Here is a 57,671-nt window from a genome sequence, read left to right on the forward strand (position 1 = left end):
TGACCGCCGGTGCGCCACCGCTGTTGTTAGGGTGCCGACCAATCCCCCGGCTCAACAAACCACATGAACCGCAGCCACAGCAGCTGCGCGACTATCGCCCCGGCAAACACCAGCACCCGATACAGCGGTGACTGTGGCAGCGCCATCGGTCCCGCCGCCGCTGGGAACATCGGGAACAGCATCCGGAACGTCGACGATTGCGGGAAAAACACCGCCAGAATGTACGAAAAATAGGCGACACCCCAGGCCGTGATCTCGGCCCCAAACCGCTGCATCATCGGCGCCCCGAGCCCCACAATTATCGCGGTCACCCCGAGGATCATCACCGCCACAATTAGCGTTCCGTGGGGCTGGTCGAGCCAAAACTTACCGGCGTGGAACCACGGCGTAAACGGCGGCGTATCCGCACCACCGGTGTAGTGATTGCGCCAGGCATGTTCGGTATCGAGATAGCCCAGCGGGCGCCCAGTGACGATACCGCACAAAATAAGCCAGGCAAGGCCCATGACGCCCGAAAACACCGCGGCAATCCACGCATGCAATTGCTCCCGGCGGTCGAAGCGTTCAATCCGCAGCACATGCTGACTGTAGTAGCGGTTGAGGATCACCAGCAGCATCGTGAACGCCCATGCCAGCCCCGTAGGCCGAGTCAACGAAGCTACGGCAATCAGCGGCATCATTTGCAGCCAGCGACGCTCCCGCAGCTCAATGAGCAGCTGGCAGAGCATCCAAAAGTGCAGTGCCTCGGCATACCCCACCTGAAACAGGGGCGAAATCGGCCCAAACAGCACCAGACCCACCGCAACCAGCGCCGCCCGAGGGCCCAAAAAATAGCGCATCAGGCGGTGAAAAGCGAAAGCCGTCGCCAAACCCGCTGCCAGCGACACCAGCACCGAGGCCACCTCGAACGGCAGCAACGTCACCAGGCTGACACCGCGCACCAAGAAGGGGTACACCGGCATGAACGCCCAGGCGTTCTCGGTAACCGCACCCAACTCATTTACGGGAAGCGTGACGGGATAACCGTAAGTTGCGATTCGCTGATACCAGGCCGCATCCCAAATATTCGCAAATGAAAAATAGTCGGGCTGGGCCGAGATTTGCCAGGAATCAGGTTGCCTACTCGCAAACCACAGCATGAGCACCGTGGTGACGATGCGCGACAGCACATACAGAATCGTCAGCTGAACCCACACCGGTAGCCGCAACAGAGCCTGTCCGATGGGGTTCGGTCGAGCCGCAATCGGATAGTCGGTCGGATCAATAGCGGGATGCAAAATACGCGCCGGCAGCTGCGGCATCGAGGCGCGTACGCTCATCCGTTTGTTCCTCTCGTCATCAACGCCGCCACCCGGGAGCAGCGGCGTTGACATCCTACGATGCGACAGAACTAGCTATGCGTCGAAAAGTGGCGACCTTCCGGATAGTCGCGCTTAGCCGACCCCGTGTAGAGCTGCTGCGGACGGCCAATCTTCGACTTCGGATCGATATTCTGCTCGCGCCACTGTGCAATCCAACCGGGCAGTCGACCGATCGCGAATAGCGGCGTAAACATCCTTGTCGGGAAACCCATCGCCTTGTAGATGATGCCGGTGTAAAAATCGACATTCGGGTAGAGCCGACGCGACTGGAAATACTCGTCGTTCAATGCCACCTGCTCGAGCTCAACCGCCACCTCGAGCAGCGGGTCGTGTACGCCCAGTGCTTCGAGCACTTCATCAGCAGACTGCTTCACCAGTTTCGCGCGCGGGTCGTAGCTCTTATAGACGCGGTGACCGAAGCCCATCAGTCGCACACCGTCTTCCTTGTTTTTCACGCGCTCCACAAAACGTGCGACGCCCTGACCCGACTCGACAATGTCGGCGAGCATTTTCAGCACCGCCTCGTTGGCGCCACCGTGCAGTGGACCAAACAGTGCTGAAATACCGGCCGAGACCGAGGCATACAGGTTCGCCTCAGTCGAGCCCACGAGCCGCACCGTCGAGGTCGAAGCGTTCTGCTCGTGGTCGGCATGCAGGATGAGCAGTCGGTCGAGTGCCTTCGACAAGACCGGATTGACCACATATTCCTCGGCATAGTTACCGAAGTTGAGCTTCAGGAAGTTATCAACAAACGACAGCGAGTTGTCGGGATACAAAAAAGCCTGCCCGACCGACTTTTTGTGCGCGTAAGCAGCAATTACCGGCAACTTCGCCAGCAGCCGCACTGTGTTCAGATCAACATGCTCGGGATCGTGCACATCGAGCGTGTCTTCGTAGTACGTGGCGAGCGCGGCCACCGCACTCGAAAGCACCGACATCGGATGCGCTGAATAAGGCAGCGCGTCAAACAGCTTTTTGACGTCCTCGTGCAGCAGCGTGTGCCGCGAGATGCGAGTGGTGAAGTCTTTATATTCAGTTTCGGAAGGCAGTTCACCGTAGATGAGCAAATAGGCCACCTCGAGGAAGGTCGAGTGCTCAGCCAGCTGCTCAATCGGGTACCCCCGGTAGCGCAGGATGCCCTGGTCACCATCAATGTAGGTGATTTCGCTGCGCGTTGACGAAGTGTTGACGAAGCCATAGTCAAGACCGGTCAGCCCGGTCTGCTTGGTGAACGTGGACATATCCACCGCATCACGGCCATCAACTGCCCGGATAATCGGCAACTCTGCCGAGCCACCGGGGAAGGTGAAAGTCGCGACCTGCTGCGCGTTCTGCACCGAATCTTGCTGATCGCTCACGGATCCTCCTCATGGATTTGTCGTGCTGCGGGGCCGCCACGGCATCCTCTGCGCGGCAGCCACACCCCCTACCCTAACCGGCAACTATGAGCATTGCGTGCGACCACAACGCAGCGGGGTGAGTGATTGCCGTTCACTACAAGTCGGATGCGGAACTCGCGCAAAAGTTGCAGCCGTGACGCCGTAAACGCCGTGGGCGCGACCCGCTTAGCCACGCCCACTCACACCCCATAAACGGTAGTAACCGCTAGTCGTTAATTCCCGCAGGCAAATCGGCAATCATCTTGTCGTCAAAATTCTGTGGACCGAGCTTGGCAGCGCCACCGGGCGAACCGATTTCGGCGAAAAAGTCGACATTCGCACGGTAGTAGTCCGACCACTCCTCCGGCAGATCATCCTCGTAGTAGATCGCCTCAACCGGGCAAACCGGCTCGCAGGCGCCACAGTCAACGCACTCATCCGGGTGAATGTACAGCATCCGCTCACCCTCATAGATGCAGTCGACCGGGCACTCGTCTACGCAGGCACGGTCCTTGATGTCAACACACGGAAGTGCAATTACGTAGGTCACGATGCAGACTCCTTCTCAACTACGGATGCGTTCTCAACCATACCCGCACGACTCGGTTTCTGGCGTGCAGCCGAGCTCTGGCGGCGTATCTTCGGCATCATCAACGGCAACCCAGCTGCAATGGCCGAGCCATACAGCCACCAAAGCGCTGGACCGGTCAACTCGCCCGCCGGGAAGATCACCGACCGCCCCAAACCCGGCGTGGAATACAAAAACACCGTCAACACCACGCCCAAAAAGAACGCCAGCGACGGCATCCACTCATCCAAGTACCAGCGCAAACCAAGCGCAATGAGCAGCACCGCAGTTAGCGCACCAACACAGCCAATCCACACCGGAAACTCGCCCACAAAAAATCGAGTGCGATGAGCAAAAGTGCCGATCGTTGCTGCCGTTGCCCCAAAAAGCAAATACGCCAGCGACGTCAGCACTGTCTCCAACACTGACTTCCAGCGAGACGTCCCGGCAGGCTGCCGCATCACTAACCCTCGCGCTTTGCCCGCGCCGCAGCACGAGCGCGAGCGGTGCCGTCAAGCACCACCTTGCGGATGCGCACCTTCTCGGGTGTCACCTCGACGCACTCATCCTCACGAGCAAACTCAAGCGATTCCTCGAGGGTCAGGTGACGCGGCGGCGTGAGCTTTTCGAACTCGTCAGCGGTGGCCGAACGCATATTCGTGAGCTTCTTCTCTTTGGTGATGTTCACATCCATGTCATCAGCACGGGTGTTCTCACCAATCACCATGCCCTCGTACACCTCATCAGTCGGATCGATGAAGAACGACATGCGCTCCTGCAGCCCGATCATCGCAAACGATGTGGCGACGCCAGCCCGGTCGGCCACAATCGAGCCGTTCACGCGCGACTGAATCTGCCCAGCCCACGGCAGGTATCCAGCCGCAATCGAGTTAGCAATACCGGTGCCCTTCGTGAGCGTCATGAACTCGCTACGGAAACCAATCAATCCGCGCGAGGGCACCAAAAACTCCATCCGCACCCAGCCAGTGCCGTGGTTCTCCATGCTCTCAAGCTGGCCCTTACGCGCCGCCATCAGCTGCGTGATCGCGCCGAGGAACTCCTCCGGAACATCAATGGTCGTCTGCTCGAACGGCTCATGCTTCTTACCGTCGATCTCCTTCGTAACCACCTGCGGCTTGCCCGCAGTCAACTCGAAACCCTCACGACGCATGTTCTCAATCAAAATCGACAGCGCCAGCTCACCACGGCCCTGCACCTCCCACGCATCCGGGCGGCCAATGTCCAGCACGCGCAGCGACACGTTACCGATCAGTTCGCGGTCGAGACGCTCCTTCACCATGCGGGCGGTTAGCTTGTGGCCCTTCACCTTGCCAACGAGCGGCGAAGTGTTGGTACCAATCGTCATCGAGATCGCCGGTTCATCCACCGTGATCGTCGGTAGCGGACGCACATCCTCGGGATCGGCGATCGTGTCACCGATCATGATGTCCTCAATACCGGCAATAGCAATGATGTCGCCGGGGCCAGCTTCCTGGGTGGGGACGCGCTCGAGACCAATCGTCTCCATCATCTCGGTGATACGCACGTTCCGAGTCTCACCGTCGTGCACCCACGCAACCGTCTCGCCCTTGCGCAGCGTGCCATTGTGAATACGCAGCAGTGCGATACGGCCCAGGAACGGCGACGAGTCGAGGTTCGTGACATGCGCCTGCAGCGGCGCATCCGCGTCATACGTGGGAGCTGGGATGTGCTCGAGAATAGCGTTGAACAGCGGCTCGAGATTGTCGTTGTCCGGCAGCTCACCGTTTGCCGGCTCGTTGGTCGAAGCCACCCCGGCACGGCCCGAAGCGTAGAGCACGGGCAGCTCTAGCAGCGCATCAATGTCGAGATCGGGAACTGTATCGCTCAAGTCACCCGCGATACCGAGCAACAGATCCTGCGCCTCGCCCACAACCTCGGGGATGCGAGCATCCGGCCGGTCAGTCTTGTTTACCAGCAAAATCACCGGCAGTTTCGCTTCGAGCGCCTTGCGCAGCACAAAACGAGTCTGCGGCATCGGACCCTCAGCCGAGTCGACAAGCAGCACCACACCATCGACCATCGATAGCGCACGCTCGACCTCGCCGCCGAAGTCGGCGTGACCGGGAGTGTCGACGACATTGATGATGATTTCTTCACCATCCGAGTGTTCGCCCTTGTAACGGATCGCGGTGTTCTTCGCGAGGATCGTGATGCCCTTTTCGCGCTCGAGATCACCCGAGTCCATCACCCGATCGTCGTTTTCGTGTGACGAGTGCTCACCGAAAGTGTGGGTCTGCTTCAGCATTGCATCCACGAGCGTGGTTTTGCCGTGGTCAACGTGAGCGACGATGGCGACGTTACGAATGTCGTTGCGGTGAGCGAGGGTTGAGGTCATATGAACAGTGCCTTTGCAATAGGTATCGGCGGAATCTCAATTGTACGACCAATGGCTATCGCGCATGTACGAGCGATGGCTATCGTCCAGGCGCAAGCCCGCTCCTTCTCAGTCCGCCCGCGCGGCCCCGCTCTCTTCGCCCCGACACCCCACACACGCCACTTCCCTTTCGCCTGTGTCGCTCCGTCCATGCCGCTCCGAGCCCACACCTCCACGCCCCACCTCTCCTCAGCCTCCACACCCTCCGCACCATCTTCAGCCTCTTCACCCTCCTCCCCCTCCCTCCTCCCCACCCCTCCACCAACTTTGGCCACATACGTGCTGCTATGCAGATATCCGCATAACTGCAGCAGTGTGGCCAAAGTTGGTGCGACGCGAGCGCCAAAGCAACCACGGGCGCGCAGCAACAGCCATTCGCCGCCACAGCAGCCATACGCCGCCACAGCCACCCGCGCACGCGTACGCGGCAACCGACGCACCTGTGAAAGTCACTTATCCACAGAATCCTCGACGCCACCAGCAACGAGCCAACAATTCGGGTTCACTACCCCCATGTTTCGAGACCTAGCGCTACCGCCCGAGGCAACTGATTTGCTGCGACGATGTGGCGGGGCAGCGCGCCGCAAATGGTTACTGCACGCCGGAATCTCGCCACACAGGCTCAAACGTCTCGTTGCGAATGGCACGCTTATTCGACCCGCATATGGCTGGTATGCACTTTCAGATGCACACCCAGACATCACCCGGGCCCGCGTTGCCGGCGGCTCGCTCACCGGGCCTTCGGCGTTGCAACCCAGAGGCGCTTGGCGCGCACACGACCGGCGGCTGCACGTACGAGTTGATCGCAAACACCGCATCCGCCGCACAAAAAATGTGTGCATACACCGTGAGCCACGACTCGCAAACGCAACCCAAGTGGTCGTCGACAACGTAGCCGCGGCATTTCTGGCCTGCTTCGAATGCCAGCCAATTGACGAACTTGTGGCTATCGGCGACAGCCTCATCCGTGAACAACTACTCGATTACGAGACTTTCGTCGAGATTTGCGAGCAATCTGGCCGCAAGGGGCGACGAGTGCTGCAATACAGCGATATCGCGTCCGATTCGGGGCTCGAGTCGCTACTGCGCGCGCGATTACGGGCGCTTCGCATCAAGCTGACCACACAGTGGCCCGTTCGCGGAGTTCGCCGCTACGACATGAAGATTGGGCGTTCGCTACTGGTCGAGACCGATGGCCGCGAGCATCATGACCGCCCCGAAGCCTTCCACAACGACCGAGATGCCGACCAAATCGCAGTCTCCCGCGGATACGTCGTGATGCGGCTCACCTACCGGCATGTTGTGCATGAATGGCCCGACACACTCGAGCGAATACTCGCATTCGTCAGGCGCCGCTGGCACCTGCGAAGCCCCGTCGAACACACCGCCTAAAAAAGATCTGGCCATAGTGAGACAGCGAGCGGGTAGCCCAGGAACGCAACACAGTCGAGCGTGAAATGTGCCACGATAAGTGGCGCTAAGCGCTGTCGGTTCACGAACGTGTCGCGCCGTGAACCGCGCAAAAATAGCCATGCGAACAGCACTCCCATCGCTACGTTACCGAGCGCCATTCCCGTCCCCTGATAGAGGTGGTACGACCCGCGCAGAAGTGCAGATACCGCCACGATCTTCCACATCGACCAGCCGAGCGCCTGCAACCGCACAATGAGGTAGCCGACGACAACGATCTCCTCGAGCAGTGCTGCTCTCAGCGCTGCCATCACAAGCAGTGTGACCTGCATAACAGTAAGACTGGCGTCCGATGTCACTACCTGAGGCGTCATGCCCGCGAGCCGTGAAACCACGTAGAGCGCGAGTCCGGGGATGCCGACGGTTGCGGCGAGTGCGGCGCCGCGGATGCAGTCGCGCCCCAGCTGCTGAGGGCCTCGCCAATCAATCCCTAGGCGGTGGAACCCCGATTCGTGCCGGGTCCAGAGAAGCCAGATTGCGAGCGCGACCGGTGCGAGCGATGCGGCGATCCAGTTGAGTCGACGCAGCAGGTCGACAACCGGAAAAGTGCTGGTTGTGGGGTTGATTTGCTGCACTCCATCACCAGGCGTCGCGTGCTGCAATGATGTTTCAAGCAGGGCAACTATGGCGGAGACAGACGATGGCAGGATCGCCAACGCCAACACAATCCAGATCTCCCAGTGAAGGCGCGTGCGTGCGGCGCTGTGTGTGGAGACCATGCATGCATCCTAGGCCGAATGCCGGCGACGCTTGCGACCACGCATGCCTCGTAGAGTTTTTCGGCACCTTCGCTTCTGCGGGATTTCCGGAGGCTGGAACCTTCCGAGCTGAAGCAGTCTGGTCGCCCCATCAACTTTGGTCATTTAACTGTCGTTATGCAGATATCTCCGCATCACCCGATATGTGGCCAAAGTTGGTGAGGTGAGGCGGTGAGGAAGTGAGGTGAGGCGGTGAGGAAGTGAGGTGAGGCGGTGAGATGAGGCTGCGAGGCTGCGGTGAGGCAGTTGATGCGAGGACCAGGATGAAGCTGCCGTGTTCCAGCGCGGGGATGCGGCGCTGGATGCGGGTTGGGGGCCGGGGATGCGGTGGTCAGGACCAGGATGCGGGTTGGGGGCCGGGGATGCGGTGATCAGGACCAGGATGCGGTGCCGGCAGGCTGGAAGGTACCGGAATGCTTACGACGCCCAAGGCTCGGCACCGGAATACGGCACCGGGGGCGCAGGGCCGGGGTGGCACCCGGCCGGCCGCGAACGGAACCAGGAAACGAGCCGGGGCTGGTGGCGCAACACGCGCACCACCAGCCCCAGCGGTTAGACAGTCAGCCTAGCCCTTGAGCTTCGGCGAGTCCTTCACGTAACCAACGAGGGTCCAGTCAACGCTCTCGAAACCGGGAGCGCCGTAGTTAGCGAGGTCCTTCGGGGTCACGATGAAGTCGTACGACTGGTACAGGGGCAGGTTACCCATGACCGGCCACAGCTTCTCGTCGATCTGGTTGAGCAGTTCAGTCTGCTTGTCAACGTCGGTGGTGCGCTGCAGTTCGTCGAGCAGACCATCGATCTCGTCGGTACCGACGTTCGAGAAGTTCTGCTCACCGTCGGCACGCCAGATCGACACACCCGAGGTCACGAACGGGTTACCATTCCAGCCGAACAGGGTCATGTCGTAGTCACCGGGGATGACGTACTTCGAGAACAGGTCGGTTGGCGGCACCTGCTCGACCTTCAGCTTCATACCGGCTGCCTTGAGGTTCTCGGTAGCGATTGGGGCGACGGTGCCGTTAACGGTCGAACCAGCGTTGTAGACGTAGCGGATCTCGAGGGTCTTGCCGTCCTTCTGGTAGTAACCGTCGTCACCCATAGTCCAACCCGACTTCTCGATGAGTTCCTTGGCCTTCTCGACGTTTGCGGTGCCGTATTCGCCGGCGTAGTTCTCGTAGCCGTCCTGGTTCTGCACGAGCATGTGGTTGCCGAGCAGGTCGTCAGCTGTACCGCTCGGGTAGGGCAGGGTGCCGTTCACAGCCTGGAAGATCGACTTGCGGTCGATGGCGTAGGCGAATGCCTGACGCAGGTTCTGGTCTTCGAGGATGTACCCTTCCTTACCGTTCAGGGTGAAGTGGGTCCAGCTCGGGCCAGCTGCCTTACGGATCTCGAAGTCGGTGCCTTCTCCGGTCTCGGGCTCGACAACCGAGTAGATCGAGAGGTTCGAGGCATCGATCACGTCAAGCTGGCCACCGTTGAACGAGGTAGCGGCAGCAGCCGGGTCTTCGATGGTCTGGAACGAGATGCGGTCAAGCTTGGCTTTGCGTGCACCGGTCCAGTTCTCGTCAGGCTTGAGGGTAACCGACTTATTCGCCGAGTCGATCTTGTCGATCGTGTAGGGGCCGGCGGTCACCTTGGGGCCGTTCACCCAGCCCTCGTTGAACTCCTTGGCCGAGGCGACGAGCTGGTCGGGCATAACGCTAGCCAGACCCATCCAGTCGGCGTAAACCTCGCCCTCCTTGAAGGTCACGACTGCGGTGTAGTCGTTGTCACCCTTCTCAACCTTTTCGACGCGGTCGTAACCTTCACGCGAAGCAACATTGAATTCTTCGTTGACCATGGCGTCGAAGGTGTTCTTGATCGACTTCCAGTCGATGGGGGTGCCGTCCGACCACTTGTTACCTTCGACCAGTTCGATTTCGAAGGTCTGGGGCGACTCGTTGGTTTGCTCGATGCGCTTGGCGTAGAGCTCGTTCGGGATCACCTGGCCGTCAGCGGTGTACTTGTACAGGCCGGGGTAGACGGCATCCATGATGTCTATGGTGTTGCGCTCGTTACCGTCAGCGGTCGCGGTGTTGAAGTTCGCCGGGAAGGCATTGTTGTACAGCCGGAGTGTGCCGCCCTCGCCGAGGTTCTCCTCGGGCTGAGCGTTCATCTCATTCTGGTCGGCTGCGATCTGGTCGCCGCCAGCCTGAGTGTTGTTCGGGTCTTCATCGGCCCGAGCACAACCGGTCAGTGCGAGTGCCAGTGCCGCTACAGCAGCGACACCGGTCAGGATCCGCTTCTTCATTCGGTTTCTCCTTGTGAGGTGGAATCGATATTCAGTTTTCGCTTAGGGGGAATATACGTCTCAGTTTTCTCTGGGTAAAAACAGGCGATCGCGTGGTCGCGGTCACTGAGCTGTTCAAGCGCAGGAATTTCATCGCTACAGCGCTGGCGCTGTTCTTCGTCAAGCAGGTGCTGATAGATGTAGCAGCGGCTCACGAAACGGCACCCGGTCGGGCGTTCAGTGGGCGAGGGCAGGTCGCCCTCAAGCACGATGCGCTCACGTTTGCGCTCGATCACCGGGTCGGGAATCGGCACTGCCGAAAGCAGCGCCCGCGTGTACGGGTGGTTGATTCCCTCGCTGAAAATTTCGTCGGTTGAACCGAGTTCGACAATGCGACCGAGGTACATCACGGCAACCCGGTCGGCGATGTGCGCCACCACCGAGAGGTCGTGCGACACAAACAGGTAGCTGAGCCCCAGCCGGTGCTTGAGCTCGTCGAGCAGGTTAATTACGCCAGCCTGGATAGACACGTCAAGCGCTGACACCGGTTCGTCAAGCACGATGAAGCGCGGTTCGCAGGCGAGCGCACGAGCGATACCGATGCGCTGACGCTGACCACCCGAGAACTCCTGCGGGTATCGGTCGGCGTGCTCGGGTAGCAACCCGACGGTGCGCAGCAGCCAGTCGACACGCTCTTCCATCTGCTCGGTCGTGTAGTTCTGCACTTCCATCGGTTCGCGCAGAATGTCACCGATGGGCATGCGCGGGTCGAGCGAAGCCATCGGGTCTTGGAACACAATGCCCATATCGCTGCGCAGCGCCAGCCGCTCGCGCCGGTTCAGCTCGCTCACATCCCGGCCATCAATCTTGATGGTGCCCGCCTGTGGTGCCTTGAGCTGCATCACTTCGAGGATGGTCGTGGTCTTACCAGATCCCGACTCACCCACCAGCGCGAGCGTTTCACCCTCGCGAATATCAAAACTGGCTTGGTCGACCGCGTGCACTTCGCCAAGCTTGCGCTTCACGAGCGCGCCCTTGGTGATCGGGAAAACCCGCTCAACACTGTCGAGCTCGAGCACCGAGGGGCGTTCTTCACGGGGCGCGGTGAGTGTCGGCTCGGGAGCTTCGGGGCGTTTGAAAATTTCTTCTCCACCAACAAGCTGGTCGCTGTGGTGGCAGGCAGCCAGGATGCCCGGCTTGTCAGTGCCGGTAAGCTGCGGTTCTTCGGTGCGGCACAGATCGGTGGCGATCGGACAGCGCGGCGCGAACGGGCAGCCGGTGGGCAGGTTCACTAGCGACGGCGGCGATCCTTCGATCGGCGTGAGCGGTTCGTGAACGAGCCGGTCGGCGCGCGGAATCGATGCGAGCAACCCCGCAGTGTAGGGCATCCGGGGCGATTCATACAGCGAGTGCACGTCACCGAACTCGACAGCTTTACCGGCGTACATCACCATCACGCGATCGGCGAAACCGCTCACAACGCCGAGGTCGTGTGTGATGAGCACAGTTGCGGCACCGGTGATATCTTGCGCCATCTTGAGCAGTTCCATCACCTGCGCCTGAATGGTCACATCGAGTGCAGTGGTGGGCTCGTCGGCAATGATGAGGTCGGGCTCGTTAGCAATCGCCATGGCGATCATGGCGCGCTGCCGCATACCGCCCGAGAACTCGTGTGGGAACGACTGGGCCCGCAGCTTCGGGTTGGGGATGCCCACCGCATCCAGCAGGTCAACGGCACGTTTGCGCGCAGCCGATTTCGACACATTATGATGCGCCCGGATCACTTCGGCGATCTGGTCACCGATGCGGTAGACCGGGGTCAGCGCCGACAGCGGATCCTGGAACACCATCGAAATCTTTTCGCCGCGCAGCGCCGACAGCTGCCGGTCGTTCTGTTTGAGGAGGTTTTCACCCTCGAAGAGGATCTCGCCTTCGACCATCGCGTTTTCGGCGAGCAACCCCATGACCGCGAGTGATGAAACCGATTTACCCGATCCTGATTCGCCCACGATGGCGAGCGATTCGCCGCGGTGCACCTGGTAGCTGAGGTTGCGGACGGCCTGCACGATACCGGCTTCGGACTTGAACGAGACGCTGAGGTTGCGCACGTCAAGCAGCACATCGGTACGGTCGATGACGGGGATTGACTTGGTGAAGATCGATCCGGTGTTGGTGTTTGCCATGGTTTAGTGCCCCCGTCCGCTGGTCGGGTCGAGCGCGTCGCGAAGAGCTTCGCCGACCATGTTGATCGAAATCACGAGCAGCGCGAGGATAGCTGCCGCGAAGACCCACGTGTGCGGGTGGGCGATGTTGTAGTTCTGCAGCACCGAACCGAGCGAGAAGTTCGGGTAGAGGATGCCGAAGCCCAGGAACGACAGGCCGGTTTCGGCAAGCACCGCGGCACCAACACCGAGGGTGGTGTCGATGATCATCCACGAGGAAATATTCGGGATGATGTGGCGGCGAATGATGCGGTGGTGCGGCACACCCATGAATCGTGCGGCCTGCACATACTCGGTGTTGACGAGGCTCTGGGTGAGGGCGCGCAGCACACGCGCGGTGATCATCCACGAGAATGCACCGAGTAGCGGCACCATGAGGATCCAGTGCACGCCCTGCAAGAACGGGCTCAGCAGTAGCATCAGCAGCAGCGAGGGAACGATCAGCAGGAAGTTGATGAAGGTCACAACAACTTTGTCGATCACACCGCCAAAATAGCCGGCGAGAGTGCCGAACAGCACCGAGAGGAAGAGCACAAATAGGGCCGTTGCAAACCCAATGATCAGCGAGATCCGCAACCCCACCATGATCTGGGCGAAGATGTCTTGCCCCTGACTGTTCGTGCCAAACCAGTGATAGGCGCTCGGTGGCTTCAGCTGGTTGGCGAAGTCGTACTCGATCGGGGTGTACTGGTACACCATCGGCATGAAAATGGCGGCCAGGGCGAGCAGCAGCAGGATGCTCATCCCAATCCACGCTGAGGGCATACGGCGGAAACGACGCCATACGAGCGCCGAACGCTTCGCCGCGTGCGTGGGCTTGCCGGTTTCGGCAGCAATTACTTCCTGGGTCTGTTCAAGGTCTGCCTGCTCAGCTTCGAGCATCGACTCCGAGTCGCTGCCGGCGGGGAGGTTTGGTGGTACTTGAGTCATTGTGATCACCGAATCCGCGGGTCGAGGACGGCCTGGAAGAAGTCGGCAAGTGTTGCCGCGAGCAGCACCAAAATGGCGCCGTAAATCATCACGCCGGTGGTGCCATTAATGTCACCGATCTGCAGCTGGGTGACCGCCCACGAACCAATACCCTGCCAGTTGAACAGTCGCTCCACGAAGAACGACCCGGCGAACGCGCCGGTGAGCGCAAAGGCAAAGTACTGGCCCATCGGGATCAGCGCCATGCGGAAACCGTGGCGGCGCATCGCCTGGCCCTTGGTGAGCCCCTTAGCGCGAGCGGTGCGCAGGTAGTCGGCGCTCAACACATCCAGCGTGGTGACCTTCATGTAGCGCGAGTAGCTTGCAATACCCATCACCGCGAGCGCGATGGTTGGCATCACCATCGCCTTGATCTGGAAGCTGATTGACTCCCAGCTACCGGGTTCGGCCAGCGGGTCGACGGGGTTCGTTGACGGGAATTTAAAACCGATCGCGTTCCCCATCGCCAGGTTGAAGCCCTGGATGCACAGAATGATCACCGGGGTGGGCAGTGCCAGCACGATGAAGCTGATGGTCGAGATGGTCTTGTCAGAGATCGAACCGCGGCGCACCGCCGACCAGGCGCCGAGAACGATACCCAGGATCACGCCGAGGAAGGTTCCGATCACCACGAGTCGCAGCGAGATCCAGATACGAGTACCCATCTCGGGGATCACCCACAGCGCCTTCTTGTCGGTACCGGTGGTGACACCGAGCTTCTCTTCCCACGGGGCGGTGAATAGGTTCGTGAGCCAGTTCAGGTAGCGCTGCCAGATCGACACATCGGGGTTGATGTTTCGCGCATCAAAGTACGCCTGCATAACTTCGGGAGGAATCGGCTTCCCTCCCTGGGTGTTCGGCGGATACATGACTTCCTGCGGGTTCAAGAGCGCTTGCGCCAGCAGGAAGGTCAGCGACGTCGCAATAAACGCCAACAGGATGTATCCGACAAGTCGTCGCAGGACGAACTTTGTCAGTGCCATCTCGAATCTTGACCTAACTGTGAGACAGAACCCCGGGTGAGGGCCTGTGTGGACTCGGATTAAATTGTTAGTAGTGGTTCACGTTATCGGAGAGTGGGGTGTTTCTCCGACTCGACGTGCATATTGTTACCGAAAACCCGCTCCCTTGCCGGTACTCGATAACGAATCCCCGGCGATACTACGCGAAAGTGGCACAAAATGTACACATTTGCATTGCAATTAGTCAAAGCCAGCGCTGCCGGGGAAGCTCAGTTAGCACGCACATCGGCCTACTGCTGCGGCGCGCGGCGTTGGGATGCACGTGCCAGCTCATCGGCAAAATTCGACTCGGTGAGCGCTTCCAGACTCACCACCTCGCCGGATGCATCCGATAGCGGTAGCCGCCAGTTCGGATACTCCGCATCGGTACCCGGCTGATTGATCGCACGGCGATCGCCGGCAAGGTCAGCGACCGACACACCAAACATCCGCGAGGCACCGCTTGCTAGGCGGCGATGCAGTCCCAGCACCAGCTGTTCGGTGGTTGGTGCATCCCCAACCCAGCCTTCCCGCTGCAGCGCATCAATGTGTGCCGTGACCCAAGCCTGCTCCTCAGCGAGCTCTTCGGCAACCGGCCGGGTGTAAAGGCCTAGCTGATCGCGAAGCGTCACATGCGCAAGCTCGAGGTAACCGGCAGTGGGCGGCAAATCGTGTGTGGTGACCGTCGCCAAACACTCAACCCGGTAGTCTCCCGGCGGCTTCGGACGGCCCTGAGCATCCCGTTCAAACCACATGATCTGAGTGCCGTACACATGACGCTGCTGCATCTGCTCGCGAGTGAGATCCGACACCACACCGAGATCCTCGCCCACCACGATCGCCCCGGCGCGGCCCGCTTCCAACAGCAGCACGCCGAGCATCGCGTCATAGTCATAGGCAACATAGGTGCCAGCATCGGCACTCGCCCCCGCCGGCACCCACCACAGCCGGAAAAATCCGAGAATGTGGTCGATTCGCAGCGCACCGGCCCCGGCAAAAGCATTACGCAATAGCGCGCGCATCGGCTCATACCCCTGCAGGTAGAGCGAGTCTGGGCGCAGCGGCGGCTGGCCCCAGTTCTGACCGAGCTGGTTGAACGCATCCGGCGGCGCACCAACCGTGACACCGCGCGCCATCGCCGGCCCGAGCGCCCACGCATCCGCCCCCGCACCAGCAACACCCACCGCCAAGTCACGCATCACACCAATCGACATGCCTGCGTCACGCAAGGCATCCTGAGTCGCAATCGACTGCTGGCGGGCCTCAAACTGCAGCCAGGCGTAGAACTGCACGCGCAGCGCATGCTGCTGTCGGAACGCCTCCACCTCGGGTGAATGCGGCGTTTGCAATGCCTCGGGCCACTGACGCCAATCACTGCCAAACTGTTCAGCGAGCACACACCAGGTGGCGAAATTCATCAGCGGCTCAGCCTCTTCGTCACAAAAATCACCAAACGCCCGCCAACGCTCATGATCGAGCCGCACCGCCACCTTGAACAGCAGCCACAGCGATTCAACCTTCGCGAGCCAGCAACGATCGCGATCGATCACCTCGCCGGCATTCGCCAGCCGAGCATCCCGAGTGAGATCACTCAAACGCCGCAGTGTTGGCGCATCCACAACATCAGCCAGCGAAGATTTACCGGAAGCAGCAACCACCTCATCGATGACCGCCTCAATGCTGAGGATGCTCGGATCGATGAATTGGCGCGTGGTGGGCAAATACGGCGACGGGGTAATCGGCGTCACAGGAGCCGGCGCGTGCACCGGGTTGATCAGCACAAAATCAGCGTCACGCTCGGCGCCCCACTGCCCGAGTGTCTGCAAATCGGCGAGATCGCCAACCGCCCACGACCGCCGCGAGCGCAGCTGGTACATTTGCGTCATCAAACCCCAAACCGGCTCATCGAGCTGGGTTGCGGGGCGCTCGGGCACAACGATCAGCGCACCGGTAGCGACCAGCTGCGCATCCTCATCGAGTCGATAGCCGAGCATCTCAGCCTGGGCCGCTGCTTCGGGCCCCGAAGTTGCCCGCACCCGGTGCCAGCCGAGCGGAAGGTCGTCAGGGATGCGGAAACTCGCCTCCCCCACCTCTACGCCGTCGATATTCGCCGGGCCATTCCAATTGTCGACCTGCTGCAGGGGCACCGACTCACCAGTTTCGAGCACCGCAACCGCGTCGACCGATACGCCGTGGGGTACGTGGATCGCGACCTCGCCGGCACTCCCCTGCCGAACCATCGTGGTTGGCGGCACACCGTGGCGCCAGGGCTGCTCGTCAGCGGCACGGAGCGCTGCGGCGAGGGTGTGCTCATCGGTGACATCAATGTCGAGTGCGGCCAGCACCGCCCTGAGCGTCTCAGCTGGCACCTCAACGTGGTCGCCACGCCAATTGTGGTACGAGGTGGCCACCCCGTATCGCTCAGCCAGTTGCAAAAGTGTGGGGCTAGGGGTCGTAGTCGTCACACGCGCATACTAGCCGCGTGCGTCAAACAAACAGTGGCATGCGCTGCGCCGCCGGCTGGAAAGATCTTGTGTCGCTGCGGGTGCTAGCCGATGCGAAGAGTGTCGCCAGAAACCGTCACGGGCAGTTCCGGCAGCGCTTCTTGGGCAGGGCCGGCAACCGGGTGGCCGGTGGCGATGTCGAAATAACTCGAGTGGCAGGCACAGTAGGCGCCGAGGCCCTCAACCGATGAAAGCGGGCACTGTTTGTGGGTGCAGATGGCGACGAAGGCATGGAACTCGCCGGCGCTCGGCTGCGTCACGACCGCGCTGTGCTCGTTGAGCACCACGCCACCGCCCACCGGCACCTCCGAAGCGGGAAGCTCAAAGGGTGCGGGCGTTTCGGCGGCGGCCCCGCCGGTGCCGGTCGAGCATGCGGCAAGGAAGGCAGTCAGGGCAGCGCCACCGCCGGCGGCAGTGACGGTGCGAACGAAAGCGCGGCGCGTGGGCTGGGGGTTTGACATGCATCCAGCCTACGCCGCGCCGTGATCACCATGTCATACCCACAACAGCCGGATCACGCAACCACTCTCGCACACGCGCCCCGTGCCCGGCCCTACTCGCCGTACCCGACCCTACTCCCCATGCCCGCACCAACTTTGGCCACATGCATGTCCATACGCCTATATCTGCATATCGGCCAGCATTTGACCAAAGTTGGTTTCGAGCACCTACCCGACCGCGAAACCACACGCCGTGCTGGATTCGGGCCGAAAACCACGCGCCACAGTCCACTCGCCGAGGCCCGCGAGCCAGCGCCCCACACCCGCACGCCCTGCACCAATGCACCCCGCACCAACTTTGGCCACATGCATGTCTATACGCCTATATCTGCATATCGGCCAGCATTTGACCAAAGTTGGTGAGGGCGGGGGCGGCAGGACGGGATGACGGTGCAGCGGGTGCGGGCGGGGCGGGTGCGGGCGGGGCGACGAGGCGGGATAACTGTGCCGCGGGGCGACGGGGCGGCGAGACGGCGGGGACCCGGCGAGACGGCGGGGACCCGGCCAGAAGGCAGCACGGGCCAGGCGGCGGGGACCCGGCCAGAAGGCAGCACGGGCCAGGCGGCGGCACCCGGGCAACGCAGCGACGGGTGTGGGGTGCGCTGCGGCGCGTCCCACACCCGTCAAAATAACCGGCGGCAGCTAATCGGCGAGTTCTTTACCGCGCTGCTCCGGCAGCAAGAACGCAGCGAACGCGGCGATGCCGAAGGCGATCGCGAACACGGTGAAGGTGAGCACCACGCCACCCGACTTGGTTAGGCTGAGCGCCACAATCGGCGCGAGAATCGAGGCGATGCGCCCGAATCCAGCCGCAGCACCGGTACCGGTGCCGCGAATGGTCGTCGGGTACAGCTCTGGCCCGATCGCATAGAGGGCGCCCCACGCACCCAGGTTAAAGAACGACAGCAGGCAGCCAGAGATGATGATCTGTGTCTCAGTGTTGGCAAACCCAAAAAATGCGGCAGAAACCATCGATCCGGCAAGGAACGTCGCCAGTGTCGCGCGGCGCCCCCACACCTCGATCAGCCAAGCAGCCACCGCGTATCCGGGCAGCTGCGCCAGCGTAATGATGAGCGTAAATTCAAATGACTTCGCCAGCGCAAAGCCCGCCTCAACCAGCAGGTTCGGGATCCACAAAAAGGCCCCGTAGTAGCTGAAATTAATGCAGAACCAGATCGTCCACAGCGCGATGGTGCGGCGACGCAGCTGCGGCGCCCAAATCGATTCGCCGTGCTCGCGCGCTTCCGCAGCTGCCTCCGCCGCCAGGCGCTGATCACGTTCACGGTCGGCCTGCGCGATGAGTTCGGCTGCGGGCGTTGTGCCTGCGTAACGCTCAAAATTACGCACCGCCGCTTCGGCCTCATCAAGGCGTCCCCGCGATTCAAGGAAGCGCACCGACTCTGGCAGTCCCCAGCGAACTACGACCGCGTAGGCGGCGGGCAGCATACCGATGGCAAGCGCCCAGCGCCAGCCGTCCTCGCTCGTGGGAACCACATAGGTGCCGACGAGCGCCGCGAGAATCCATCCCAGTGCCCAAAACGCTTCGAGCCACACGACCATCCGGCCGCGAATTTTGGTGGGTGAAAATTCCGAGACGAGCGTCGAAGCCACGGGCAGTTCGGCACCCAACCCCAGACCGATGAAAAAGCGCAGCACCATGAGCGCGGTGATTGATGGCGCCAGTGCCGAGGCGCCCGTTGCGATACCGAACACCACGAGGGTGAGCGCGAATGTTTGTCGGCGACCGAATCGGTCGGCTAGACGACCGCCGAGCGTCGCACCAATGGCCATACCGGCAAAGCCGATGGATGCGAGCCAGCTTGCCTGCTCACCGGTGGCAAATCCCTGCTGAACTAGCGCGGCGATCACGAATGACAGCAGCCCGACGTCCATGGCATCGAGTGCCCATCCGAGTCCTGAGCCGACCAGCAGTTTGCCGTGGGCGCGGTTGAATGTGAGCCGGTCAAGCCGGTCAGTGCGCGATGGCGCGTATTGCGCATCCCGAGATATGGAGGTTGTCATTGCTTCCTCATGTGTGACGTTCACGCTCGTTGCTGGCGTGATTTGAGCACTAAGGCTACCGGTTGCGCTGCAAGTTGCCAAAAGCGCGTGACAATACCCGGCGAACCTTGCTTCCGGTAGAAAGGTTGGCGAACTTTGTGGTTTTCGTGCATGGGACTCGCCTCGGCTGCCCGTAGTATCAACCTTTGGCCACAATTTTCGGCCGGTTTTTGCCATCTTTATCGGAGCACTTACGAAGTATGTCCCTAACGACGACCCACACCCAGGGCCTGGCCGAACTGTCTGAACAGCACACGCTGCTCACCATGTTGCAGGACCGTGCTGATCGCGGCGGCGACTCTATTCTCGCGGAGCGCCGCGATGGTACCGCGTTCGTGCCGGTAACCGTTGACGAATTCGTGGCGACTGTGGATGCGGTTGCGAAGGGACTTGTGGCGCTGGGCATCAAGCCCGGTGATGCGGTGGGCATCATGGCTCCAACTCGCTACGAGTGGACGGTGCTCGACTTTGCCACGTTGAAAGTCGCCGGGCTGGTGGTTCCCGTCTACCACACCTCGTCGCGCACCCAGGTGGAGTGGATGGTGAGCGACTCGCAGGTGCGGTTCTTGTTCGTTGAGGGTGCCGATCAGGCGCAGCTGGTCGAGCCGCTTTTGGATTCCACCTGCCTCGAAAAAATTTTTGTGATCGATGCTGATTCGGATGCAGATGGTGCGCTCGAGCAGTTGCGCGAGGCCGGTCGGGCGGCAAATATTTCGGATGCGCAGCTCGCTGAGCTTTCGGCATCGGTTCGCTATGACACGGTGGCCACGGTTTGTTACACCTCCGGCACGACTGGCCGCCCCAAGGGCGCTGAGCTGACGCACGGTAATTTGCTCGCCCACTGCTATCACGGTGTGGCCGACCCCGGTTTGCGCCATGTGGTTACCCCGGATGAAAACGGTGTGCAAAAGCGCACGCTGCTGTTTTTGCCGCCTTCGCACTCGTATGGCCGGTTCGCGCAGATGCTCTGCGTGCATTCGGGTTCGGTTATGGGGTATGCCCCGTCAACTTCGCGGCTGGTGGAAGACCTGCAGGAGTTCAAGCCGACATGGCTGATTGCGGTGCCGCGGGTGTTCGAAAAGGTCTACAACGCGGCGGATGCGCGTGCGGGATCAGGTTTGAAGCTGCGGATTTTCCGCTGGGCCGCTCGAGTGGCGCAAACGTATTCGATGGCGCTCGACACCGCGGCTGGCCCGTCGCTGAAGCAGCGCTGGCGGCTGCGGGTGGCCGACCGGATGGTGTTTGGTCAGCTCCGTGCGGTGATGGGTGGCGCCCTGGAGGTGGCCATTTCGGGTGGTGCCGCGCTGGCAACTCGTCACGGTCATTTTTTCCGCGGCATTGGTGTCACGGTGATGGAGGGTTATGGTGCGACCGAGACGACCGCGCCGGCTTCGGTGAACCGTCCCGGCAAAATCAAGATCGGCACGGTTGGCGCTCCCTATCCCGGCACGAGCCTGCGAATTTCGGCCGAGGGTGAGGTGCAGGTCAAGGGCACGGGTGTGTTCCGGGGCTACCGAAACAATCCTGAAGCTACCGCGGCCGCGTTCACCGAGGATGGCTGGTATCGCACCGGCGATTTGGGCTCGATCGATGACGATGGCTACCTGAAAATTTCGGGTCGCAGCAAGGAGATCATCGTCACTGCAGGCGGTAAAAACGTGCAGCCGGCAGTGTTGGAGGGCGCGCTGCGTTCGCATCCGTTGATCGGTGAGGTCATGGTTGTTGGTGAGGGGAAGCCGTTTATTGGTGCACTGGTGGCGCTCGATAAGCAGATGCTCGCCAGCTGGCTGCGCAACCACGGTGAGGACAGCTCGCTTTCGATTGCCGAGGCGAGTCAGAACCCGGCAGTGCGGGCATCCATTGAGCGCGCTATTGAGCTGGCGAACGAGAAGGTTTCGCGGGCCGAGTCGATCCGCAAATTTGTGATTGTTCACCGCGAGTTTGACGAGCGGCGCGGCGAGGTTTCGGCTTCGACGAAATTGATTCGTCGCGTGGTGCTCGAACATTTCGCCGACGAGATGCGCGAGCTTTACGGCGAATAACGATGGTTTGCGATACGGCTGCGGTTGTCGCGCGGGCGGCGGCGGATGCGGCGGCGCGGCTTACCGCAGCCGGGGTTTCGCCGGATGCGCTGGGTCGCTTTGTGCCTGCGCGCCGCCGGTTATTTGGCACCCGACCACCACGAATTGAGCGGGTTGGCAGCGCATGGGTTGTTGGCCGGCTGCTGGTGTCGGTGGCTGGTGAGCTGTTCGCGGCGACGCACACGCTGCGCGCGCACGTTCCGAAACCGCATATTAACTACCCGTCCGAGTCGGCTCGTGAACGGGATCAGCTTCGGTATGCGGCGATTCGGGGCGGGTTTCGTGAGGGTGAGACGGTGCACTGGGATGCGGTGCCGATTATCGCTTCCGAGCTCACGGATACAAGCGCGCCGGTGTTGGTTCGCGACGGGAAGCCGATGGTGATTTGGTCGGCTTCGGCGCCGGCAGCATCGGCACAACCGCTGCCGGAATATTTGGATGCGCGTATTGAGCTGCTGCTCAGCGTGCGTTCCTGATTGTATCCCCGTGGCCGTTTATGAGCCGGTGACGTGAGCGAGATTTTTGGCTTCGGATGCGAGCGGACCGCCTAACTGAAAGTTTTGGTAGGCGGCCCGCTCGCGATGGTGGTGTCAACTGCTATTAGTCATCGTTCAGCCACTTGTCGACGCGGTGCGTTGCAGTCACGCGACGGAAGGTTCCCGAGTGTGAGCGCAGCACCACCGAGTCGGTGGTGATGGCGTTGCGTTCGCGGTCGACGCCCTTCACGAGCATCCCGTCGGTAACACCGGTGCACACGAAAAACGTGTTGTCGGTGGTGACGAGATCGTCCTGGGTGAGGACGCGGCTGAGGTCGTGGCCGGCATCGATTGCTTTTTGGCGTTCTTCTTCGTTGCGCGGGTGCAGCCGTCCCTGCATAACCCCGCCGAGTGCTTTGACTGCGCAGGCGGTGATCACGCCTTCGGGTGTGCCGCCGATTCCGACGCACATGTCGATGCGACCGGTTCCGAGCGCGGCGACGATACCGCCAGCAACGTCACCGTCGAGCATGAGTTCGGTGCCGGCGCCGGCCTCGCGGATTTCGGCGATGAGCTGTTCATGGCGGGGCCGGTCGAGCACTGCGATCTTCATGTCGACGAGGTCTTTGTCGAGTGTTTTAGCGAGCGCGCGAATGTTGTCGCCAATGGGGCGATCGAGGTCGATGACACCGTGGCCTGCGCTTCCGGTCACGATTTTGTCCATGTAGAAGACATCTTTCGGGTTATACATCGAGCCGCGGTCGGCGACTGCGATAACCGAGAGCGCGTTCGGGCGGCCGGCCGCGGTCAGGCTGGTGCCATCGATCGGGTCAACTGCGATATCGCACAGCGGACCGGTGCCGTTACCGACGATCTCGCCGTTAAACAACATCGGTGCCTCGTCTTTTTCTCCCTCACCGATCACGACCTCGCCTTGGAAGTCGACGGTTGCGAGAAACTTCCGCATGGCGTCTACGGCGGCGCCGTCGGCAGCGTTTTTGTTCCCGCGACCGATCCACGGCACAGCCCGGATAGCGGCGGCTTCGGTCGCGCGCACCAGCTCCATTGCCAGGTTGCGGTCGGGGTGAGAAATCAGCTCGGCCCCGTGATCAGTGGTGCCAGTTTGTTCGGTCACTTTTTGCCCCTTTTTCGTCGTGCAAAACTCGTACTTCCAGCCTAGTGCGCAGGATTCGGTTTTCCGTGAACAGCGGTAGATAGACTGCCTGGGGCGAAGGTCTCGCACCGCGCACACGCATCAGCTATTTGCAAGGAGTCGCAATGCCAATCGCAACCCCCGACCAGTACGCCGAAATGCTCGACCGTGCCAAGGAGCGCGGCTACGCATTCCCGGCAATTAACGTGTCGAGCTCGCAGACCATTAATTCGGTGCTGCAGGGCCTCACTGAGGCTGGCTCTGACGGCATCATCCAGGTGACCACCGGTGGCGCTGACTACTTTGCCGGCCAGACCCGCACCGCTCGCGCATCCGGTGCGCTCGCCATGGCCGCGTTCGCACACGAGGTGGCAAAGAACTACCCGATCACTGTCGCGCTGCACACCGATCACTGCCCCAAAAACGCCCTTGACGACTTTGTGCTGCCGCTGATTGCGGCCAGCGAAGAGACCGTAAAGCGCGGCGGCGAGCCGATTTTCCAGTCGCACATGTGGGATGGTTCGGCAGTGCCGCTCGACGAGAACCTCGAAATTGCCAAGCAGCTGCTCCCCCGCCTGAAAAACAACGGTCAGATCCTCGAGGTTGAGATCGGTGTTGTGGGTGGCGAGGAAGACGGTGTGGCCGCCGAAATCAACGAAAAGCTCTACACCGATCTCGAGGATGCTATCGCCACCGTTGAGGCCCTCGGCCTCGGCGAGCAGGGCCGGTACATGACTGCTCTCACCTTCGGTAATGTGCACGGTGTTTACAAGCCCGGCAATGTGAAGCTGCGCCCCGAGCTGCTTGCCGAAATTCAGGCTGGTCTGCAAGAGAAGTACGGCACCGGCCCGAAGCCGCTCGACCTCGTGTTCCACGGTGGTTCGGGCTCGAGCGCTGAAGAGATCGCCACCGCGGTTGCGAACGGTGTGGTGAAGATGAACATCGACACCGACACGCAGTACGCCTACTCGCGTTCGGTGGCCGATTCGGTGCTCAAAAACTATGACGGCTTCCTGAAGATCGATGGCGAGGTCGGCAACAAGAAGGTTTATGACCCGCGTTCGTGGGGTAAGAAGGCAGAGTCGGCGATGGCTGCTCGTGTGGTTGAGGCCACTCAGCAGCTCGGTTCGTACGGCAACTCGCTGACTGTCTAATGACGAACCCTGGCAACCACGGTGAGGGGTCTCAGCCAAATGGCTCGGGCCCCTCGCCCGTTGGCGGTCGACGCGAGCAGCTGCTGCGAGTCGACCGGCTCTATGGCATCACGCTATTCGTTATCGGTGTTTTTGCGACCATCAATATGATGCTCGCGAGCACCGAGCGGGTGCTGGTGATGACCATTGCTGATTTTTATGAGCAGTACGGGCTCGGCGACTATGTGCGCCCCGAGGGTCTGGCCGCAATTGAGTGGGCGGGTATCATCCTGCATCCGCTCAACTACGCCATCTGGCTGTATTTTTCGGTGCGACGCTGGCGCGCTAAGAAGTTCACCGCTTGGTTTGCGCTGATGGGCGCGCTCCTGGCCTGGATTATGAGTTCGCTGCTGATGGCCGCGGCCGTGATCGCGCATCCCGGTCTCATTGATGCGATGGTGCAGCAGGGATTCCCACCGGCGGCCACCACCGCACCCTAATTTGGGTAAACGAGCTACAGAGGAGAGCGACAAACTAGTTTTTGTCGCGCACACCCTGGCCGTGTCCGCCGCGCTGCTGCTCGCCACCCAGCTGGGCGCGCAGTTCTTTGGGCAGCGAGAACATGAGGTCTTCGGTGGCGGTTTCTACCTCGGCAACATCGCGATAGCCGGCGGTGCTGAGCGCCGCGACCACTTCTTGCACGAGCACCTCCGGTACGGATGCGCCCGAGGTCACCCCAACCGTGACCACATCATCCAGCCACTCCTGTTTGATTTCGTTCGCGTAGTCGATACGGTAGGCGGCACGGGCACCGTGCTGTAGTGCCACCTCGACAAGACGAACCGAGTTGGATGAGTTGGCTGAACCCACCACAATCACCAGATCGGATTCGGCAGCCACCTTTTTGATCGCCACCTGGCGGTTCTGCGTGGCGTAGCAAATATCGTCGCTCGGCGGGTCTTGCAGCTCAGGGAAACGTTCGCGGAGCACGCCGACGATCTCGTAGGTCTCATCTACCGAGAGCGTGGTCTGCGACAGCCACACGACATTACTGGGATTTTCGACGGTGACGGTTTTCGCTTCGGCAACACTGTTCACCACGGTGACCCTGTCGCCACCGTGACCGGCCGTGCCCTCGACCTCTTCGTGCCCGTCGTGCCCGATCAGCAGAATCTCTCGGTTTTGTTTCGCAAACCGGGTTGCTTCACGGTGCACTTTGGTCACGAGCGGGCAGGTGGCGTCGATGGTGTTCAGTTCACGTTCGGCCGCCGCTGATTTCACCATTGGTGAAACACCGTGTGCCGAGAACACGAGATTGGCCCCCTCGGGCACCTCATCAACCTCATCCACAAAAATTGCGCCGCGTTTTTCAAGCTCCGACACAACGTGACGGTTGTGCACGATCTGCTTGCGCACATACACCGGCGGACCGTATACCTCGAGCGCTTTTTCCACAGCCACCACCGCGCGGTCAACACCGGCACAGTATCCTCGTGGTGCGGCAAGCAATACCCGCTTCGGTCCGGCAACCGGCCGGTCTTCGAGCACGACAGCAGGCCGCGGGATACGCGGCGTGGGCAGGGCAATAACCGATTCACTCACGCCTCCCAGTGTACGGTGACCCACCGACTTTCTGACGGATGTCCGCCAGTAGCTGACCCGCATCCCCTCACAAACAGAACGGAGAACCACGGTGACGACGCAGCCCACGGCCGAGCAGCCAATGCAGGTGCGCGAAGTATCGGAGGGCATCAAGGGCTGGCTCGACAAGCTCGGCACGGTGTGGGTTGAAGGTGAGCTCACGAGCTACCAGATCCGCGGCGGCCACGCCTATGCCAAGCTGCGCGACCTCAACGACGATGTGTCGCTGTCGCTGGTGGTGTGGCGCTCAACGCTCGCCAAACTCACCGAACAGTTCCAGCAGGGTGACCGCGTGGTCGTGTTCGGCAAGATTGATTTTTGGGTCAAGGGCGGCACGCTCTCACTACAGGTGATGAATATGCGCCACGCGGGCCTGGGCAATTTGCTCGAGCAGCTGCGCAAGCTCGGCGAAAAACTCGCGGCCGAGGGGTTGTTCGCGGTCGAACGCAAGCAGCCGCTCCCCTTCCTCCCCCAGTGCATCGGTCTGATTACGGGTAAAGATTCGGATGCTGAAAAAGATGTGCGACGCAACGCCGAGCTGCGTTGGCCAGCCGTGCACTTCCGCACCATCCACACCCGTGTGCAGGGTGAAGGTACTGCCGAGCAGGTCATTGCCGCGCTCGAAACACTCGATGCGGACCCCGAGGTGGATGTCATCATCATTGCCCGCGGTGGTGGCGATTTTATGCATCTGCTGCCGTTCAGCGACGAGGCGCTGGTCCGTGCTGCGGCCGCGGCCCGTACCCCGATTGTCAGCGCCATCGGCCACGAAAACGACCGGCCGCTACTCGATGAAGTGGCGGATTTGCGCGCATCCACGCCAACCGACGCCGCCAAGCGAGTGGTCCCAGACACTGCCGAACAGCTCGACCTGGTGACGCAGCTGCGGGCCCGGCTGCGTCGCCGAGTGACCGAACAGGTGGTGAATGAAACCCGGCAGCTCGCGGCGCTGCGCTCACGACCGGTGCTGGCCGAACCGTCATGGATTGTTGATCGACACGGTGAAGAACTCATGCGGCTCGCGGCCCGTGGTGAGGAGCTGGTGCGCCGCCAAGTTGATGATGCCGAACGCGATCTTGCCTCGCTCACCCAGCGGCTTTCGGCGCTCTCGCCAGAGGGCACGCTGCGGCGCGGCTACGCCATCGTTGAGCGGCAGCGCAATGATGAATCAGCAATTGTTACCAATACCGAGCAGGTTCGCGCTGGGGATGCATTGAGCATCCGCGTGACCGATGGACGAATCGAGGCGACCGTAGAATGAGCAATATGACCGACCAATCGGCCGAAGTGCCCGCATCCACCCCCGTAGCTGAAATGAGTTTCGAGCAGGCTCGCGACGAACTCATTCTCGTGGTCCAAAAACTCGAGCAGGGCTCGCTGCCGCTGGCCACCTCGCTGAACCTGTGGGAGCGCGGCGAGCAGCTCGCGGGCCGCTGCGAACACTGGTTGAAGGGTGCTCGCGAACGACTCGAGCAGGCTCGTAACGAAGCCGAGCAGGGCCGCGACGAAGCCGAGCAGACCAAGTGAGCAGCGAGCGTCCAATTCGCGCCGATCTGGGCCGCCCCGAAACCCCAGCCGAAGCTGCCGAGCGCAAAGCTGAAGCATCGCGGCTGCATCGTTCGCGGCAGACGGTGCGCAATTTGCTGGCGTCACTGCTGGTTTGTGGGCTGGCGGTGCTGGTGCTGGTGCTGATTGTTCCGCGCAATGATTCACCGCGCGTGTTTGATGTCGACTATCGGGCTGTGGCAGCCGAGGCACAACACGACTTCACGCAGCCGCTGGTCGCCCCAGAGGTGCCTGAGTCGTGGCGTTCCAATGCCGCTGAGATCCGCACCGGCGCCGACAAGGTCACCGAGTGGTACACCGGCTTTGTGATCTACGACGGCGACCAGGCTCAGGGGTTCGTGGGGATGAGCCAGGGGCTCAATGCGAACGACACCTGGGCATTGCAAAAACTTGCCGGGCGCAGCCAGACCGGTGAGATCACGGTCGGCGGTGTGCAGTGGCGCGAGTTTGATGCCACCCACCTCTCGCCCGAGGAGGCCGGAAACACCCGCTACGCGCTGATCAGCGAAATCGACGGTTCGCTATTCGTGGTGTACGGCTCGCACGACCCCGAGCAGGTGCGGCTGCTGGCCGAGCGTATCGCCGCTGCCGGCTAACAAACTAACCGCACCGCTAGCAAACTAACCGCACGGTTTGGCTGCCGTCGAGCGTGCATCCCCATAACAGTTGTGGCCCGGAAGCGAACTTCCGGGCCACAACTTGTTTTTGACTCGCTTAGAGGTTCGGCGAGGTCATCTTGAGCACGTCAAGCTTTTCGTCGAGCACCTCTTCGGTGATCTCGCCGCGCTCAACGTAGCCGAGGTCGATCACGGCCTGGCGCACGGTGAGCTTGTTGGCAACGGCGTGCTTCGCGATCTTCGCGGATGCTTCGTAACCGATAACACGGTTGAGCGGCGTGACGATCGAGGGCGACGACTCGGCCAGCTCGCGGGCGTGCTCGAGGTTGGCTTCGAGGCCCTTGATGGTCTTGTCGGCGAGCACCCGGCAGGCGTTACCGAGCAGACGGATCGACTCGAGCAGTGCGGTGCCCATGAACGGAATCTGCACGTTGAGCTCGAACGAACCCGAGGCACCGGCAATCGCGATACCGGCGTCGTTACCGATCACGCGCGAGCACACCATCAGCACGGCTTCGGGAACAACCGGGTTGACCTTACCGGGCATGATCGACGAGCCGGGCTGCAGGTCGGGGATGTGCAGTTCGCCGAGACCGGTGTTCGGACCCGACCCCATCCAGCGCAGGTCGTTGTTGATCTTGGTGAGCGAGACCGCGACGGTGCGCAGCGCACCCGAAGCCTCAACCAGACCGTCACGCGCGCTCTGTGCCTCGAAGTGGTCGGCAGCTTCGTGCAGCGGCAGGCCGGTTTTGGCGGCGAGCTCGGCAATAACCTGCTCCGAGAAGCCCTTGGGCGTGTTGATACCGGTACCCACTGCGGTACCGCCCAGCGGCACCTCGGCAACGCGCTCAATGGTGGCCTTCACGCGGTCGATGCCCAGGCGAATCTGGCGGGCGTAACCGGCAAATTCCTGGCCGAGGGTCACCGGGGTCGCGTCCATCAGGTGGGTGCGGCCGGCCTTAACAGCGTCCTTCCACAGCTCGGCCTTTTCTTCGAGTGCCTCGGCGAGGTACTCGAGGTCGGGCACGAGGTCTTCAATCAGCGCGCCGGTGACAGCAATGTGCACCGAGGTGGGGAACACGTCATTCGACGACTGCGAGGCGTTGACGTGGTCGTTGGGGTGTACTTGGTCTTCGAAGATGTCGGTGGCGAGCTTCGCGAGCACCTCGTTGGTGTTCATGTTCGACGAGGTACCCGACCCGGTCTGGTAGATGTCAATCGGGAACTGGTCAAGGTGCTGACCACCGATGATCTGCTCGGCAGCGGCGACGATTGCCTTCGAGCGACCCTCGTCGAGGATGCCCAGCTTGGCGTTCACGATTGCTGCGGCACGCTTGATCTGTGCGAGCGCGATGATCTGACGGTCTTCAAGCACCTGACCCGAGATCGGGAAGTTTTCGACCGCACGCTGCGTCTGCGCGGCGTAGAGGGCGTTTTTTGGAACGCGCACCTCGCCCATGGTGTCGTGCTCGATACGGTATTCGGTCTCGTTGTTCTCGACCACGCTGTCCCCTTTCGGATCTGGGATTCTTGCCCCTCAATTCTACGCTGCTTGGTCGATAGCTTCCCGAGTGCATCCCTACGGCAGAATGCCCGGCAGGATACCCGTGGCACTCCAGGTGTATCCCGTCCAATAGCCCAACAAAATTGGCGGACCAAAAGGGATGTGAGCGCGCAGGTTACGCTGCTGAATCACCGTGCCGAGCGCAACGATCGCGCCGCTACACAGCGCCAGCATCGCGGCAACGAGCGCGGTTTGCGGATGAACGAGCAGCAGCCCGACCGCCAGCGGCAGCACGAGTTTGACATCCCCCATCCCGAGTCCGCCGGTGAACGCGACGGCGACGAGCACCACCAGCAGGATGAGCGCGGTCAGGGCCGCCGAGGTCGGGAACTGGCCGGTGAGCGGTGTGACCACCGCAAGCGCACCGGCCGCCACCCACCAGCCCGGTAGGGTGAGCCGGTTCGGTAGCCGAAACTCACGCAGATCGTGCTGCACCAGGGCAGGCGTGACTGCAGCTGCCCACAGGGCTATTGCGCCGGCTGCGGCGAGCTGCACTTGGGTTTCGTCCACGGCGGCACCCTAGCGAGAACCGGCCGCAGCCGCTGCGGTTATCCACAGGGATGCGGCCGGCGGGGTCGAGTGCGCTAGTAGATTTCGTACCCCTCAAGCAGATCGGTCACGAGTCCCGCGATGGCGCTGCGTTCGGATCGCGTGAGCGTGATGTGGCCAAAGAGTGGCTGTCCCTTGAGCGTTTCAATCACCGAGGCGATGCCGTCGTGGCGTCCCACGCGCAGGTTGTCGCGTTGGGCGACGTCGTGGGTGAGCACCACGCGTGAGTTTTGTCCCACGCGCGACAGCATGGTCAACAGCACATTGCGTTCGAGCGATTGCGCTTCGTCGACGATCACGAAGGCGTCGTGCAGTGAGCGGCCGCGGATGTGAGTGAGCGGCAGGATTTCGAGGATGCCACGGTCGAGCACTTCGTCGATGACGTTGTCGGAGACGATCGAGGAGAGCGCGTCGTAAACGGCTTGCCCCCACGGGTTCATCTTTTCGTCCTGATCGCCTGGCAGGTAGCCGAGTTCTTGGCCGCCCACCGCGAACAGCGGCCGAAACACCATGATTTTGCGGTGCAGTCCGCGCTCGAGGACGGCCTCGAGCCCGGCCGCGAGCGCGAGTGCCGATTTGCCGGTTCCGGCGCGCCCGCCCAGCGAGACGATGCCCACCGAGGGGTCGAGCAGCAGGTCGATGGCCAGGCGCTGTTCGGCTGAGCGGCCGTGCACGCCAAACACGTCGCGGTCGCCACGCACGAGGCGCACGCGACGATCGCCGTCGGCGCCGCGCACCACGCGACCGAGCGCTGACCCGCGTTCGGAGGCGATCACGAGTGAGGTGTTGATCGGCTGTTCGGCAATGTCATCGCAGGCGATTTCTTCGTGTTCGTACAGCTCGCTGATTGCTTCGCTACCGAGTTCGATCTGGGTGAGCCCGGTGTAGCCGGTATCGCGAGCGAGTTCGTGGCGGTATTCATCGGCGGCGATGCCGATGGCCGACGCTTTCACTCGCATCGGCAGGTCTTTTGAGACAACGGTCACTTCCAGGCCGTCGTTTTGCAGGTTGGCAGCCACAGCAAGGATGCGCGAGTCGTTGTCGCCCAGCTGCATCCCGCTTGGCAACACTTGCTGGTTGGAGTGGTTGAGTTCGACCCGCAGAGTGCCGCCCTCATCCCCCACCGGCATCGGGAAGTCGAGCCGGCCGTGTTCGATGCGGAACCGGTCAAGCAGCCGCAGTGCTTGGCGAGCAAAATAGCCGATCTCGGGGTCGGAGCGCTTTTTTTCGAGCTCGGTGATCACCACGATCGGGATGACGACCTCGTGTTCAGCGAAGTGAAAAATTGCTCGCGGGTCGCTCAGCAGCACCGAGGTGTCGAGCACATAGGTGCGCACTCGGGTTGCTGAATCGGTGTTGTTAGCGGGATGTTCGCCCGCGTTGGTGGCTGCTGCGGCTTCGTTGCCACGGTCGATGGTGGTCGGTGTCGCGGTGGTCACGGCGTCGTCTCCTCGCCGAGCTTGCGCTCGTCGGTGCTGCGATTCGGCCACTCAGTTTCGGTGTCGAAACCCGTCGCGATGTCGAAACGAACTTGTGTGGCCGCTTCGATCAGGAATGTCCCCTGATGCCGCCAAGCTATCGCCCCGCAGCTGGGTGAGAGCGTTAGTCCGATGCGGTTATGCGCAGTCGTTTCCCGACGGTTACCCGAAGTTCATCTTGGCTGTTACGGGTGATGCGGCTGTGACGAATGTGACAAATACCGGGCGAAAAAGCACCCGAAAAGCCGTTCCGCCACCGATTCCGACACGCCGGCCCGGGCGTGTCGGCGCAGGCAGCTATTTGCCGTAGCGCCGCTCTCGGCTGGCAAAATCACGCACCGCGCGCAAAAAATCAACCTCGCGCAGATCGGGTCCGAGCGCCTCCACAAAATAAAACTCCGAGTGCGCCGCCTGCCACAGCATGAAGTCGCTGAGCCGCTGCTCGCCCGAAGTACGGATCAGCAGGTCGGGGTCGGGCTGCCCGCCGGTGTAAAGATGTTCACCGATCAGTTCGGGAGTGAGAATATCCGCGAGTTCAGCAATCGACCCGCCCGAATCGGCATGTGCGCTAACGATCGACCGCATCCCATCCACGATTTCGCTGCGGCCGCCGTAGCCGACGGCCAGATTCACATGCAGGCTCGCCTTGCGAGTGGCGGTCTCTTCCTGCACGCGTTTGAGAGTGGCAGCGAGCTGCGGGTCAAGCCCCTCGCTCGAGCCCACATGCTGCACCCGCCAGCGGTCATTAGCGGCGATGGCGTCGGCCAGCCGAGCAATGATCTGCTGTAGTTCGTGCAGTTCGCGGCTCTCGCGATTGGTGAGATTGTCGCGTGAGAGCAAATACAGCGTGACCGTGCCAATCCGGGCCCGATCACACCAGCCGAGAAACTCGATCATCTTGGCGGCCCCGGCCCGGTGCCCAGCAGCCGCATCCTCGTGACCGGCAAGCCGAGCCCAGCGCCGATTGCCATCAATAATCATCGCCACGTGTTGCGGCCGCGCACTCATCCGGTCAAGCGCACGCCACAGGCGACGGGTATACAGGCGGTACAGCATCGCTGAAGCAACCGGCACACGAACTTTCACACCGTTAATCTAGTGCACGGCGTAGGGTGTGTGTATGGCAGCCACGAAGCCGGATACTCCGGCAAAGTCCTTCGCCCAAGATACCGCCGACGCTTCACCGCAGCCGCCTGCGGCCATCCCACCGCGGATGCGGGGAGAGCTGCACACCTGGGCTGCGGTTGCTGCCGCAGTGCTTGGCGGCCTGCTCCTGGTGTTCGCCGATAATGCCCGCCAGGTGTTCGCGATCACCGTGTACACCGCCTCATCGGTGGTGCTGTTCGGAATGTCGGCGCTGTACCACCGGGTCGCGTGGCAGCCGCGCACCAAGGCGGTGCTGCGACGCATCGACCACGCCAATATTTTCCTGCTCATTGCCGGCACTTACACACCGATCGCGCTGCTGGGGCTGCCACCAGAAAAAGGTTGGCTGCTGTTCTGGCTGGTGTGGGGTGCTGCGGCCGCAGGCATCACTTTTAATGTGCTGTGGATCACCGCACCGCGCTGGCTGTACGTGGCGCTCTATCTCGCCACCGGCTGGCTTGCCGTCATGTATCTGGGTGATTTGCTGGCAGCATCCGTCGCCATGATGGTGCTGGTTGCCGTGGGCGGTGTGGTTTACACGGTCGGCGCCGTGTTCTACGCGATGAAACGCCCCAATCCCTGGCCGCGCTATTTCGGTTTTCACGAGATTTTTCACGCGCACACGGTGGTTGCCTGGGCCTGCCACTGGGTTGCGATCCTGCTGATTGTGCTCAACCCGGCCGCCTAGCGCATCCCGTTAGCCGAGCGCATCCGCAGACGAGCCCCGACCTCGCATTGGGCGTGGCCGGGGCTCGTTCGTTCGCCGGGAAACTTAGCGGCTGATGTCTCCCGAACTCGGGTCACTATCGCCGGTTTCGCGCTCAGCCTCAGCGGCCACATCCTGCCCGGCTACATCCCGACCGGATACATCCTGCCCGGCCGAATCCTGACCGGATGCTTGCTTCGCGGCTGCTTCGCGCTCGAGTTCTTCGCGCACCTGGTAGCGGGCGTTCACCCGCGACATTTTTGTCATCATCGACATCACGAGCAAACCAACGGCCACCATAAACACCGCAGTGAAAATAAATCCGATTGGCCCGGGCGTCACATCGGCGGGATTGAATGCGGGATCGGTCGGTGTGGGGAGCGGCTCGTCAATCCCCATCCACACGGCCCACAGCGCCAGTTGATTCATTACCAAGCTCCCTCATCGATGATGCCCGCGAATAGATCCGTTTCGAGCGCGGCCGGATCACCGCCCGGGGCAGCCACGCGCGACATCACCAGCTCGTAATCTTCGAACGGGTAGGCAACTGCCTCCAGATCGCGAGGATAGCCGAAAAAGAACGCGTCGTTCGGCGCCACCTGGCTCGAGTGCGAACGCAGCGCCGCATCCCGCCGCTGCAAATACTCAGCCACATTGATGCGCGCACCGATGCGCCCCTGCCGGGCTTGCTCGTGCTCGAGCACCCGCGCGACCATGGCTTCCATGCGGTCAGCCAGATGCTCATGCTCGCTGTGCTTTTTTAACTCGTGCAGCAGCGACTGGTAGCGGTTGGAGTTCATGGTGCGGTCGTAGTAGAGCTTCTGGATGCTCCACGCCGACCCCAGTTCGGGACGATATTCTTCGTCGCCAGACAGTTCCCAGGCGCGAATCGACACCTCGTGGGTGCGAATGTGGTCGGGATGCGGATAGCCACCGTTCTCGTCATAGGTGACCATCACATGCGGGCGAAACTCACGAATGAGCCGCACCAGCGGGCGCACCGATATTTCAATCGGGATGGCAGCGAAACTATCGGCGGGCACCACACCGTCTGCGGGCATCCCCGAATCGCGGTACCCCAACCAGCGGTGCTCAATGCCGAGGATGCGCTGGGCCTCAACCATCTCAACTCGGCGCAGTCCCGGCAGGTCGCGCTGGGCGTGTGCTCGGGACGGTACGGCAGTGTTGAGAATGTCGCCAGCTTCACCGCCGGTACAGCTAACAATCATGACCTCGGCGCCACGGTCTTCGTACATTGCGTACGTTCCGGCTCCCTTACTCGACTCGTCGTCGGGATGCGCGTGCACTGCCAGCAGCCGATAGGTCACTTCCCTGCTCCTGCCTCAATTCCGATCCGTTCGGCGCCGCGTGTTGACCCAACGGACTAAGCTGGTAATTCAACGCCTAAGCCTATCCGCCAGCCAGGAGTACCGTGAGCGAACTCGACGAACGTTACGGCACAAGTCGCCGCGTGACGTCCAATTCCTCACGCTGGGTGTGGCTGGCCGCGGCCGCCATGTTCGTCGGCGTGGTGTTGTTTTGGGCGATGACTGCGCTTTCGCCCAGCGCTACCGTCGAAACGCAAACCGCGCGCTTTGAGGTCGTCTCCCCTGCTTCGGCGACGCTGCAGGCACGCGTGTCAGTGCATCCTGGCACACCGCTCGCCTGCGCGGTTGAGGCGCACAACACGACGGGCACCGTCGTGGGCTGGAAGGTTGTCGAACTGGCACCGAGCGAACAGGCGCATCAGGTGATTGATGTGACGCTGCGAACCACCCAGGCTGCGGATGTTGTACAGGTAAAAGAGTGTTGGGTCACCGACCACTAGCCGAGCCCCGCATCCAATTACCGCTTTATTCTGGCCGTCTATTGAGCGGATACGCTAGAATGTGAAAACTGCCCCGACAGGAGGTCGGGGTGCATTTTTTTATCCAAAAGGAGACCCCATGTCGCAGCAGAACGAGTCGACCTGGCTCACCCAAGCCGCGTATGACCGTCTTCGTGCCGAACTTGACGAACTTTCGACCACCGGTCGACGCAATATCGCAAAAGAAATCCAAGAGGCTCGGGAAGACGGCGACCTGAAAGAAAACGCCGGCTACCACGCTGCCCGTGAAGAACAGGGCCGCATCGAGGCCCGCATTGTTGAAATCGAAGCCATGCTCAAAACCGCCGTCGTTTCAGAGGCCCCCGAAGCCGCTGGTGTGGTTGAGCTCGGCACCGTAGTGCTCGCCACAATCGCCGGCCGGGAACAAAAGTTTTTGTATGCCGATGCCGAGCTCGAAGCCCAAACCGACCTGCGGGTGTTCTCGCCCGACAGCCCGATCGGTGCCGCCATTGAGGGACTGAAGATCGGCGAAACAACCAGCTATCTCGCACCGAACGGTCGCGATATCCCCGTCGAAATCATCGACGTCGAAACCTTCCGCAGCTAATTACGCAGCACACGAATCGGCCCCGCACACCGCAGTGGTGTTCGGGGCCGACTTGTGTTTTGCATCCACTACACCGTGGCGTAGCGATCGACGCGAGGTTCGTATCCCGCGGCGCGCAGCGAATCAAGTACGAGCGCCGCATGCTCGCTACCGCGCGTCTCCACCGAAATCTCCAGTTCAACCTGCGTGATCTGGAGGCCCTTGTTGTGGCGCGTGTGCAGCACCTCGATCACGTTCGCGTTGATATCCGCGAGAATTGTCGAAATCCGTGCCAGGTGCCCCGGCACATCGTGCAGGCCAATAATGATGCGCATATAGCGGTCGGATGCGGTGAGACCCTGCGCGATCACCTTTTCGAGCATCATCGGGTCAATATTGCCGCCCGAGAGCACCGCCACTGTTTTACCGCTGTCGTGAATTTTCCCGGCCAGCATGGCTGCCACACCCGTGGCGCCGGCAGGTTCAACGACGAGCTTCGCGCGCTCAAGCAACAGCAGGATCGCCCGCGAAATATCCGCATCCGATACTTCAACAATTTCATCCACATATTTGCGCACCAGCTCAAAAGTGAGCCTGCCCGGTTCATTGACCGCGATACCGTCGGCGATGGTCGGATGCCCCGAAACTTTCACGGGATGCCCGGCAGCAATTGACGGCCGGAAGGGGGCCGATCCCTCGGCTTGCACGCCAATCACGCGAATGTCCCGGCCGAGTTCGGTCGCTTTGAGTTTGAGCAGCGCCGCCACGCCCGAAGCGAGCCCGCCGCCACCGATCGGCACAATCACGGTGTCGACATCCGGCGCCTGCTCGAGAATGTCGAGGCCGAGGGTTGCCTGGCCGGTGATGATGTCGGGGTGGTCGTAGGGATGAATGAACGTTGCGCCGGTGCGTTCGGCAAATTCCTGAGCGCCGGCGAGCGAATCGGCCACGTTGTAGCCCTGCAGCACCACCTCGGCACCGTAGTTGCGGGTGGCCTCGAGTTTCGGGATGGGAACGCCGATCGGCATATAAATAGTGGCGGGAATACCCAGCTCAGCAGCCGCGAACGCGACCCCCTGCGCGTGGTTACCGGCGGATGCGGCCACCACCCCGCGCGCCCGTTCTTCTTCTGAGAGCTGCGAGAGCCGGTAGGTGGCACCGCGAAGCTTGTACGAACCGGTGCGCTGCATGTTTTCGCATTTGAGAAACACGGGCGAGCCAACATATTTGCGCAGGAATTTTGCCGACTCCATCGGCGTAACCCGCGTGGTGCGCTGCACGATCTCGCGAGCCTGCTCGATTCGTTCCAGGGTGGGTTCGAATGTGAGGTCAAGTTCAGCGGTCATGCGCTCGGTTTCTTTCTAACACGGAGGGACAGCGGCTGACGGTTCGGTACCCGGCCACCAAGCGAGTCACTGTCGTCTGACAGCCCGACGGTGGGGTCGGGATCGCCCCGCCATTTGCCTGATTGAATGTATTTCACCATCGTACGTATCGCCGCGACCACCGGCACCGCAAAAACCGCCCCGGCGATACCGGCGAAGATTGAGCCGGCGCTCACCGACACCAGCACCGCCAGCGGATGGAGCTCGACGGCCTGCCCCATGATGAGCGGCTGCAACACATTCGCTTCGATCGCCATCACCGCGATGACGATGGCCAGCATGATGACGGCGTTCCAGAATCCATTGGCGATGAGTGCGATGAGTACCGCGACCGCACCCGAGGCAACCGCACCCACCAGCGGCACGAACGCCGCGATGAACACGATGATGCCGATGGCGAGCGCATAAGGCACCTGCAGGATGAGCGCGCCGAGGAAAATCCCGACCGCATCGATGAATGCCACCACGACCTGCACGCGCACATAGTGGCCGGTAGAAATCCAGGCTCGCTCCCCCGCACCGTCGACCGCGGCACGGGCGCTTGCCGGCAAAAACGAGACGATAAACAGCCAAATTCGCCGACCATCCGCCAAATAAAAGACGATGGCAAATAGGGCCACTGTGGCGCCGGTAACCACCGAGGCGACGGTAGAGCTGGCGGCGAGCGTTCCTTGCACGAGCGACGCGGCGTTTTCTTTCACCCAGTTAGTGGCTTCGCCGTACCACTGCTGCAGGTGGTCGGTGGTGATGTGCAGGGGGCTGTCTTCGAGCAGCCTGAGTAGCTCTTGACCGCGGCGCTGGATGCTGTCGACGTCAAATTGCTGGCCGCTGCGGAATGCGACCACCACCAGGGCGATGAGTGCTGATAGTCCGGCAATCAGCGCGAGCAGCGCGATGAGAATGGCGATCCATGCCGGCCAGCGCAGCCGGTCACGAAAATAGTTCGCAATCGGGGTGATGAGCGCGGTCAGCAAAATCGCCACCAGCAGCGGAATCACCACGATGCTGCCCTTGGCAAGCAGCCAAATGATGGGGATGGCGGCCAAGACGATGAGGATCAGTCGCCACGCCCACGCCGCGGCTATCCGTACTGGTTTGGTGACATATTCACGGTCTTCAGGGATGCGTGATTGTTCGATGACGGTTTTGCCACCGGTTTGTTCGTTGCCCGTCATTAGAACTGGACCCGCGGCGGCTCCGAGATGGCCGCGCGATCAGTAACCTCGTAGATCGCGCGCTCTTCGGCGCGGGAGCTGCCAGCGACGAGGCTGTTGGGAAAGCGCGAAATTTGGCGGTTGTAGCCACGCACGGTGCTGTTGTAATTGCGTCGAGCGGCCTGAATCTTGTCTTCGGTTTGCACGAGATCGGCCTTGATTTGCAGAAAGTTTGGCTGGTTCGACAGTTGCGGGTATCCCGAAACGAGACCGAACACGCTGCGCAGCGCGCCTTGGAAACGGTTTTCGGCCGCGGCAGCATCGTTGGGGCCGGAGCTGGCCACCGCGTCTGCGCTGGCGCTTTCGAGTTCGGCGTACACCTGCTGTTCCGGGCCGGCGAATTCGCGGACGGCGGCGACCAGGTTGGGGATCAGATCATTGCGTCGTTTGAGCTGATCGGCAACGTCATTCCAGCTCGCATCCACCTGTGCGGTGGCAGTCTGCAAATGTTTGCGGGTGATGAAAAACCATACCGCAAGAGCAATCACGATGACCGCAACGATGATCACGGGAATGAGCCAACCGAGGTTATCCATGACGCGAATTCTAGCGAGCGCAGTTTGCGGGCGCGCTGCACGTTGGCACAGGTGACTTGGTTAGAGGTTCCCGGCATCAACACAAGGCACTTGCGTCGGGCCGTGCATGACTGGCCTTGCAGAGCCGTTAAATAGCTGCGCATTCCTACTACCGGTTCTGCAGATCGAGTAGTCAAGCCGCAGTCACCGGGTATGTAAGCGTCCCCCGGGCGGGGTTCGAACCCGCACTTTGGCGATTTTAAGTCGCCTGCCTCTGCCAATTGGGCTACCAGGGGATTTTGCACACAGCCAACAATGGCGGCGCAACGGCGACGCCGCCGCATCCTATTAAGGGTACGGCGGCGTCGCTAAATCGCAACTTGACGGTTACGAGTCAGACTTCTTCGCTGCGGCTGCAGGCTTCTTCGCAGCCGGCTTCGGACGTGCCGCGAAACGCTCAAAGAAGTGCTTCGGTTCGCGCACCTTCGACAGCGACACAAAGTCGCGGCCCCACACAGTCTGGCTGCACCAGTTGCTAAACACCCGAGCCTTGCGCTCGTAGGTCGGGATCGCCATACCGTGGTAGCCGCGGTGCATCAGCCACGCGATGAAACCGGTCATACCGCGCTTACCCGACTGGAAGGCACCGAAACCAAGGCCGAGGCCGGCAACAGCGCCCATGTTCTCGTGGTAGTAGTCGGTCGGCGCATCCCCACGCAGCGTCGCCACAAGGTTATTGGCGAGCACCTTCGCCTGACGCACCGCATGCTGAGCGTTGGGCACGCAGTATCCGGCAACACCGCCACCCGACAGGTCGGGTACCGCGGCAACGTCACCGGCTGCCCATGCATCCTGCACGATGCCCTCATCGCCCTCAACCCGCAGGTCGGCACGAACGCGCACATTACCGCGCTGGTTAACAGGCAGATCGGTGAAGCCCTGAGCCAGCGGGTTAGCCATCTGGCCGGCGGTCCACACAATCACGTCAGTTGGGAACTTGTCGCCGTTTGAAGTCTCGACAACACCATCAACCGCCGAGGTGCACTGGGTGTTCAGGTGCACCGTGGCGCCGCGCTCGGCGAGGTTTTTGATCACACTGAGCGCAGTCTCCTCCGAAACCTCGGGCATGATGCGGCCAGCCGCCTCAATGAGGTGGAACTGCACATCATCAAACTGCAGCGACGGGTAGTCGGCCAGCAGCGCGGTAGCGAGCGAACGCATCTCGGCAAACGCCTCGATACCCGCAAAACCACCACCGACAACAACGAAGGTGAGCAGACGCGAACGCTCGGGGCCGGGGGCCATGGTCGAGGCGCGGTTGAAGTTGTCGATCATGGTGTCGCGCACCCAGACCGCCTCTTCAATCTGCTTGAGCCCAACCGCATTATCGGCAATACCCGGGATCGGGAAGGTGCGGCTCACAGCACCGGCAGTCATCACGACAATGTCGTAGCCGAGCGTGTATTCATCACCATCAGCCGGCTTGATCGTCGCAGTCTTGCTGGCGTGGTCGAGCTTGGCAACCTCAGCGGTGATCACGCGCGTGCGCTTCAGGTGCCGGCGGTGCGAAACCACTGCGTGACGGGGCTCGATCGAACCGCTCGCCACCTCAGGCAGGAAGGGCTGGTAGGTCATGTACGGCAGCGGGTCAACCAGTGTGACCTGTGCTTCACCGGGGTTAAGTTTCTTTTCGAGCTGGCGAGCAGTGGTGAACCCTGCATAACCGCCGCCGATGATCAGAATCTTTGTCACGCCGAACCTCTTTCGCTGAGTTAAATAACTGGACACAGCTGGACTGTCACTGCCGATTCTAGACCTGCAACCTCACGCCACCTGGATGTAGCTGGGATGCGAGGATGCTAAAACCGCGCGGCCGCGGCACCCCGAACCCACCGTGACCCGGTGCCGTGGCCCGGATGCACCGGCTAGGCACACTGGCAGCGATCAATACTCCAGCGCGACTCGCGCAGCGCCCAGTCACCCATCGGATTCACCCCGGGGCCGGCGGCCAGCGAGTGAGCTGCCAAAGCATGCAGACATTTCACGCGCGTGGGCATCCCGCCGGCGGTGACGTGCGCGATTTCTTCAACATGCGCCACCGATTCACGTTCCTGCAGGTACTGTTCGTGGGCGCGCTGGTAGGCGGCCCGCAGCTCCTCATCTGCCGCCAGCGCATCCTGCATCTGCACCATCAGGTGCGCCACCTCAAGTCGTGACATCTCGGCTGTCGCCGCCGGATGCGACAGGTAGTACAGCGTCGGGAACGGGGTTCCATCTTCGAGGCGCGGCGCCGTCACCACCACCACCGGGTTACCGCAAACGCAGCGCGCACCGATTCCGAGCACGCCGCGCATGGGGCGCCCGAGCTGCTGCTCAAGCACCTCGAGATCATGCTCGGTTGCTGGTGTGTAGTGGGGTGATGCGGTCACGGTTTCTCCTGATCAGCCTGGTCGTCTTGGGGTTGTTCATCAGCCTTCGCGGCCCGAATAAGCGAGTCGAGATAGAGCGCATTCGAGTCGGTGGTGGTCGTGTGCTGTTCAACCGAAACTTCGATGGGTACCCGCATGGCGATCTGTTTGCCGGAGTCGAGCACGGTGTAGCTGGTGTCTCCGGGATTCACGAAAAGCAGGCGCCCGCGGGCCTGCGAACGGATATAGGCGGGGTCGCTCCAGCGGCGCTGCTCGGTTCGTAGTGCTTGAGTTTGCTGATTCGCTTCGTCGATGTCTTGGCGCAGTTCGGAGATGCGCACCTGCTGCTCAATCAACTGGTTAATGCTCGGGGTAACGAGGCCGACACCAACGACTATGGCGCCGAGGATGATGAGCGAGCCGAGCCCGGGGCGACGCATCGAACGCCGCCGCGCGGAGGCGGTGGTGTTTGGGCGCCGATCAGTCATGGTGTCCATTGTCGCCGATTGGATGCGGAGCCGAGCGTCGCACCGCCGATGCGGGCGCATCCGATGATTGCTTCTCGGATGCCCGCGCTGCTTCCGCCCCACACTCACCCCGCCCCGCACCTCTCCCGACGCTGGCCCCGTGCGCCCACTGACCTTCACCAACTTTGGTCATATGCCGGTCGATACGCAGATATCTGCATACCGGCACCCATTTGGCCAAAGTTGGTTTTTTGTTTGTTGGAGGGATTCGACTCAGGGATGCGGTGCGGTGCGGCTCGGGGATGCGGTGCAGAGACGGCGGCGGTGCGGCAGCAGACGGCAGACAGCAGGCAACAGCCAACAGGCACCACACCACCACGGAAAAAGCCGGCTGGGCCCGGCACCGGAATCGGTGACGGGCCCAGCCGGTCGAAAACGGGACTACTTGGCGGTGAAACGCGGGAAGGCGTGAGCACCCGCGTAGCGAGCCTGGTCGCCGAGCTCTTCTTCAATGCGCAGCAGCTCGTTGTACTTGGCAACGCGGTCGGTACGGGCCGGAGCACCGGTCTTGATCTGGCCGCAGTTGGTGGCCACCGCGAGGTGAGCGATCGTGGTGTCTTCGGTCTCGCCCGAGCGGTGCGAGAGAATCGCGGTGTAGCGGTGCAGGTGCGCGAGCGACACTGCGTCGAGCGTTTCGGTGAGGGTACCGATCTGGTTCACCTTGACGAGGATCGAGTTGGCAACCCCCAGCTCAAGGCCGCGCTGCAGACGCTCAGGGTTGGTGACAAACAGGTCATCGCCCACGAGCTGCACTTTGTCACCGATCTTCTGAGTGAGCGCGACGTACCCGTCCCAGTCTTCCTCGGCCAGCGGGTCTTCGATGCTGACGATCGGGTAGTCGACGATGAGCTGCTCGTAAAAAGCGGTCATCTGCTCGGCGGTGAGTTCCTCGCCCTCGAAGTGGTACACGCCGTCCTTGAAAAACTCGGTCGAGGCCACGTCGAGGCCGAGCGCAATGTCGGTGCCGAGCTTGAAGCGTGTTTCACCGATCGCCTCAACGATCAGGTCGAGCGCCGCGCGGGTCGTGGGCACGTCGGGAGCGAAACCGCCCTCGTCGCCGAGACCGGTCGAAAGGCCCTTGCTCTTGATGGTCTTCTTGAGCTGGTGGTAAACCTCGGCACCCCACTGCAGCGCTTCCTTAAAGCTGCTGGCACCGATCGGCAGAATCATGAATTCCTGCACGTCCACACCGTTGTCGGCGTGCGCGCCACCGTTGATGATGTTCATCATCGGCACCGGCAGCATGTGCGCGTTTGCACCGCCGACGTAGCGGAAAAGCGGCAGGTTGGCCGAAACCGCGGCAGCCTTCGCGGTGGCGAGGCTGACACCGAGCAGCGCGTTGGCGCCGAGGCGTTCTTTATTCTTGGTGCCGTCAAGCTCAATCAGTTCAGCGTCGATCGCGCGCTGGTCGGTTGCGTCGAAGAATTCAACAGCGGGGTTGATCTCATCAACCACGCCCTGCACGGCTTTTTCGACGCCCTTACCGAGGTAGCGGTTGGCGTCGCCATCACGCAGTTCGTAGGCTTCAAAAGCACCGGTCGAGGCGCCCGAGGGCACGGCGGCACGGCCACGTGAGCCGTCGTCGAGCGTCACCTCAACCTCAACAGTCGGGTTTCCTCGTGAGTCAAGAATTTCGCGGGCAAAAACGTCAACGATGAACGACACGTGCAGCTCCTCAGGTCGTAGTGCCAGTTGCACTCCCAGCCTACTGCCCCCGGCGTGAACAGAACGCACAGACCCCGACAGTTCGCTGAGCAACTGCCGGGGCCGGTGGAGTTGTGGCTGGGCGCGAGCTAATTGAGCGGCTCGAGCGTGATGGTTTCGGGGTTGACGAGATGCTCATCCCGCAGGTGTGCCACGTGGGTGAATCCCTCGGATGCGGCCCGGTCAAGCAGGTTGCGCACGTTTTTGGGTCGCTTTTCGAGCCGTACTCGACGGCCCGGCTGCAGCAGCGCGCGTTTGAGGAGCATGGCGTCGGCAGGCAGGATGCGTTTGTCAACAAGCGCGATGACAGCTTCGGATTCGTCGGTGTCCTGTTCGGTTACGAGGTCGACAATGCGTTCAAACCCGATCGAAAACCCGCAGGCCGGCACATCCTGCCCCAAAAAGCGTCCGATCATACCGTCGTAGCGTCCGCCGCCACCAACCGATGAACCGGATGCGGGGTGGGCCACCTCGAAGATGGTGCCGGTGTAGTAGCCCATGCCGCGCACGAGGGTGGGGTCGTATACCAGCGGCAGCGCTCCCCCACCGGCAGCCACGGCCGCGGCGATCTCGCCGAGCGATTCGGCTGCGGCGCGTGCCTGTTCGTTTTCGCGCAGTGATTGTGGCAGCGAGGCGAGGATGGCTTCGGTGTTCAGCGGGATGCCCGTGGCAAGTGACGGTTCCCAGCCGGTGAGCGCTTCGCGCAGCCGTTCGGCGGCGGCCGCGTCGACCTCGCCGAGCTCTGCCACCACGCCCTCGACACCGATCTTGTCGAGTTTGTCGACTGAGATGAGCGCACCCGGCTGCTGCTCGGCAGCGAACCCGCACCACTCGAGCAGGCAGGTGAGCAGGCGACGGTCATTTACGCGGATGGTGCAGTCGTGCAGCCCCAGCTCGCCCAGCGCCGCCGAGCCGGCAATCAGCAGTTCGGCTTCGGCAAGCAGCGACGGCTCACCCAAAATATCGACGTCGCATTGCACAAACTGGCGGTAGCGCCCCTTCTGCGGCCGCTCGGCTCGCCATACCGGCCCGATTTGCATTGACCGGAACACCATCGGCAGGTTACCCCGATGCGTTGCCATGAATCGCGCCAGCGGCACGGTGAGGTCGAAGCGCAGCCCGAGGTCGCTCAGCTCGAGCGGGTTGCCGGTGCTGGCCGCTGATTCCAGCGCCGCTTGGTCGAGGCCGCGACGCATCACGGCGAACGACAGTTTTTCATTGTCACCACCCATTCCCGAATGCAGCCGCGCGCTGTCTTCCACAACCGGAGTTTCGATTTCGTCGAACCCGTGAGCTGCGTACACTCGCCGGATGGTGGCGAGCACGCGCTCGCGGCGACGCTTGTCGGTGGGCAGGAAGTCGCGCATCCCGCGCGGCGGATTGATCTGTGTGGCCATAGTGCTCCATTATCTCTCGGCCCACGCAGTGCGCGCGCATTTTGTTCACCAAGCCCGTGTTCAGCATCCCGTGTTTACGTTAAACCAAGCATTCCGTTCAACAGAGGTGTCGATCATGAATTCACTCGTGCTGTTTCGTTCCGAGTATGGCCACACCGAAAAATATGCGCAGTGGTTGGGCGAATCGCTGTCCACGGCACCTATCGATCTGGCAGATCGCCGACCGACGCCGCTGATTGGTGCCGATTGCGCAATTTTTGTTTTGCCCGTGTACGCGGCAAATCTCACGGCGGTTAAACGTGTTGGGCAGCTGGCTGAGGCCGCGCCCGAGGTGCCGATCGCGATTGCCACGGTGAGTATGAACGATCTCAACAGCGATACGAACGGCCGCGAAGAGGTGCTCGGCAAATGCAAAGCCGCGCTGCCAGCGCCGGTGTTTAAGCGGATCAACTGGTTCCATCTGCGCGGCGGTCTCGACTATGAGCGGATGCGGTTTCAGCATCGGATGCTGATGCGGATGATGTACGGCATGATGCGGCAGCGCGCCAAAAAGGGTGATGAGAAGGCGCAAAAGTTTTGCGATAGCTATGGTAAGTCGGTTGATTTCACCGATCGCGAACTACTCGAACCGGTACTCGAATTTGCACGATCGGTGAACGACAGGAAAGGACAGGCGAATGTCTGAACCACAACCCGGCGCTGACCATGTGATGATCCCCAATCAGATCGGCATAATCATTGCCGGTGGGGTGATCTGTACCGCGCTGGGCGGCCTGACGGTGTTGTCGGCGCTCGTGCCCGGCCTCTCGGATGAAGCGCCCCCGGTGGGGATCACTATCCTGGGCGTGATTTTTTTGCTGCTCGGTCTGGTTTTGTTAGCGGCGCCCCTTTGGATTCGCCGCAAGCGCTGGTTGGAAGCCGACGCGTACCAGCTGCGCTATGTCGACCCGAAGTTCCCGGACGAACAGTGGCAGCTCAACTGGCAGGATCTTGACGCGGTCGAACTCCACGTTGGCCGGCTCCCGTCAACGACGCCCCTCACTCGAATCAAGCCTGCCCAGCGCGTGCGGCTCGTGCTCTTTACCGCCGGCCGCGGTCGAGCGATCCAGTTCCGCTCGCTGCGTGCGAGCGAAGGGATTGCCGGGCCGGGCACCTTTGCCATGCTGTTTGGCAATATGCCGAAGCTGGTGACGCCACTGGATGCGTTCCTGCGTCGGAATGCCGGGCCACGCTATCGAAGGCTGCTCGACGAGGGCCTGGTGAATACCCCGCTCTAGTTTGCTGCGGTCTCGCTAGTTTTCATCGAGCTCGCTAGTTTGTGGTGGCCTCGCGAGTTTTCGGCCTCACGCACCCGCTCGGCGAGTCTGCGGGTGGCGCCGCGCAGCGCGGCTTCGGCGTCCACGCCCGCCTCGTGCGCGGCCGCCGCGAGCGCCAGCAGTGCGTCACCGATCGCGTCCGCGTCGGTGGATTCGAGTGTGGCCGGTGTGACCGTGACCGGAACTGCTGCCGCTTTGGCGAGCACTTTTTGCGCGAGCGCAAGGGCGGGCATCCCGAAGGCGACACCGTCGAGCACCGAGGTGCGGTTGGCTTTTTCAACGGCTTTAGCTTCGTGCCACAGCCGAATGATCTCGTCGATATCGCGGGTTGGGGTCGGGCCGAATACGTGCGGGTTGCGGCGCAGTAGTTTGTCGGCCTGATCACGGGCTACGTCTTCGAGGTCGAAGTCGGCGGCAATATCGGCGTGAAAGAGCACCTGAAACAGCACATCGCCGAGCTCTTCACGTATATCGCCGGCGGTTCCTGATTCGATCGCGTCGATCAGTTCGGCGCTTTCTTCCTGCAAATAGGGCACGAGGCTGTGGTGTGTTTGTGCCTCGTACCAGGCGCACCCCTGCTCACCGCGAAACGCGTCAACCACGGCGAGGAGGCGCAGCAGTTCGCGATGCGCGTCGGGGGCTATTTCGGCTACTTCGTTGACTCGGTCGAGCGGATGCGGTTCGTTTGCTTTGGTCACGATGAGGCACCTGTTTTTGAGGTTTCGTTTTGAGCAGCTTCTGGGGACTCGGCGTGGTCGGGTTCGGCTTCAAAGATGGCGCGGAAGATGCCGAGCAGCCACTCGATCAGCTCAGTGTCGCTGATGGGTTTGCCGAGCCGCCCGCCCGGGAGGGGCAGGGTCAAAACGCCCTGCGCATCCTGATATTTCGCATCCGGATACATGCGACGCAGTCGAATCTGTTTTGAATCGGCGAGTTTGACGGGCGTGATGCGCAGCACCTTCCCCATCGCCACGACCTCTGAGAGTTCGAGCAGGCCCGCCATGCGCCGGATGCGCGACACTGCCACAAGTGTTTGCACGCTGTCGGGAAGTTCGCCGTAGCGGTCGCGCAGTTCTTCTACGACGAGGTCGATATGGCCGGGCTTGGCATTGGCTGCGGCGGCTGCCGAGAGTTTTTGGTAGGCCTCGAGCCGCAGTCGTTCTGAATCGATGTATTCGTCGGGGATGCGCGCATCCAGCGGCAGTTCGAGCCGCAGTTCGTTGCGGGCCTCGTGGTGTTCACCGCGGAACGCTTCAACCGCTTCGCCGATCATGCGCAGGTAGAGGTCGAAGCCGACGCCGGCGATATGCCCGGATTGTGCGCCGCCGAGCAGGTTTCCGGCGCCGCGCAGTTCGAGGTCTTTCATCGCCACCTGCATCCCGGCGCCGAGTTCGTTATTTGCGGCGATGGTTTCGAGCCGGTTGTGGGCGGTTTCGGTGAGCGGTTTGTTGCCGTCGTAGAGGAAGTAAGCGTAGGCCCGGTCACGGCCTCGCCCAACGCGACCGCGCAGCTGGTGGAGCTGGCTGAGGCCGTAACGTTCGGCGTCGTCGATGATGAGCGTGTTGGCGTTGGGGATGTCGAGCCCGGTTTCGACGATGGTGGTGGTGACCAGCACATCAAATTTGCGTTCCCAGAAATCGACCATGACCTGTTCGAGGCTGTTTTCGCTCAGCCGACCGTGGGCGACCGCGATGCGCGCTTCGGGTACGAGTTCAGCGAGGTGTTGGGCGACGCGGTTGATGGATGCGGTGCGGTTATGGACGTAAAACACCTGTCCTTCGCGCAGCAGTTCGCGGCGGATTGCGGCGGTGATCTGCTTATCAGATTTGGGGCCGACGAAGGTGAGGATCGGGTGCCGGTCTTCGGGCGGGGTTGCGAGCGTTGACATTTCGCGGATGCCCGTGGCCGCCATTTCGAGGGTGCGCGGGATGGGTGTCGCGCTCATGGCGAGCACATCGACGTTGGTTTTGAGCTGTTTGAGCTGCTCTTTGTGTTCGACACCGAAGCGCTGTTCTTCGTCGATGATGACGAGCCCCAGGTCGCGGTAGGTGAAGTCGTCGCTGAGCAGCCGGTGCGTGCCGATCACAATGTCGACGGTGCCGTCGGCAAGCCCGACTTTGGTTTCGGCGATCTCTTTTGATTTTTGGAATCGGCTGACCCCGCGAATTTGCACCGGGAAACCGGCCATGCGCTCGGTAAAGGTTTCGAGGTGTTGGCGCACCAGCAGGGTGGTTGGCACGAGCACCACCACCTGCTTGTTGTCTTGCACCGCCTTGAACGCGGCACGCACCGCAACTTCGGTTTTACCGAAACCGACATCGCCTGAGAGCAGCCGGTCCATCGGCAGGGGCGATTCCATATCGCGTTTGATTTCGTCGATGGTTTGCAGCTGGTCGGCAGTTTCGACGTATGGGAATGCTTCTTCGAACTCGTGCTGGAAGGGGGTGTCTGAACTGAACGCAAAACCGCGGGCGGCTTGCCGTTGGCTGTAGAGCTTGACGAGCCCGACGGCGATTTCGTGCGTGGCTTTGCGGGCCTTCGATTTTGTCTGTGCCCAATCGCTGCCACCCATTTTTGAGAGGCTGGGTTCTTCACCGCCCACATAGCGGGTGAGCTGATCGAGGTGGTCGGTGGGAACGAGCAGTTTGTCGCCGGGATGTCCTCGTTTTGAGGGGGCGTACTCAATGACAAGAAACTCTTTTGTTGACCGCTGCCCGGGACGCCCCGGTACCGGGATTTCGCGCTGTTCGAGCCGCTGGAACCGGCCAATACCGTGCTGATCGTGGACGACATAGTCGCCGGCTTTGAGCTGCAGCGGGTCGACCACCTGTCCGCTGCGGCGACGGGCGAGTTTGCGGGGTGCTGCAGCGTTATAGCCGACCGCGCGGCCGTAGAAGTCAGATTCGGTCAGCAGCGCGAGTTTTTGGTTGGTGAGTTCGATACCGACGCTCAGCGGCGCGTGTACGAGGTAACAGACACCCGGTTCGAGCTCGTCAGGGCTTTCGGGCAGCGCCGACACGGGGCGGCCTGCGGCGCCGCGTTCGGCAAGCACCTGCACGGCGCGCTCCACAAGTCCCGGGCCGTTTGCCGACATCACCGCAGTCCAGCCGGATTGCAGTCGGTCAACCACGTGGTCGACGGCTGATTCGGTGTTCCCCGCAAAACTTGGCACCGGATCGCCGGCGAGCCGCACCGAGTTGTCAACCGCATCCTCTTCGCCGCCAAATTGCGAAAAGGTCCACCAGGGCCGCCCGCCTTTGAGTTCACGCAATTGCCCGAGGGCGAGATAGTCGCCGCCAGAGAGATCAATCGGGGCTTCAGCTCCCGCCGTTGCAGCGCTCCAGGCGGCTTCGAGGAACTCGCGGTTGGTTTGTCGCAGGTCGTTGGCGCGGGTGGTGACCCGTTCGGGACGGAGCACTGCGATGGCCGCGTTTTCGGGGAGGTAGTTGATGATCGGCACGAGCTCGTCGACAAGTGCCGGAGCGAGCGACTCCATCCCCTCAACGGCGATACCCTCGGCAATTTTGCCGAGCATCCCGGAAATATTTGGGAACTCGTGTTCCATTTCACGCGCACGGTTGCGCACCGATTCGGTGAGCAGCAGCTCACGGCTGGGGGTGAGTGTGATGCGCTCAATGGTTTCGTCGAATGAGCGCTGGTCGCTCACCGAAAACGGCCGCATCTCGTCGATTTCGTCACCAAAAAAATCGACTCGCACCGCGTGTTGAGCGTCGGGCGGGAAAACATCGAGGATGCCGCCGCGCACCGCAAATTCGCCGCGGCGAGTGACCATATCGACTCGGGCATAGGCCAGTTCAACGAGCTGCTCGGCGATGTCTCCGAGGTCGTAGTCGCGCTCCCCCGCCACGAGTTCGAGCTGCCGGGCCGAATCGAGCTGCGGCATCAGCGGCTGCAGCGCCGCACGCACCGAGGCAAACATGATGAACGGCACCTGCGCTTCGGGAGCGACTTGGGATGCAGTGCCGACGCTGGCGGCCCCGGTGGTGACCGGTTCACCTCGGCGCCACTGGCCGAGCGCGCGCATGGCCGCGAGCCGGCGACCGGTGGTGTCGGCGCTGGGGCTCAAGCGTTCGTGCGGCAGCGTCTCCCAGGCGGGGAATTCAACAATATGCGCCGCCGGCAAAAAGGCGGCAAGATCGGTTGCGTACTGTTCGGCTTCGCGACTGGATGCGGTAACCACCAGCGTGCACGAGGGTGCGGACACTTCGCGTGAGCGAGCTTCGACAAGCGCCGCCAGCAGCGGGGCACTGAGTCCCTCAGCGAGGGTGAAGTCGGTGTCCCGATCGGCACGCGAAACTGCGCGCGCAAAGCTATCGGCTTGCTGGGCTGCCGCGAGAAATCCGTGAAGTCGCACCCCAGCAGTCTAGTTGGCCGCCCGCGGCGGCCTCTAGCCAGGTGCATGAGCCACTGGCCAGACGTGCTTTGTTAGGCGAGGTCGGCCGAGTCGATCAGCACCGTGAACGGACCGTCGTTGACCGAGCTGACGCGCATCATCGCCCCGAACCGACCGGTTTCGACGTGCAGTCCGGCCTCGCGCAGCAGTTCGCAAAAGTGTTCGATCAGCGGTTCGGAGTGTTCGCGGCCCGAAGCCCGCGACCAGGATGGCCGCCGACCTTTGCGCACGTCGCCATAGAGGGTGAACTGGCTCACCACCAGCACGGGCGCGTCAAGATCGAGTGCCGATCGCTCATCTTCGAGGATGCGCAGGCCCGCCAATTTGCGAACAATCTTCGCGGCATCTGCTTCGGTATCGGTGTGGGTCGCGCCCACGAGCACGAGTAGTCCGGGTCGAGGTAGCTGCCCAACGATTTTGCCCTCGACCTCAACCGAGGCGCTTGTGCACCGTGTGGCTACCGCTCGCATTGTGAAACCTCCGCCGTCAGTTGGCGCTGACGGGCATATCGCTAGCTGGCCGGGGCGTGAAATTTTTGTTGCGCGGCCACCAGCCCGTCGGTGACCGTCAGTTCGACGGCATCCGCCGCATCCTCAATTAGCACCGGGAGGGCATCCCGTTCGGTGCTGCCAAACGGACGCAGCACGAAATCGGCAACGTCCTGTCGGCCCGGCGGTCGACCGATGCCAACCCGCACGCGGATGTAATCAGCGCCGATTGCGGCAGAAATATCGCGCAGGCCATTGTGGCCGCCGTGTCCGCCACCGCGCTTGAGTTTCAGCGTGTCGAAGGGGATATCGAGCTCATCGTGCACGACGATGATGCGTTCGATGGGGATGCTGTGATACTTCACCAGCTGCGAAACCGGCCCGCCCGACACGTTCATAAAACCGGTCGATTTCGCGAGTATCAATTTGGGTTGTCCGGGTGCTAGGCGCCCTTCGGCTGTGACGGCGCTCGCGCGCGGATGGCGACGGAAACGTGCCGCCATCCGCTGCGCGAGCGCATCAACCACCATCTGGCCGATGTTGTGACGCGTTGCCGCGTACCGGTCACCGGGGTTCCCGAGACCGACGACGAGCCACTCACCAGCCACTGTTTGTTACTCTTCCGAGGCTTCTTCGGCCGGAGCTTCGGCGGCCACCTCTTCGGCGGCGTCTTCGTCTTCTTCAGGTGCTTCTTCCTGCGGAACAGCGATGGTGAAGATGACGATTTCGGTCTCGTCGTCAACCAGCTTGGTGCCCTTGGGCAGAGCGAGGTCGGTGGCGAGCACGACAGTGCCCTCTTCCAGACCCTCGACGCTGTGGATGACGTTCTCGGGAATGTTGGTGGCCTCGGCCGAAACGAGCACCGATGCGGTTTCCTGCAGCAGGATGGTGCCCGAGAACGGCTCGCCCTCGGCGATAACCGGAACTTCAACCTCGACGCGCTCGCCCTGCTTCACGATGAGCAGGTCGATGTGCTCGATGATCTGCAGCACCGGGTCGCGCTGCACGTCTTTTACAAGCGCGAGCTGCTTGGTGCCCTCGATGTTGAGTTCGAGCAGCGCGTTGGCGCGACGAACGAGCAGCATGGTCTTGTGACCGGGCAGTGCGAGGTGCTGCGGTTCGGTGCCGTGACCGTAGAGCACGGCTGGGATTTCGCCGGCGGCGCGCAGGCGGCGGGCGGCACCCTTACCGAATTCGGTGCGGACAGTGACGTCGAGCTTGTTGTCGAGCTCTTTAGCCATGTTGGTTTCCTTTCGCATTGTGGCAGGCGAGACGCCCGCGCAAAACCCCGCGATTACGGAACCTGCGCACCGCGTCGATAACGGGCACAGCTGGCCCCTCGCCGAAGTACGCCCGATAGTCTACACCGATTTATATGGCCCGGTAGGCGTTTTTGATCTGCGCTCAAACCCAGAGCATTATCGCCGGGATGCCTGACGCACCAGGCGAAGTGCTTTTCGATATCCCGAGCCACGTACAAGGTGCACCACGAGTGCGAGCGTGAAAAACAGCACAGCTTCAACAATGGCAGACTGCAGCATACTGCTCCCCACTGCGCCGTCGAAGCGATCACCGGCCATCATCCACACCGCCATACCCTGCGCCAGCGCGAACACACCGAACACCAGTGGTGCCAGACCAGAAAGCATCGAGCTGAGCACCACCAGCAGCTTGATGAGTCCGACAATGCCCGTCAATACGCCCGCAACGATGAGCTGGTCGCTGAAGGTCGACATGAGCCACTCAGAGAAACTCTGCATGATGTTGCTGCCCGGAATATAGGGTTCAACGCTCATGAACAGCACGATGAGACCCAAGACCGCACCGATCAGCATCGCTGCAACCCGGGCGCCGGTGCCGGGGTTGCCGGTTCCCTCTTCGAGCACCGCCATCACGTTCACGCCGCGATGGTCCAGCTGATAACCGGGGGCGCGCAGATCGCGTTCGGCGAGCATCTGCTGCGGTGTTGCGTGCTGCGGATTATGCCACTGGGGTGGGTTGTTGCGTTGCGGGGCTGCGGCGCCGGGCTGTTGCGATGCTGGCGGCACCGCGGCGGGAAGCACCTGGGTGGGTTCATCCACTCGGGTGGCCGCGCTTGGCTGCCGAGCATAGTTGAGATCGTCGGTGTCGTAGCGGCTGGTTGCAGTAACCGATTCGGCCGCATCCCGAGCTCCGCCATCGCGACCGGATGCATCCGATTGTCCGTCGCCACCGTTGATGTTCAGGTCGTAGGCGCGGGTCGGTGTTGGCTCGTCCTGTGCCGAGTTGTTGGCTGCGGGCTGGTTCCACCACGGCTGCTGATCGGTCATGAAATCGTGCCCCTCTTTCGTAACAAGTGGTTTCGCAACGATAGGTCTTGTGAACGGTTGGCTTTAGCGTAACGACCTCGGCGGTCGATTCCGGTCAGCCTCGGTAACGATTTTGGCCGCGGCCATCCATAATCGAAGGAAGCACTACGCGAAGAAAGGCGAGCCATGACTGATACCCGTACCACCCCGACAAGTGCATCCGCCAATATCGGAGTAGTTGGACTGGCAGTGATGGGGTCAAATCTGGCTCGCAACCTCGCCTCCCGCGACGGTAATACCGTCGCAATTTACAACCGCTCCCCCGAACGCACCGACGCGCTGGTTGCCGCGCATCCCGAAGCCGATTTTGTTGCCACGCACACCCTCGAACAGTTCGCTGCCGCACTGCAGCGGCCCCGAACCGCAATCATCATGGTGCAGGCCGGCAACGCCACGGATGCGGTGATTGATCAGCTGTGCGAGGTGTTTGAGCCGGGCGACATCATTGTCGACGGCGGTAACGCCCTCTACACCGACACGATCCGCCGGGAGGCTGCGGTGCGTGAGCGTGGTCTGCACTTTGTGGGCGCCGGTATTTCGGGTGGTGAAGAGGGCGCGCTGAACGGCCCCGCGATTATGCCGGGCGGCCCCGCCGAGTCGTACCGCACCCTCGGCCCCATCCTCGAATCGATCGCGGCCCGCGCCCCCGAAGATGGCGTGCCGTGTGTGGCCCATATCGGCACCGATGGCGCCGGTCATTTTGTAAAAATGGTGCACAACGGTATCGAGTACGCCGATATGCAGCTCATCGGCGAAGCCTACGATCTGCTGCGGCACGTGGGCGGCCTCAAACCCGCGCAGATTGCCGAGGTGTTTGCCGAGTGGAACCGCGGCGACCTCGAGTCGTATCTCATCGAAATCACCTCCGAGGTGCTGCGTCACACCGACGCCGAAACGGGTAAGCCGTTCGTTGACGTCATCGTCGACCGGGCCGGGATGAAGGGCACCGGAACCTGGACCGTACAGACCGCGCTGTCGCTCGCGGTACCGGTGTCGGGGATCGGCGAGGCCGTCTTTGCTCGCGGTGTGTCGGGCCGCACGGCGCAACGGGCGGCGGTGCGCCCCACGATTACGAACCCGCCGCAGCCGGTCGCGGTTGACGAGAGCTTTGTTGAGCAGGTGCGACTGGCGCTCTACGCATCCAAGGTGATTGCTTACGCACAGGGTTTTGACCTAATTCTTGAAGGCGCCCGTGAATACGGCTGGGAAATCGATCCCGGTGTGGTGGCGAAGGTGTGGCGCGCCGGATGCATCATCCGCGCCCGGTTCCTCAACCGCATCGCCGAGGCATACAGCCGCAACCCGCAGCTGAGCTCGCTACTGGCCGATCCGTACTTTGCCGCCGAGGTCGCCAAGGGTGCTGATGCATGGCGTCACGTGGTGTCAACGGCCGCGCTTTCGGGTGTGCCGGCACCGGCGTTTTCGGCCTCGCTCGCCTACTACGATTCGCTCGCGGCCGAACGGCTGCCGGCCGCGCTCATCCAGGCGCAGCGTGATTTTTTTGGGGCGCACACCTACGGCAGGGTTGACCGGGATGGCACCTTCCACACCAATTGGTCGGGTGACCGCACCGAGCAGCAGCTGAACTAGTCGCCGCTCGTCTCGCCCCGGGTAGCGGCTTCATCGCTGCCCGGGGCGTTTGTGTCGGCAGCAGCAGCGTCTGTGTCGGCAGGGTCTGTGTCGAGGCGCCCGTATTTTTGCTGCAAAAAGTCGAGGTGGGCATCGCTATCACGGCGGGCATCCCCCAACACTTCTTGCTCGAGCTCGTCGACACCACGACGCATTAACTCAACCACGCGGTCGAGGTCGCGTTCGAGCTCGGCCACGGTTGCCTCAGACTGCCCGGTTTTGAGTCGTTTCACCGCGGTGATTCGTCCCGCTAGCACCCGGTATTCGGTCATCCGGTCGACTTTCAGCGTCACCAGCCTCGTATAAGCGGGATGCGCGGCGGTGATGGCGCCAGCTTTTTCGATCACCCGCAGCCGCTGCTCCAGCTGCCCCATGCGGGCATCCGCCTCGGGGGTCGCGCTTTTTGTCCCGCCGGCGGGAGTGATCGGCATCGCGGTGGCGCGCACCACATCGTCGATAAACGAGTTGCGAGTCGATGGGCGTTCGAACGGGCTCACGACAATTTCGTTGTCACTCACAGCTCGCACTCGAAAGCTCGCGTGGCCGCGGCCGGTGAAGGTGCTCACCGATCCGGGCTCGCCGGTGCGCAGCGTCTCGCGGATCCGGGCCCGAACCGGGGCACCCGCCGCGCCGTGCAAATCAACCGCGTACGACTGCGATAGCGCTTCACCAGCCGCTTCGATGGCGGCATTGCGGGCTCGCACCTGACGCTGGCGGCGTTTCCCGCCCAGCCAGCCACCGATGAAGGCAGCTGCTCCAGCCCCGGCAATAATGAGCGGCATAAACGGTTGCGCTGCGGCAAGTTCGAGCACGCCGGCGAGCGACCCGGCACCAATCCCCAGCGCACCCCAGCCGACACCCGACCAAAACGGGATGGTTCCGGCTGGCACTGCGTTGCGGCGCCACATCCGGTCGCCCACCGGTGCAACAAAATGCAAATCGGTGTCGCTACCGTGACGCCGCCACCCAACCTCACTTTCGGGAAGTGAAACGGGCACCGGCTGATAGCGCTCTAGTGCGGCTCCGCTCGAATCAGACATGCCTCCATTGTCGCCGATGCGTTTGGGCGCTAGCGGCGAAGGGTCCGGTCACTCGAACGAACCCTTCCGCAGCTGCACCTGCTAGTGCGTAGTCGCGAGCGTCTCGCGAGCGGCGGCGGCAGCTTTGACGAGCCCACGCAGCGAGGCGATTGTCTCGTCATAGCCACGGGTTTTTAGACCGCAGTCGGGGTTAATCCACAGTCGGTCGCTGGGAATCGCTTTCGCGGCGATTTCCACGAGCTCGGCAATCTCGTCATCGCTGGGCACGCGCGGCGAGTGAATGTCCCACACGCCGGGGCCGATACCGCGCGGGTAGTCGTGAGCGGCGAGATCTGCCACCACTTCCATCCGTGAGCGGGCCGCCTCGATCGAGGTGACATCGGCATCGAGACCGTCAATTGCCGCGATGATTTCACCGAACTCCGAGTAGCAAAGGTGGGTGTGGATCTGCGTCGTCGCTGCCACTGCGGCGGTGGCAAGACGGAAGGCATCCACCGACCAGCGCAGGTAGTCGTCGTGGCGGTCACGCTCAAGCGGCAGCAGCTCACGCAGCGCCGGCTCATCAACCTGAATGATGTGGATGCCGGCGGCTTCAAGGTCGCTCACCTCATCGCGCAGTGCCAGTGCCACCTGGGCGGCGGTGTCGGCAAGCGGCTGGTCATCGCGCACGAACGACCAGGCGAGGATGGTGACCGGCCCGGTCAGCATCCCCTTCACCGGGCGGTCGGTGAGCGACTGGGCGTACTGCGACCAGGGCACGGTGATCGGTGCCGGGCGCGATACATCGCCCCACAAAATCGACGGGCGGGTACAGCGAGATCCGTACGATTGCACCCAACCGTTTGCGGTGGTGGCAAAACCGTCGAGGTGCTCAGCAAAGTACTGCACCATATCGTTGCGCTCGGGTTCACCATGCACGAGCACGTCCAAACCGAGTTCGAGCTGCAGCTCGATCACGCGGCGAATTTCGTCGCGCAGGAAGCCGTTGTAGGCCTGCTCATCAATGTCACCGCGCAGGAAGTCGCGGCGCGCGCGGCGAATTTCACCTGTCTGCGGGAACGAACCGATCGTGGTGGTCGGTAGTGGCGGCAGCGCCAGTGCGGCGGCCTGTGCTGCAGCCCGTTCGCTGTACGGTTCGCGTTGGCGATCTGCGGCGGTGATTCCAGCTACCCGTTCACGCACCGCCGGGTTGTGCACGCCGGGGGCTGCCTCGCGGTCGGCGAGGGCTGCGCTTGCCTCATCCAACTCGACCTGGATGTGTTCGCGTCCGTTTTCGAGACCGCG

Annotated in this window: 51 protein-coding genes and 1 tRNA gene (1 of these 52 running past the window's edge); 14 read left to right on the forward strand and 38 right to left on the reverse strand. The window is 62.0% G+C overall.

Translation table 11 applies throughout. From position 1 onward, the window contains the following. Positions 1–26: 26 nt before the first annotated feature. From PV375_RS04975 to typA, 5 genes are all read right to left on the reverse strand, one after another. Positions 27–1,373, reverse strand: a complete 1,347-nt coding sequence (locus PV375_RS04975) for a hypothetical protein (protein WP_332106391.1) — start codon at positions 1,371–1,373, stop codon at positions 27–29. Between the two features lie 17 nt (positions 1,374–1,390). Then, positions 1,391–2,719, reverse strand: coding sequence for a citrate synthase (locus PV375_RS04980; protein ID WP_442903929.1), 1,329 nt, complete (start codon positions 2,717–2,719; stop codon positions 1,391–1,393). Positions 2,720–2,966: 247 nt separating this feature from the next. Beyond that, positions 2,967–3,290, reverse strand: coding sequence for a ferredoxin (gene fdxA, locus PV375_RS04985; RefSeq protein ID WP_332106392.1), 324 nt, complete (start codon positions 3,288–3,290; stop codon positions 2,967–2,969). Further along, positions 3,287–3,733, reverse strand: a complete 447-nt coding sequence (locus PV375_RS04990; protein WP_332106393.1) for a hypothetical protein — start codon at positions 3,731–3,733, stop codon at positions 3,287–3,289. Before PV375_RS04990 ends, fdxA begins: the two co-directional genes overlap by 4 nt. A 38-nt stretch (positions 3,734–3,771) precedes the next feature. Further along, positions 3,772–5,685, reverse strand: a complete 1,914-nt coding sequence (gene typA / locus PV375_RS04995; RefSeq protein WP_332106394.1) for a translational GTPase TypA — start codon at positions 5,683–5,685, stop codon at positions 3,772–3,774. Between the two features lie 915 nt (positions 5,686–6,600). Here typA and PV375_RS05000 point away from each other — a divergent pair. After that, on the forward strand, positions 6,601–7,116 hold the full coding sequence (locus PV375_RS05000) for a DUF559 domain-containing protein (RefSeq protein WP_332106395.1): 516 nt from the start codon (positions 6,601–6,603) through the stop codon (positions 7,114–7,116). On the opposite strand, the gene PV375_RS05005 is transcribed toward PV375_RS05000, so the two are convergent. The 8 genes from PV375_RS05005 to PV375_RS05040 form a co-directional block, all read right to left on the reverse strand. Then, positions 7,113–7,913: a CPBP family intramembrane glutamic endopeptidase gene (locus PV375_RS05005; RefSeq protein ID WP_332106396.1), complete on the reverse strand. Its 801-nt coding sequence runs from the start codon at positions 7,911–7,913 to the stop codon at positions 7,113–7,115. The genes PV375_RS05000 and PV375_RS05005 overlap by 4 nt on opposite strands. Before the next feature lie 604 nt (positions 7,914–8,517). Continuing rightward, positions 8,518–10,242 carry an ABC transporter family substrate-binding protein gene (locus PV375_RS05010; RefSeq protein WP_332106397.1) on the reverse strand — a complete coding sequence of 575 codons (1,725 nt, stop codon included), beginning with the start codon at positions 10,240–10,242 and terminating at the stop codon, positions 8,518–8,520. Next, positions 10,239–12,404 carry an ABC transporter ATP-binding protein gene (locus PV375_RS05015; RefSeq protein WP_332106398.1) on the reverse strand — a complete coding sequence of 722 codons (2,166 nt, stop codon included), beginning with the start codon at positions 12,402–12,404 and terminating at the stop codon, positions 10,239–10,241. The genes PV375_RS05010 and PV375_RS05015 overlap by 4 nt, the downstream gene beginning before the upstream one ends. 3 nt (positions 12,405–12,407) lie before the next feature. Further along, positions 12,408–13,373, reverse strand: a complete 966-nt coding sequence (locus PV375_RS05020; protein ID WP_201518471.1) for an ABC transporter permease — start codon at positions 13,371–13,373, stop codon at positions 12,408–12,410. Positions 13,374–13,378: 5 nt separating this feature from the next. Then, on the reverse strand, positions 13,379–14,395 hold the full coding sequence (locus PV375_RS05025; RefSeq protein ID WP_332106399.1) for an ABC transporter permease: 1,017 nt from the start codon (positions 14,393–14,395) through the stop codon (positions 13,379–13,381). A gap of 269 nt (positions 14,396–14,664) precedes the next feature. Further along, entirely contained in the window at positions 14,665–16,878 is a 2,214-nt protein-coding gene (gene malQ, locus PV375_RS05030) for a 4-alpha-glucanotransferase (protein ID WP_332106400.1), read from the reverse strand. An 83-nt stretch (positions 16,879–16,961) separates the two neighbouring features. Further along, on the reverse strand, positions 16,962–17,378 hold the full coding sequence (locus tag PV375_RS05035) for a Rieske (2Fe-2S) protein (protein ID WP_332106401.1): 417 nt from the start codon (positions 17,376–17,378) through the stop codon (positions 16,962–16,964). Between the two features lie 681 nt (positions 17,379–18,059). Continuing rightward, a complete protein-coding gene (locus PV375_RS05040; protein ID WP_332106402.1) occupies positions 18,060–19,439 on the reverse strand; it encodes an MFS transporter in 1,380 nt (459 codons plus the stop codon). A gap of 239 nt (positions 19,440–19,678) precedes the next feature. On the opposite strand from PV375_RS05040, the gene PV375_RS05045 reads away from it, so the two are divergent. After that, positions 19,679–21,520: an AMP-dependent synthetase/ligase gene (locus tag PV375_RS05045; RefSeq protein ID WP_332106403.1), complete on the forward strand. Its 1,842-nt coding sequence runs from the start codon at positions 19,679–19,681 to the stop codon at positions 21,518–21,520. A 2-nt stretch (positions 21,521–21,522) separates the two neighbouring features. Beyond that, complete coding sequence (locus PV375_RS05050) at positions 21,523–22,035, forward strand: hypothetical protein (RefSeq protein WP_332106404.1); 513 nt, start codon at positions 21,523–21,525, stop codon at positions 22,033–22,035. A gap of 124 nt (positions 22,036–22,159) precedes the next feature. Here the strand turns inward: PV375_RS05050 and glpX are convergent, their stop codons facing one another. Continuing rightward, positions 22,160–23,101 (reverse strand): class II fructose-bisphosphatase, encoded by a 942-nt coding sequence (gene glpX / locus PV375_RS05055; RefSeq protein WP_332106489.1) that lies wholly within the window; start codon positions 23,099–23,101, stop codon positions 22,160–22,162. A 197-nt stretch (positions 23,102–23,298) separates the two neighbouring features. On the opposite strand from glpX, the gene fbaA reads away from it, so the two are divergent. Both fbaA and PV375_RS05065 read left to right on the forward strand, forming a co-directional pair. Further along, entirely contained in the window at positions 23,299–24,342 is a 1,044-nt protein-coding gene (fbaA, locus tag PV375_RS05060) for a class II fructose-bisphosphate aldolase (protein WP_332106405.1), read from the forward strand. Beyond that, positions 24,342–24,821: a DUF6264 family protein gene (locus PV375_RS05065; protein ID WP_332106406.1), complete on the forward strand. Its 480-nt coding sequence runs from the start codon at positions 24,342–24,344 to the stop codon at positions 24,819–24,821. Before fbaA ends, PV375_RS05065 begins: the two co-directional genes overlap by 1 nt. Positions 24,822–24,855: 34 nt before the next feature. Here the strand turns inward: PV375_RS05065 and PV375_RS05070 are convergent, their stop codons facing one another. After that, a complete protein-coding gene (locus tag PV375_RS05070) occupies positions 24,856–25,923 on the reverse strand; it encodes a 4-hydroxy-3-methylbut-2-enyl diphosphate reductase (RefSeq protein WP_442903930.1) in 1,068 nt (355 codons plus the stop codon). 91 nt (positions 25,924–26,014) lie between these two features. Between PV375_RS05070 and xseA the strand changes: the two genes are divergently transcribed. From xseA to PV375_RS05085, 3 genes are read left to right on the forward strand one after another with little or no spacing between them, the layout of a single operon-like run. Then, positions 26,015–27,223: an exodeoxyribonuclease VII large subunit gene (gene xseA, locus PV375_RS05075; RefSeq protein WP_442903931.1), complete on the forward strand. Its 1,209-nt coding sequence runs from the start codon at positions 26,015–26,017 to the stop codon at positions 27,221–27,223. Between the two features lie 5 nt (positions 27,224–27,228). Continuing rightward, positions 27,229–27,489 (forward strand): exodeoxyribonuclease VII small subunit, encoded by a 261-nt coding sequence (locus tag PV375_RS05080; RefSeq protein WP_332106407.1) that lies wholly within the window; start codon positions 27,229–27,231, stop codon positions 27,487–27,489. After that, the gene (locus tag PV375_RS05085) at positions 27,486–28,124 is read left to right on the forward strand and encodes a DUF4245 family protein (protein ID WP_332106408.1); all 639 of its coding nucleotides are present in this window, start codon (positions 27,486–27,488) and stop codon (positions 28,122–28,124) included. Before PV375_RS05080 ends, PV375_RS05085 begins: the two co-directional genes overlap by 4 nt. A 118-nt stretch (positions 28,125–28,242) precedes the next feature. Here PV375_RS05085 and PV375_RS05090 read toward each other — a convergent pair whose 3' ends face one another. The 4 genes from PV375_RS05090 to PV375_RS05105 form a co-directional block, all read right to left on the reverse strand. Beyond that, on the reverse strand, positions 28,243–29,649 hold the full coding sequence (locus PV375_RS05090) for a class II fumarate hydratase (protein ID WP_332106409.1): 1,407 nt from the start codon (positions 29,647–29,649) through the stop codon (positions 28,243–28,245). Positions 29,650–29,724: 75 nt separating this feature from the next. Further along, complete coding sequence (locus PV375_RS05095) at positions 29,725–30,219, reverse strand: prepilin peptidase (protein ID WP_201613824.1); 495 nt, start codon at positions 30,217–30,219, stop codon at positions 29,725–29,727. A gap of 74 nt (positions 30,220–30,293) precedes the next feature. After that, positions 30,294–31,697 carry a PhoH family protein gene (locus tag PV375_RS05100; protein ID WP_442903932.1) on the reverse strand — a complete coding sequence of 468 codons (1,404 nt, stop codon included), beginning with the start codon at positions 31,695–31,697 and terminating at the stop codon, positions 30,294–30,296. Positions 31,698–32,033: 336 nt separating this feature from the next. Beyond that, entirely contained in the window at positions 32,034–32,792 is a 759-nt protein-coding gene (locus tag PV375_RS05105; protein WP_332106493.1) for an isoprenyl transferase, read from the reverse strand. A 64-nt stretch (positions 32,793–32,856) separates the two neighbouring features. Here PV375_RS05105 and trhA point away from each other — a divergent pair, with 64 nt between their 5' ends. Then, the gene (trhA, locus tag PV375_RS05110) at positions 32,857–33,570 is read left to right on the forward strand and encodes a PAQR family membrane homeostasis protein TrhA (RefSeq protein WP_442903933.1); all 714 of its coding nucleotides are present in this window, start codon (positions 32,857–32,859) and stop codon (positions 33,568–33,570) included. An 84-nt stretch (positions 33,571–33,654) separates the two neighbouring features. Here the strand turns inward: trhA and PV375_RS05115 are convergent, their stop codons facing one another. Together PV375_RS05115 and mca are read right to left on the reverse strand one after the other, a co-directional pair. After that, positions 33,655–34,017, reverse strand: coding sequence for a hypothetical protein (locus PV375_RS05115; RefSeq protein WP_332106410.1), 363 nt, complete (start codon positions 34,015–34,017; stop codon positions 33,655–33,657). Beyond that, complete coding sequence (gene mca / locus PV375_RS05120; RefSeq protein WP_332106411.1) at positions 34,017–34,916, reverse strand: mycothiol conjugate amidase Mca; 900 nt, start codon at positions 34,914–34,916, stop codon at positions 34,017–34,019. The genes PV375_RS05115 and mca overlap by 1 nt, the downstream gene beginning before the upstream one ends. A 104-nt stretch (positions 34,917–35,020) precedes the next feature. On the opposite strand from mca, the gene PV375_RS05125 reads away from it, so the two are divergent. Further along, complete coding sequence (locus PV375_RS05125; RefSeq protein ID WP_332106412.1) at positions 35,021–35,416, forward strand: DUF4307 domain-containing protein; 396 nt, start codon at positions 35,021–35,023, stop codon at positions 35,414–35,416. 118 nt (positions 35,417–35,534) lie between these two features. Further along, positions 35,535–36,023 carry a transcription elongation factor GreA gene (gene greA, locus PV375_RS05130; RefSeq protein WP_332106413.1) on the forward strand — a complete coding sequence of 163 codons (489 nt, stop codon included), beginning with the start codon at positions 35,535–35,537 and terminating at the stop codon, positions 36,021–36,023. Between the two features lie 68 nt (positions 36,024–36,091). On the opposite strand, the gene ilvA is transcribed toward greA, so the two are convergent. The 9 genes from ilvA to hisS form a co-directional block, all read right to left on the reverse strand. After that, a complete protein-coding gene (gene ilvA, locus PV375_RS05135) occupies positions 36,092–37,348 on the reverse strand; it encodes a threonine ammonia-lyase (RefSeq protein ID WP_332106414.1) in 1,257 nt (418 codons plus the stop codon). Then, positions 37,345–38,562: an AI-2E family transporter gene (locus tag PV375_RS05140; protein ID WP_332106415.1), complete on the reverse strand. Its 1,218-nt coding sequence runs from the start codon at positions 38,560–38,562 to the stop codon at positions 37,345–37,347. Before PV375_RS05140 ends, ilvA begins: the two co-directional genes overlap by 4 nt. Beyond that, a complete protein-coding gene (locus PV375_RS05145) occupies positions 38,562–39,137 on the reverse strand; it encodes a LemA family protein (protein ID WP_332106416.1) in 576 nt (191 codons plus the stop codon). Before PV375_RS05145 ends, PV375_RS05140 begins: the two co-directional genes overlap by 1 nt. Positions 39,138–39,338: 201 nt before the next feature. Then, a tRNA-Leu gene (locus PV375_RS05150) sits at positions 39,339–39,412 on the reverse strand. A gap of 91 nt (positions 39,413–39,503) precedes the next feature. Then, positions 39,504–40,868 carry an NAD(P)/FAD-dependent oxidoreductase gene (locus PV375_RS05155; protein WP_201521835.1) on the reverse strand — a complete coding sequence of 455 codons (1,365 nt, stop codon included), beginning with the start codon at positions 40,866–40,868 and terminating at the stop codon, positions 39,504–39,506. A gap of 173 nt (positions 40,869–41,041) precedes the next feature. Further along, a complete protein-coding gene (locus PV375_RS05160; protein WP_332106417.1) occupies positions 41,042–41,545 on the reverse strand; it encodes a DUF501 domain-containing protein in 504 nt (167 codons plus the stop codon). Then, positions 41,542–42,012: an FtsB family cell division protein gene (locus PV375_RS05165; protein WP_332106418.1), complete on the reverse strand. Its 471-nt coding sequence runs from the start codon at positions 42,010–42,012 to the stop codon at positions 41,542–41,544. The genes PV375_RS05160 and PV375_RS05165 overlap by 4 nt, the downstream gene beginning before the upstream one ends. A gap of 420 nt (positions 42,013–42,432) precedes the next feature. After that, positions 42,433–43,716, reverse strand: coding sequence for a phosphopyruvate hydratase (gene eno, locus PV375_RS05170; RefSeq protein WP_201521829.1), 1,284 nt, complete (start codon positions 43,714–43,716; stop codon positions 42,433–42,435). 128 nt (positions 43,717–43,844) lie between these two features. Beyond that, positions 43,845–45,152 carry a histidine--tRNA ligase gene (gene hisS, locus PV375_RS05175; RefSeq protein WP_201521828.1) on the reverse strand — a complete coding sequence of 436 codons (1,308 nt, stop codon included), beginning with the start codon at positions 45,150–45,152 and terminating at the stop codon, positions 43,845–43,847. A gap of 115 nt (positions 45,153–45,267) precedes the next feature. On the opposite strand from hisS, the gene PV375_RS05180 reads away from it, so the two are divergent. Both PV375_RS05180 and PV375_RS05185 read left to right on the forward strand, forming a co-directional pair. After that, positions 45,268–45,837 (forward strand): flavodoxin domain-containing protein, encoded by a 570-nt coding sequence (locus tag PV375_RS05180; RefSeq protein WP_332106419.1) that lies wholly within the window; start codon positions 45,268–45,270, stop codon positions 45,835–45,837. Continuing rightward, positions 45,830–46,429: a hypothetical protein gene (locus PV375_RS05185; RefSeq protein WP_332106420.1), complete on the forward strand. Its 600-nt coding sequence runs from the start codon at positions 45,830–45,832 to the stop codon at positions 46,427–46,429. The genes PV375_RS05180 and PV375_RS05185 overlap by 8 nt, the downstream gene beginning before the upstream one ends. Here the strand turns inward: PV375_RS05185 and PV375_RS05190 are convergent. The 6 genes from PV375_RS05190 to PV375_RS05215 all read right to left on the reverse strand — a co-directional run bounded on the left by PV375_RS05190 (position 46,426) and on the right by PV375_RS05215 (position 53,679). Next, positions 46,426–47,166 carry a MazG family protein gene (locus tag PV375_RS05190; RefSeq protein WP_332106421.1) on the reverse strand — a complete coding sequence of 247 codons (741 nt, stop codon included), beginning with the start codon at positions 47,164–47,166 and terminating at the stop codon, positions 46,426–46,428. The two genes, PV375_RS05185 and PV375_RS05190, sit on opposite strands and share 4 nt — an antisense overlap. Continuing rightward, on the reverse strand, positions 47,163–50,843 hold the full coding sequence (gene mfd / locus PV375_RS05195; protein ID WP_332106422.1) for a transcription-repair coupling factor: 3,681 nt from the start codon (positions 50,841–50,843) through the stop codon (positions 47,163–47,165). Before mfd ends, PV375_RS05190 begins: the two co-directional genes overlap by 4 nt. A 71-nt stretch (positions 50,844–50,914) precedes the next feature. Next, a complete protein-coding gene (gene dtd, locus PV375_RS05200) occupies positions 50,915–51,352 on the reverse strand; it encodes a D-aminoacyl-tRNA deacylase (RefSeq protein WP_332106423.1) in 438 nt (145 codons plus the stop codon). A gap of 41 nt (positions 51,353–51,393) precedes the next feature. Beyond that, positions 51,394–51,978 carry an aminoacyl-tRNA hydrolase gene (pth, locus tag PV375_RS05205; protein WP_332106424.1) on the reverse strand — a complete coding sequence of 195 codons (585 nt, stop codon included), beginning with the start codon at positions 51,976–51,978 and terminating at the stop codon, positions 51,394–51,396. Between the two features lie 6 nt (positions 51,979–51,984). Continuing rightward, entirely contained in the window at positions 51,985–52,611 is a 627-nt protein-coding gene (locus tag PV375_RS05210) for a 50S ribosomal protein L25/general stress protein Ctc (protein WP_332106425.1), read from the reverse strand. Between the two features lie 177 nt (positions 52,612–52,788). After that, positions 52,789–53,679, reverse strand: coding sequence for a hypothetical protein (locus PV375_RS05215; RefSeq protein WP_201613809.1), 891 nt, complete (start codon positions 53,677–53,679; stop codon positions 52,789–52,791). Positions 53,680–53,844: 165 nt separating this feature from the next. On the opposite strand from PV375_RS05215, the gene gndA reads away from it, so the two are divergent. Then, positions 53,845–55,308, forward strand: a complete 1,464-nt coding sequence (gene gndA, locus PV375_RS05220; protein ID WP_332106426.1) for an NADP-dependent phosphogluconate dehydrogenase — start codon at positions 53,845–53,847, stop codon at positions 55,306–55,308. On the opposite strand, the gene PV375_RS05225 is transcribed toward gndA, so the two are convergent. Further along, positions 55,305–56,387 carry a hypothetical protein gene (locus tag PV375_RS05225; RefSeq protein ID WP_332106427.1) on the reverse strand — a complete coding sequence of 361 codons (1,083 nt, stop codon included), beginning with the start codon at positions 56,385–56,387 and terminating at the stop codon, positions 55,305–55,307. The two genes, gndA and PV375_RS05225, sit on opposite strands and share 4 nt — an antisense overlap. Positions 56,388–56,468: 81 nt before the next feature. Then, positions 56,469–57,671 carry the 3' portion of a 5-methyltetrahydropteroyltriglutamate--homocysteine S-methyltransferase gene (gene metE, locus PV375_RS05230; protein ID WP_332106428.1) on the reverse strand. Its footprint extends 1,131 nt past the window's final position, so 1,203 of the gene's 2,334 nt are visible here — the last part of the coding sequence; its start codon lies off the right edge, out of view; it ends in the stop codon at positions 56,469–56,471.

It is taken from the genome of Gulosibacter sp. GYB002 (assembly GCF_036577665.1).
GTDB lineage: Bacteria > Actinomycetota > Actinomycetes > Actinomycetales > Microbacteriaceae > Gulosibacter > Gulosibacter hominis.

Bases quoted from the DNA above. Each gene is read 5' to 3' on its own strand.
- PV375_RS05010 (WP_332106397.1), bottom strand. From the start codon at position 10,242: ATGAAGAAGCGGATCCTGACCGGTGTCGCTGCTGTAGCGGCACTGGCA.
- PV375_RS05015 (WP_332106398.1), bottom strand. From the start codon at position 12,404: ATGGCAAACACCAACACCGGATCGATCTTCACCAAGTCAATCCCCGTC.
- PV375_RS05180 (WP_332106419.1), top strand. From the start codon at position 45,268: ATGAATTCACTCGTGCTGTTTCGTTCCGAGTATGGCCACACCGAAAAA.
- PV375_RS05080 (WP_332106407.1), top strand. From the start codon at position 27,229: ATGACCGACCAATCGGCCGAAGTGCCCGCATCCACCCCCGTAGCTGAA.
- PV375_RS05105 (WP_332106493.1), bottom strand. From the start codon at position 32,792: ATGCTGTACCGCCTGTATACCCGTCGCCTGTGGCGTGCGCTTGACCGG.
- gndA (WP_332106426.1), top strand. From the start codon at position 53,845: ATGACTGATACCCGTACCACCCCGACAAGTGCATCCGCCAATATCGGA.
- PV375_RS05065 (WP_332106406.1), top strand. From the start codon at position 24,342: ATGACGAACCCTGGCAACCACGGTGAGGGGTCTCAGCCAAATGGCTCG.
- greA (WP_332106413.1), top strand. From the start codon at position 35,535: ATGTCGCAGCAGAACGAGTCGACCTGGCTCACCCAAGCCGCGTATGAC.
- PV375_RS05050 (WP_332106404.1), top strand. From the start codon at position 21,523: ATGGTTTGCGATACGGCTGCGGTTGTCGCGCGGGCGGCGGCGGATGCG.
- ilvA (WP_332106414.1), bottom strand. From the start codon at position 37,348: ATGACCGCTGAACTTGACCTCACATTCGAACCCACCCTGGAACGAATC.
- hisS (WP_201521828.1), bottom strand. From the start codon at position 45,152: ATGGCCACACAGATCAATCCGCCGCGCGGGATGCGCGACTTCCTGCCC.
- glpX (WP_332106489.1), bottom strand. From the start codon at position 23,101: ATGGAGCTGGTGCGCGCGACCGAAGCCGCCGCTATCCGGGCTGTGCCG.
- PV375_RS05040 (WP_332106402.1), bottom strand. From the start codon at position 19,439: ATGACAACCTCCATATCTCGGGATGCGCAATACGCGCCATCGCGCACT.
- trhA (WP_442903933.1), top strand. From the start codon at position 32,857: ATGGCAGCCACGAAGCCGGATACTCCGGCAAAGTCCTTCGCCCAAGAT.
- PV375_RS05225 (WP_332106427.1), bottom strand. From the start codon at position 56,387: ATGTCTGATTCGAGCGGAGCCGCACTAGAGCGCTATCAGCCGGTGCCC.
- PV375_RS05140 (WP_332106415.1), bottom strand. From the start codon at position 38,562: ATGACGGGCAACGAACAAACCGGTGGCAAAACCGTCATCGAACAATCA.
- typA (WP_332106394.1), bottom strand. From the start codon at position 5,685: ATGACCTCAACCCTCGCTCACCGCAACGACATTCGTAACGTCGCCATC.
- PV375_RS05210 (WP_332106425.1), bottom strand. From the start codon at position 52,611: ATGGCTAAAGAGCTCGACAACAAGCTCGACGTCACTGTCCGCACCGAA.
- dtd (WP_332106423.1), bottom strand. From the start codon at position 51,352: ATGCGAGCGGTAGCCACACGGTGCACAAGCGCCTCGGTTGAGGTCGAG.
- PV375_RS05020 (WP_201518471.1), bottom strand. From the start codon at position 13,373: ATGACTCAAGTACCACCAAACCTCCCCGCCGGCAGCGACTCGGAGTCG.
- PV375_RS05145 (WP_332106416.1), bottom strand. From the start codon at position 39,137: ATGGATAACCTCGGTTGGCTCATTCCCGTGATCATCGTTGCGGTCATC.
- PV375_RS05045 (WP_332106403.1), top strand. From the start codon at position 19,679: ATGTCCCTAACGACGACCCACACCCAGGGCCTGGCCGAACTGTCTGAA.
- PV375_RS05185 (WP_332106420.1), top strand. From the start codon at position 45,830: ATGTCTGAACCACAACCCGGCGCTGACCATGTGATGATCCCCAATCAG.
- PV375_RS05165 (WP_332106418.1), bottom strand. From the start codon at position 42,012: ATGACTGATCGGCGCCCAAACACCACCGCCTCCGCGCGGCGGCGTTCG.
- PV375_RS05115 (WP_332106410.1), bottom strand. From the start codon at position 34,017: ATGAATCAACTGGCGCTGTGGGCCGTGTGGATGGGGATTGACGAGCCG.
- PV375_RS04975 (WP_332106391.1), bottom strand. From the start codon at position 1,373: ATGTCAACGCCGCTGCTCCCGGGTGGCGGCGTTGATGACGAGAGGAAC.
- PV375_RS05005 (WP_332106396.1), bottom strand. From the start codon at position 7,913: ATGGTCTCCACACACAGCGCCGCACGCACGCGCCTTCACTGGGAGATC.
- PV375_RS05215 (WP_201613809.1), bottom strand. From the start codon at position 53,679: ATGACCGATCAGCAGCCGTGGTGGAACCAGCCCGCAGCCAACAACTCG.
- PV375_RS05035 (WP_332106401.1), bottom strand. From the start codon at position 17,378: ATGTCAAACCCCCAGCCCACGCGCCGCGCTTTCGTTCGCACCGTCACT.
- PV375_RS05025 (WP_332106399.1), bottom strand. From the start codon at position 14,395: ATGGCACTGACAAAGTTCGTCCTGCGACGACTTGTCGGATACATCCTG.